The organism is Chitinophaga sp. 180180018-3 (assembly GCF_037893185.1).
Taxonomy (GTDB): domain Bacteria; phylum Bacteroidota; class Bacteroidia; order Chitinophagales; family Chitinophagaceae; genus Chitinophaga.
On sequence record NZ_CP140772.1, the window covers coordinates 3,170,991 to 3,228,661 of the forward strand.

Sequence of the window (57,671 nt, forward strand, 5' to 3'; positions counted from 1 at the left end):
GCTGCAAAACGCGCCGGAAAAAACTATCGCATTTTTAAGTTTTATAAATTCCGCACAATGATTCCGGATGCGGATAAGCAATTGAATAAAATAAAACACCTCAACCAGTATAACGAGAATAGCGGCGGACCTGTATTTTACAAAGTCTCCAATGATCCAAGAGTGACACGTCTGGGCAGCTTTTTACGTAATAGCAGCCTCGATGAACTTCCGCAACTGTTGAACGTTTTGGTGGGAGATATGTCGCTCGTTGGGAACCGCCCGCTTCCATTATACGAAGCTACCTCCCTTACTACTGATGATTGGGCAGAACGCTTCCTGGCCCCGGCCGGTATCACAGGACTGTGGCAGGTGAGCAAAAGAGGGAAAAAAGAAATGTCTGTACAGGAAAGAATCGATCTGGATATTAAATATGCGCATGAACGTTCTTTCAGATATGACATGTGGCTGATCGTAAATACCCCTCGTGCACTGGTTCAAAAAGATAATGTATAATGATAGCGGTAATAGAAGTAATCCTGTTTGTTTACCTGGCAGGGTGTGTGGTTTATAACTTGATATTGTCTATTGCCGGCGCTGTTCGCAGGAAAGGGAATGATGACTACAAACATACTACCGCATATAAGAAGATTGCGATACTGATACCGGCATATAAGGAAGATAATATTATTCTATCTACCGTTAATAGTTACAACAGGCTTTCTTATCCATCAGATAAATTCGAAGTGGTGGTGATTGCCGACTCCCTGAAGGACCAGACATTGTCTGAACTCGCTGCAACAGGAGCTAATGTGATCCGGGTGAAGTTTGATAAGAGTACCAAGGCCAAATCATTGAATGCCGCGTTGGAACAACTGGGGGATGATTTTGATATAGCGCTGATATGCGATGCGGATAATATACTGGAAGAGGATTTTTTACAGAAGATTAATCACACCTATCAGCAGGGGCACTACGCCATCCAGGCACAGCGGGTAGCAAAAAATATCAATACGCCATTTGCAGTGCTGGATGCTGCCAACGAAATTATTGCCAATCACTTGTACCGTAAAGGGGCTAACACGCTAGGTTTGTCGTCGTCGGTGATTGGATCCGGAATGGCATTTAACTATTCGTTGATCAAAGGCATATTGCGGAACATCCAGGCAATCGGAGGATTCGATAAGGTGCTGCAGTTAATGCTGGTTGAAAGTGGGTACTCGATTAAATATCTCGAAGATGCCTACGTTTTTGATGAGAAGATAACGCATGCAGCCGTTTTCGAAAATCAGCGTAAACGCTGGATATCCAGCCAGATTGTTTACCTTAGAAAATATTGGAGCAAAGGGTGGCAGCAACTTTTTAAAGGCAATGTCAATTATTTTAACCTGGCAGTATGCCAGAATGCATTGCTGCCAAGAATGCTGCTCCTGGCGGGATTAACAATAGGTATGTTATTGTCGCTATTGTTGCAGTCATTCTCTTTCATATCTCCGGTATCCTGGATACTGTTATTTGCAGGTAATATGATCAGCCTGCTGTTACCAATACCCAGGCAATTTTATTCAAAGTACCTGTTTACAACAGTACTTACATTACCGAAGGCAATTGGCATCATGATACTGCTTTTATTCCGTTTGAAAGGTGCAGATAAAACGTTCATTCATACCGAGCATACACACACTGATATAGATAATCCTTTATTGAATGCATCCAGGAAATAACACCGATCACCCACTGGTATCCATTATTACTGTGAATTATAATAATGCGATCATTACCGGAGAGCTGATGGCTTCTCTGCGGAAGATCAGTTATCCCAACCTGGAGGTAATTGTAGTAGACAACGCGTCTGCAGAAGATCCTACCCAAGTTATCAACCGCGAATATCCTGATGCGATAGTGATACGCAGTCAGGAAAACCTGGGTTTTGCCGGTGGTAATAACCTGGGCATCAAAGCCGCTAAGGGAGAATTTTTGTTCCTGGTAAATAATGATACGGAGTTTACAGAAGGATTGATAGATGGGTTACTGGAAGTTTTCAGGAAATATCCGGACGCCGGCATTGTAAGCCCTAAATTTCATTATTTCTTTCATAAAGGTACTATTGAATATGCCGGGTATCGCAAGGTAGATACACTGACAGGCAGAAACAGTATGATTGGATGTCGGGAAGAAGATAAAGGACAGTACGACGCTTTCTCTGAAACCAACTACGCCCACGGAGGCGCTATGATGGTAAAAGCCGCCACTGTAAAACAGGTGGGATTAATGCCGGAAGTGTACTTCCTTTATTATGAAGAATTCGACTGGTGCGAACAGTTCAAGCAACACGGATTTAAGATCTATTATCAGTATAAGGCGCTGATTTATCACAAGGAGTCTATGACTACTGGAAAGAACAGTCCCCTGAAAACATATTACATCACCCGTAACCGTCTGCTGTTTATGAGGCGGAACGTGGGATTCCCGGCCAGGCTCTTCTTTTTATTGTATTTTATCTTTTTAACAATACCTAAGAATACGGCGCAGTTTTTATTAAGGCGTGAGCGAAATCATATCAAGGCATTCTGGAAAGGGATATTTTGGAATTTGAAACACCCTAAAAATGGTAACTTATGTGTGGCATAGCGGGATTTATTGATTTTACCAAAAAATCAGACGAGACTGTTCTGCAGCGGATGACAGACACTATGGCTCACCGTGGGCCTAATGATGCAGGATATGAGGTATATGATGAGCCCGGGGCCATGATTGGTCTGGGTCAACGCCGTTTATCCATACTGGATCTCTCCAGTTCTGGTCATCAGCCGATGCATTTCAACCAATACTCCATTATCTTCAATGGAGAAATATATAATTTCAAGCAGATCCGTTCCGAACTGGAAAAGCTCGGGCACATCTTTCATTCCGGCGCCGATACGGAAGTACTCCTGAAAGGGTATGCGCAGTGGAAGGAAAAAGTGCTCGATAAATGTATTGGGATGTTTGCCTTTGTTATATTCGACCGGAACTCAGGAGAGGTAACACTTTTCCGCGACAGGGCAGGAGTGAAGCCTCTCTACTATTATTGGAACAAACAAACACTGCTTTTTGCATCCGAACTCAAGGGAATCTGTGAACATCCGGACTTTAAGAAAGAGATCGACAGCAATGCTGTTTCACTCTTTCTGCAGTACAGCTATATTCCTGCTCCGTTTACTGTTTATCGTAATACATTCAAATTAACACCCGGGCATTTCCTGAAGGTCACATTAGGTACCCGCGAGGTAACAGAAAACGAATATTGGAACGTACTCAATGCCTATCGTCAGCCACTGACCGGCCTTTCAGAAAATGAAGTAATCAGGCATACGGAAGAATTAATGCACAGTGCCTATAACTACCGCATGGTGGCTGATGTGCCGGTGGGCGTATTTCTTAGCGGTGGCTACGACAGCGCCAGTGTGGCGGCATTGCTGCAGTCAGACACATCCCGGCGTATTAAAACGTTTACGATAGGATATAAGGAACAGCAATGGGACGAATCGGCGGAGGCAAAAAAAATTGCCATGCACCTGGGAACTGAGCACTATGAATGGATTGTAGGACCAGCAGAGGCCCGGGGTGTGCTCGATCTCCTGCCGGAAATTTACGATGAGCCGTTTGCAGATAATTCAACAGTGCCAACAACACTGGTAAGCAGATTTGCATCAAAAGAAGTGAAAGTAGTGCTTTCTGCCGATGGTGGGGATGAGTTGTTTGCCGGCTATAACAAATTCAATCAGTCATTGAAGTATACAGGAAGTATACCCCGTCCGCTGCAACGCACACTCAGTGCTGCTATGTCGGTAGTATCTCCTGAGGTGATCCCCTATTTTAACAAGCAGTATAATTTCAGTTCCCGCTATGAGAAGATGAAGCAGATATGGGCCAGCGGAAAATCACAGCAGGCGCTGAAATATATAAGCCAGTATGTTACTGAGCAGGAGGTGAATCGCTATACGAACATAGGAGCCGGAAGTTACCGCACTAACTTCGACATGAATGGTGAACTGGAAAGCATGAACGATCCGTTAAACAAATTACTGGCTGTTGATTATAAGACTTTCCTCGTAGATAATAACCTGGTAAAGGTAGACCGGGCCACCATGTCGGTAAGTATTGAAGGCCGGGAACCAATGCTCGACCACCGGCTGGTGGAATTTCTTGCAACAGTACCTGCAGCGCTGAAAGTTAAGAACGGTATCAACAAATATATACTCAAAACGATTGTACATAAATATATTCCGAAACCGTTGATGGAACGGCCGAAACGCCCGTTTATAGCACCACTGCAGGAATGGTTCCGGGATGAGCTGAAAGAACAGATGCAGTACTATCTTTCGGGAGCACGTTTGGCGAAGTCGGGATTATTTAATGTGCCAAACGTAGAACAACTATTGAACAACTACCTGAGCGGGGGCAAAGTTAGCCACCAAAAACTGTGGAATATGCTGGTTTTCCAGCTGTGGTATAACAGGTGGATCGAAAAGCTATAGGATATGTGCAGCAGTAACCGAAAAATACGTGTGCTTGAAACCATTCGCCAGGGAAAAATAGGCGGAGGGGAGAGCCATGTGCTGGATCTGGTGGCAACACTGGATAAACAGGTATTCGAACCTGTTGTGCTTTCCTTTACTGATGGCCCGATGATGGAGGCTTTGCAGCGGATGCAGGTGCCTGCATTTGTTATCAGCAGTGAGAAAGCATTCGACCTGGGCGTTTGGAGAAAGGTAAAACATTTTATCCGGGAACAAAAGATAGATGTAGTACATGTGCACGGAACCCGGGCTAATACAAACGTGTTGTGGGCTGCCCGTAGCCTGGGACTGCCTGTGGTATATACCATTCATGGCTGGTCGTTTCATGAGGGATTGAACCCGTTGGCAAAACGACTGCGTATTGCAGCGGAGCAGTTCATCACCCGGAAAACGCAGATGAATATCTGTGTATCTGAATCCAACAGGCAAACAGGGCTGCAGTCTTTTTCGACATTCAACAGTATCGTGATCCGGAATGGAATTAATCTCAACCGGTTCAACCCTGATGCTGCCTGCCCCGATATAAAAACAGCGCTTGGAATTCCCGCTGGTCGCACCGTGGTAGGATATATTGCCAGGATGACTTTACAAAAAGATCCCGTGACGATGGTAAAGGCATTTGCAGCTGCATTGAAACGCGAACCTTCCCTCTACCTGCTGATGGTAGGCGACGGTGAATTAAAACAGGCGGCGATGGATATGGCGGCTTCTCTTGGAATTACAGCAGATGTGCGGTTTGAAGGATTCCGGCAGGATGTACCGGCAGTGCTGCAGGCAATGGATATTTACTGCCTGCCTTCCCTGTGGGAGGGATTCCCGATAGGGGTACTGGAAGCAATGGCGATGAGAAAAGCTGTGATCGCAACGGATGTTGATGGCACTAAGGAAGCGGTAACTCATGGGGTAGACGGCTGGCTGGTGCCCGCAGAAGATCCTGAACGATTGACTGATGCCATAGTAACACTGGCAACGGACACGCAACTACGCAGTACACTGCAACATAACGCAGGAAAAACAATCAACGAAAAATTTAATGTAGCCGGTATGACTGCACAGATTGCAGCCGTATACCAGCAACTTTATAAAGCATAAGATTTTACTTTTGTTATGACAAAAACCGAAATAACCTACGAATACGACCGTATTACTGATATAAAGAGATTACGGTTTATTACGGACAGCTTGCAACAGCATATCCCTGCCGGTGGCCGGATATTGGATGTTGGGTGTGGTAACGGCGTTATCAGCCGCCATCTCGGACAGTTTGGCTATAACGTGCTGGGGATTGATATCAGCGAAAAAACAATTGCTGTTGCCCAACAGCGGAATAAATATCCCAATGTAAGGTTTGAAGCTATCAGCGCTGAGGAACTGACTGCCTCCGGCGAAAGATATGATGCGGTGATCTGCAGCGAAGTGTTGGAGCATCTTAACCAGCCGCAATTATTGTTGCAGACGATCCATTCCTCCCTGAAAGACAATGGGCTGCTTATCGTGACCGTGCCAAATGGCAATGGCCCCAGGGAACTCTGCGTAACCAGACCCATGTTGAAAGCAAGAAATAATCCGGGATTATGGAAAGCTATCAATAAATTCAAGAATACACTGGGATTCAGAGGTACTACAGCTCAGTCACAGGCCGACAATCTCGATCATGTACAATTCTTTACCCGTAAAGATCTCAGGAACCTCGCATCTGTCAGCGATTTCAAAATAGTTCGGTTTGCAAAAACAAACTTTGTGGAAGATGTCTTCCCGTTTTCTTTACTTACAAAAAGAATAAAATTCCTGCAGACACTGGATTGCCAGATAGCGGAGATATTGCCCTATAGCTTTACCGGCGGTTTTAATACGCTCTGGCGAAAAGGAAGCCGTTAATGCTATGAGCACGAAGTGCAGGCCGGGGATAGACGGACATCCCCGGCCCCTTTTATTTTAAACATGTTTGCGGGCTGCTTCATCAATACGGTCCAGCAGCGCCGGGGTCTTATCCATATCAAATTTCCGCGCAAATAATTTCCCCGATGAAAGTATCCGCTCAAGGTCATCCTCACTGAATGTCTTCGGATGCGCATGGCCCTCCGACCAGTCGATATACCGGCAGTGATCATTAATCACGCTGTTACGGTAAGGCCCATTCATAATCACCGTCTGGAAAATAAACTCGTCGCCGCCCCACGTATATTTATAAAATCGCTTTAACTGCGGATGGCTGTTGATGTACTCCATGCACCAGGTGGCGCATTCGCTGCTCAGCGACCACCATAACGATCCCCCGTAAACGGTAAGTCCCAGTGGATGACGCCTCTTAGGCAGCAGCTTATTAAGCAACGTAGTCAGACGGTACTTCCCTGGCATTTTCAAATCTTCAAAATGCCATCCGGTTATTTTACCCATCATCCGCTGAAGCCCCTCGTCGGGCAGCAGGTCAAGAAACTGAACGGCGGGTTTACTGCTAAAGAAGTGATATATCGTGGAAATATCTGTCAGGGGGTAATCCTGCGCACTGATCAGGTGCATGGAACTATAATGGCGGTGGGCATTCACTGCAGCACTGATACCATTAAGTGCTGCCTGTATCGTGCCATAACCCGCCCAGGTTACATTGACCCTGTCGGGAACGAGGTATACCTGCGGCCTGGTAAGCACCTGCCTCCATTTGTTGAGGTTGGCCTTCGCATCCAGGTGCACAAAACAATCCACCTGAGGATGTTGTAACCTGTCGAGCAGTCGTGCCAGCTGCGCCGGATTCTTATGACAAAGTATAATAAATGCCAGTTTCATAACAGGTAGTTATTTGTATTGCAACCGGCGTTGCATCAGTTTCGAAAATAAACGCTGACATTCTTTTACCCCATAACGGAATATGTCGACCAGCCGTAAGTCGGGCAGATAACGGCGAAGGAAGTAGTACCCGAAAACCACTGCAAACAGCAGGTTCAGACTCGATGCAATAGCCACTGAGCTGATATCAGGAAATAACATTACCAGCGCTATATCCAGTATTATATTCAACACCAGCTTCAACAGATTCTTATAAAAGTTCACACCGGGCCGGTTGATCATATCCAGTGTTACGCCGATAAAACGATCAATAGGATACAGTATGGCTGATAACAAAAAAATCCTCACGATTGTTGTTGCCGGCAGATATGTTTTTGACGCCAGGATGATGATCAGCGGTTGGGTAAATATAATGAGCCCCACAATAAAGGGCAGTATGATCAGTGATACAGTACCGGTATACCGGCAAAATGCCCGCGATACCTCTTTCCAGTCGTTTCGGTTCGCCGCAGACGAAATCGTAGGTTGAGACGTCGCTACAAAACTTCTCAGGATGATCTCGATTACTTCCATGAATTTCTGCGGAATGCTGTATACCGCTACCGCAGCAGGACTAAGCATGGTACGCAATACCAGGTTATCAGAATAGTTCAGCAGCGCAGAGGAGGCCATGCTGCCTACTATCAGCCGGCCATACCGGTACATGGCCAGTACCTGTTCCTTTTTTCTCAATACAATAGTGCTGAATACCGTCCACCGGAACAACATACAATACAGGCTGGTGATGAGCAACGACAATGCATAAGCATACAGCACATTATTCAGCGTCACGGCTTTCAAAAGAAACAGCAAACCGATAAATACCAGGAAAGAACCATTTTGCATGAATCTTATCTGTACAATCTTGTCGAACCTGTGCCGGGCCTGCAACAGCCACGTCGCAAAATTAAAGGGAAGAGAAAATAACAGCATAATGCCCAACCAACGCAGGAAAAAATGCCAGGTGTCACTGAAAAGTGAATGCGCTGCAAAATAAACTACAAACGAAAGTACAATACACGCAAGCGTTAACAGGAGGGAAATATACCATGCAGCGCCGCTCACCTGTTTCTCCGTCTGCTCATCCACACCCGCACAAAACTTGATGATACCAGATTGCAGCAACGCCGTTCTCACCTGATCCAGAATATTATAGGTAGCCAGGAAAAGCACCCATTCCCCGAATGCACCTACCGATAATATCCTTACCAGCAGCGAAAATGATAACACATTGAAAAATGCCATTGTTACATTTCCCAACAGTGAATGGAAATGCTTATTGCGAATTATACTGAGTAGCTTGAATGCCATGAAATTTGTATCGGTTTGAAAATCATGGTCTTTTTACAGGATGAGGTCAATATCAATCGGGCAAAACACTTGCCGCGTGCAGCAAAGATAAAATTTTTATTCCTAAAATCCTTATACAAACACTAATTTAATCTATAAAAAGCAAAAGAGTACACATTCAGAATATTCATACTTTATTTATTGTAATTATATATGTTAGAAATTTTCTTTATGTGTTCTGGCAAAATAGTTTTTCTTTGTAATGCAAAATACATTGACGGTTATCTGAAGGCTCAAATCAAGTGCGTATGAAATTGAAATTTTAAACTAGAATAACCATATTATATATATGATTAACCACCTTTTATTATCCCGTTATCCCTGTTCTATTATTTGTAAGCGAACTATTATTATACTGATTGGTCTGTTCTGTACATTGCAGGGAACGGGACAGCAACTTACGGCCAGGGCTTTTAATGATGCCAGCATGAGCAACATTAAAGGCTACTACGAATATTTGCCGGCAGGTTATTCGCAGGGCAGTGGTAAAAAATATCCACTCATTATTTTTTTTCACGGTGTAGGTGAACTGGCCAGTTCCGGAGCTCCTTTGTCTGCTGTACTGAGGAATGGTTTACCGCAAAAGATATCTGCCGGAGTATTCCCTGCCAGCTTTACCGTGAATAATCAACAATTCTCCTTTATCGTCATATGCCCGCAGTTCAATACCTGGCCTGGTTCCGCCGATGCTTCCAAATTCAAGGATTACCTGGTAAAGAACTATGATGTAGATATTAACAGGATATATCTCACAGGATTAAGTATGGGGGGAGGAGAAGTATGGGGCGCACTGTCTGAAGATAAAACCGCCGCCAAAGCTTTTGCTGCCGCTGCTGTTGTATGCGGATACTATGCCCCTACAACCACGCTGGCTGCTAACATCGCCGCCAACAATACGCCCGTTTGGGCCTTCCATAACAACCAGGATGGCAATGTGCCGGTAGATTATTCCATCAATTGGGTAAAATATATCAATGCATCTGTTCCCGCGCCCAATCCGCCTGCCAGGCTGACGGTATTCAATGCGGTTGGCCACGACGCGTGGACAAAAGCCTACGACCCGGCCTATAAGGAGAATGGAATGAATATGTATGAATGGATGCTGCAGTATTCAAAAAGCGGAACAGTGCCCCCCGTGGATACTCCGCCGCCGCCTACTGGAGGAAAACGGATCGTGGTACCTATGAGCAATACCGCCAACGGTCGCGCTGAAATGTACTACCCCGACGCCATGAGCACTTTTAAAGTGCAACCCGGAGATACACTCTGCATCCCGGCCGGTGAATACGAATACCTGCATCTTGGGAACCTGGTAGGAACGGCTGCCAAACCTATCGTGATCATCAACTGTGGCGGACAGGTAAAACTGGGTGTGAAAAACCAGGGTACCGCCGCGGTTTTTAATGCGCCCTCCTGCAGATTTATCGAGATCAGTGGGAGCGGAGATAAAAATATTGAATTTGGATTTGACCTGAACGGCACTAACATTACAGGCCTCAAAATATTCGGACTTACCCTCGGAATGGGAAGCTCAGATTTTGACGTACACAATCTTTATATACACGACGGCAACATCCTCCTCCAGGCAAAGACGCTGCAAACCTGCGCCCATCCCGAGTATCTGGAAGGCACGTTTGTGATGAAGAATGTAAAGATCCATCACCTTAAATGCCGCAATTCAGACGGCGAAGGTTTTTATATTGGAAATACCCACTACTTCTGGAACGATGGCGCCTGTACCAATCTTCGTTCTCACTGGATCGAAAACCTCTGGGTGTACGATAATGACCTGGAGAATATCGGTGCCGATGGTATTCAGCTGGCGATGGCAAAGAACGGTGATAACCGCGTCTTTAATAACAGATTGGTTAATTATGGTATGTCCAAAGTTACCTCACAGGGCTACGGAATCCTCGTGGGTTCCGGCTGTAGCATGAAGGTATATAACAACCTCGTATATACGGGGTTTATGCCAGGGGTTACTGTTTTTGGTTCCGGCGTTACCGAGGTATATAATAATATTATTGCGGATATCGCTTACGAGGGTATCAATGTGGCAGATAAGATCCCGGCAAATACAACACCGGACCTCTTTCCGCCTCCCGCTGCTATCATTTATAATAATACCATCGTTAATACTGATAGCGGAAAGAATGCGATTAAAATATTTGCTTACCAGACACCTATCGGCCACCAGGTATATAACAACCTGATGGTTGAAAATGGTACTCCTTATGATTATCCCGGTACTGGTATGTATATTAAGGGAGACCAGCCCATTAAGCTGGCTTTCGGTAACAACCTTTGCTATCCTACCTTCGCGGCCGCCGGACTTACCGACAGTGCCCGGAGAGATTATCACCTGTTGGCATCTTCTCCTGCCATTAATACCGGGAGGGATATGAGCGATTTCAATCTGACTACCGATTTCGAAGGTACGCCCAGACCTCAGCAGGGTAAATATGATGTGGGTGCCTATGAGTTTAAGGGAGATGTGGTGGCCAATCCACCTGTAGCCAACGCTGGCAGCAATGTTACCATCGCTCTGCCCGTGGATTCCACTACGCTGGATGGTACTGCCTCTACTGCTTCCGCCGGAAGAAAAATCACAGGATACGCCTGGAAAAAAATCAGCGGTCCTGCTGCCGGTAGCATCACTGCACCCAATGCTGCCAAAACCAGCATCACCAGCCTCGCCGCTGGCACATACATCTTTGAGTTGACTGTTACCGACGATGCCAGCCAAACTGGTACGGCCCGTGTAACCGTTACCGTGAACCCGGCTGCAAACAAACCGCCGGTGGCCAACGCGGGCAGTAATATCCGGATTCAGCTGCCGGTAAATACCGCTACGCTGGATGGCAGCGCCTCTACGGACCCTGATGGCCAAATAGTTTCCTGGTCATGGACTAAGTTATCCGGCCCCGCTGGTGGCGACATCTCCACTGCCAGTCAATCTATCACCACGGTGATCAATCTGGTAGCTGGTACCTACACCTATCAGTTGACGGTTACCGACAACGCCGGTGCCAGCAACAGCGCTTCGGTTACGGTAACAGTGCTGCCGCCGGTGGATAACAATCAACCTCCCGTAGCCGTTACCGGCGGAGATGTTATCATACGCCTGCCTGTTAACTTTGTGGTAGCGGATGGCAGTGCCTCCTATGATCCGGATGGTGCTATTGCCTGGTACTCCTGGAAACAGCTCAGCGGGCCATCTGACGCGGAAATTGTAGCGCCCACGGCTGCTACTACGCCGATAAAAAACCTCATCGAAGGAAAATATACTTTCAGATTATCTGTTACCGATAACAAAGGCGCCATAGGAACAACCACTTTTTCTGTGACGGTGTTACCACTTATTCCCGTTCCGCATACCAGCGATTCAGCAAGGGTGTTCCCGAATCCGGCCGTGAATGCAGTACGACTGGATGTACAACGTGCCGGCACCGGTCCGCTGCAGATGAGGATATTCAGCATCAGCGGAAAGCTGCAGCAGGAAACGACTTATAAAATGAACGATGATTTCCAGACGGATATCGACATCAGCAACTGGGCGCCGGGTTTATACATTATAGAACTGCGAGGAGTGCAAGATAAATTCCTGTGGAAAGGACGTATCGTAAAAGTGCCATACTAAATCCTTTCCCAGGTGCCTGTTTCTGGTTTGTATTGGCGGATGGGCCGGGCGGGGTTTCCGGCAACCACCGTATAGGGCGGAACATTTTTAGTGACCACACTGCCGCCGGCCACTACGGAATGGCGGCCAATGGTAACCCCGGCGGTGATAGTACAATTGGCACCGATCCAGCAATCGTCTTCCACCACTATTTCCGCTACTGAACAGGGTTGCAGGGCAATAGGTACAGCCGGATCGGTATATCCGTGGTTGAGGCCCGACAGCACCACGTTCTGGGCGAAGATAACGTTATCACCTATACGAACCGGGCCAATCAGCACATTACCTATACCAATCCTGACCTGGTTACCGATAACTACTGCTCCCATACCATTATTTACAGTGGCAAAATCCTCGATGGTAGAATGGGCGCCCAGCGAAAAATGATTGAAGGGCAATACGTCCATCCTCGTACGCCTTCTGATTAATGCGCCTTTCCCTTTTTTATGAATAAAAGGATTCAGGAACAGTCGTACCCACAACCGGGGACGCGCCTGGTTCCTGGGCATCAACAGGTATAATGAAAGTTTTTTCAGACCCGGATGTTGCTTTATTTTTTCTTTAATGCTCATATCAGTTGCCGGAGGCGGTTAAGATTGCCTTGTAAATGGCCGCAACGGAATTCTCCCAGGTATGGGTGGCAGCGAAGCGGCTGCGTTCCTGGCTGCTGCTGGCCGACTGGTCTTTCAATGCCTGTTCAATCAATGGAACATATTGTTCTGCTGTTTCAGCCAGATGCACATAGTCCCGGAACATCTCCATGCTTTTGGTGGCGGTAGCTACCACAGGTTTACCCATCGCCAGGTATTCATCTATTTTCAACGGATAGTTACCTACTGTTACTGCATTCACCACCTGCGGGTTGATGCACACATCAAATGCCTGTATATAGGCTGGTAACTCCTGCATGTCCTTCTTCCCCGTAAAATAAACATTAGGCAGCTGGTGTAATGCCGACGCGCGAAAGTCATCGTCTTCCGGTCCTACAAGTACCAGTTGCCAGTCTGGCCGCTCCCGGGCGATATGAAGAAGTATGTCGATGTTTAAACGCAGCGATTTCAACGCGCCCACATAACCGATCAGCGGACGGTCGCCTGCCGGCAGATCGCCCGGTACTTCCCGGGTGCGACCCGGATCAAAGAGCTGCAGATCGCAGCCCTGGCCAACATAATAACTATGAGGATTGTATTGTTTCAGCATATCCGCCAGGTACAGCGAATTGGCCACAGCTGCATCCGCCTTTGCAATATGCTCCGGCTCCAGCTGCCGGCCATGCTTTTGCCAGTAGGGAACTCCCAGCAGGTAATCCCGGCTGTAGTAAATATAACTGGCAGGCCGGAGGAACTCTTTCAGATAAAATCCCCGGAAGATATCGTTGTCGTTGAACAACAGGATATCCTTCATCCCCAGCTCACTGACCGCCCTGGAAATGCTGGCTGCAAACTTTCTGTTGTTGCGTTTGTTAAACCACGAGAAAACCGGTGTGAATGGAAGCCAGTTAATGGACTCCAGTATCCCCGATGGATAGTAATTCCAAAGGTTCTCGCTGATTTTTACCACCGCTGGAACTTTGCCGGCAATGGAATCGAGGTGATATTGAACATTAGGATCACTTTTGCCTTCCAGCCGGGTACGGCGATCCAACGGAGAATTCACATATAATACCCGGTTATGCTTTGCAAACTCCAACGCAATATTTTTGCAGTTGCTGCCGATAGAAGTGTACCATTGCTGGAGGCCGATAACGACAATATCTCTGTTCTGGATTAGAGGCACAGTAATTATAAGTTGAGTATGCGGTTAAAAGTGAGGTTGATCCGGGGTATGGTTAAATTATTGCAGTAAGGCGATTACAATTGCAAAGTAAATAATTTTTTGATACATTAAAAAATACACTGGGAGATTAGTTTTAAATTGTTATAACAACAAATCAGTTTTATGACGGAAACAGTTGAAATCAGAGAGCTTACCGCGGAAGACTACCGCGACCTCAAAGAATCGATGTTATCGGCCTATTCCGATATGGAAGGCAGCTACTGGCGAAAACCAACGATCCAGAGGCTGGTCAGCATTTTCCCGGAAGGACAGATTGCCGTGGCCGTAAATGGCAAGGTGGTGGGGTGCGCCTTATCGATTATCGTCGACTACGAAAAATTCGGCGACAACCATACCTATGAACAGATAACAGGATATTACACCTTCAGCACCCACGACCCGAAAGGGGATGTGCTATATGGCATAGAGGTATTCGTGCATCCGGAGTATCGCGGCAAGCGCCTTGCCCGGCGATTGTATGATGCCCGGAAAAGCTTGTGCGAACAACTAAACCTGGAAGGCATTGTTGCCGGCGGCCGTATTCCGAATTATGAAAAGTACGCCGACCGTATGTCGCCCCGCGAGTATATCGAGAAAGTGCAGGACCGGGAGATCTATGATCCTACACTGACATTCCAGTTTGCGAATGATTTTACTGTAAAGAAGATATTGAAGAACTACCTTCCTGATGATTCAGCCTCAAAGGGATTTGCCACTTTACTGCAGTGGTTCAATATCTACTACGAAAAGGATATCGACACGATCCGGTACAATAAGTCGACCGTTCGTATAGGCCTCGTACAATGGCAGATGCGCGACTACGGCGACATGAACGGCTTCCTGCAACAGGTGGAATATTTCATTGACGCCGTGAGTGATTACGGGTCGGATTTCGTGGTTTTCCCCGAATTATTCAACTCTCCGTTGATGCAGGAATTTAATCAGATGGATCCGGCGGGGGCTATACGCGGACTGGCAAAGTATACCAATGAGTTACGGGAAAAATTTCAGGGGTTTGCAGTGTCGTATAACGTCAATATCATTTCGGGCAGCATGCCTATCGTAATAGATGAATCACTGTATAATATTTCTTACCTCTGCCGCCGCGATGGCACCTATGAGCAATATATAAAGATACACCCTACACCGGGAGAAGTAGCTGCCTGGGGTGTTAAGGGAGGGAGCGACATAAAGGTGTTCGATACCGATTGCGGGAAAATAGGGATACAGATCTGTTATGATGTGGAATTCCCTGAACCCACAAGGATCCTGGCAGAGCAGGGGATGCAGATCCTCTTTGTTCCCTTCATGACCGATACCCAACACGCCTACAACAGGGTGCGCTTTTGCGCTCAGGCACGGGCCGTGGAAAATGAATGTTATGTGGCCATTGCCGGTTGTATTGGTAATCTTCCTAAGGTAAATAATATGGACCTGCAGTATGCTCAGTCCTGTGTGTTTACGCCGTCTGATTTTGCTTTCCCCGTTACGGGTATCAAAGCGGAATCTACTGCCAATACCGAAATGGTGGTGATTGCAGATGTGGACCTGGTATTACTGAAAGAACTGCATGCCTTCGGAAGCGTTCAGACAAAAAAAGATATGCGCAGGGATTTATATGAGGTAAAATGGAAACCGGAGGGCGGTATTTAATCCAGTGCAATTAAGTGTTTGTACCTTTCGGCTTTAGTTGTTACTTTTATGAATAAACATCCCCAACGATTATGAAAGATCAGGCCTATTATCCCTCCTGGAAGAATGCTTCCAAGTACCGCCAGTATTTCAGTTACTTTGGCGAATATCTTCGATATAACGATTGGAAATCTATTAGTGCTTCGCTTAAATTGGTATTATTAAACAAAGCCTCTCAACAGGAATGGAATGCCAGATCAGCAATGGGATATTTTCATATCCGCAAGGGCACTACCGATTTTCAGTTTATCAATTATGCTTACGAACGCCGTGTGAGGGACTACCTGAAACAACAGGTGGAGAAAAAACGGTTGTCAGCATTTATAGACATAGGCGCCTGTATAGGAGAGTACGATGTTTGGCTGGCTGGCCTGGGCGTACCCTGTATAGCCTTTGAACCGGTAAATTATAAAGCAGTACAGGAAAACCTGGCGCTTAATAATGCGGCCGATAAAGTAAAATTGTTTGCCTGTGGCCTCGGCAACAAACAGGAAAAAGTGAATTTCAACGTCATGAGCACCGTTACTGGCTCCAGCTATATCGACCGCGAAAATGCCAGTGAAGGTAATATCCCCATCGAACGGCTGGACGACCTGCTGCCTCAAATGGGAATAGATATCAATGGACCATTGATCGTCAAACTCGATGTGGAAGGAATGGAAACAGAAGTGCTTGAAGGAGCAAGGCAGTTCATTTCCCAGGCGCCGGATCTCCGCATCATTTTCGAACGATACGCAGATGATAATACTGTGAATGACAAATTGAGCTCCCTCGCAAAATTTGAATTTGAACCCATCGACGAGTATAACTATCTGGCCACAAAAATCGCCTGAAAGAGAAAATAACATCATAAAAAAGAAAGGCAATGCTACCTTAGCATTGCCTTTCTTTTTTCAGGCAAAAGCATTTGTATTATTGAAAATTTATATTCATAAGTGATATTTATCGATAAATCTGTATAGTTTTATATAGACACAAAATGTTGATAAATAAATAAGTATACGACATTTACAGATGTTTTACTTTAAATAGAAAGCCGTGTCCGGGCACGTTTAGATGGAAAAAGTCCCTTCAAATAACCCATTCTTCATAAATCATCACTTTAAGTAACATCATTAATGAATTAGTAATCAATTATAAAGATAAAAATATAATTATGAGTAACAAGATCAATTTAGCGCTGCAAATCCTCCCTTCTGTGCCTTCTGAACAGGTCTATGCAGTGGTAGACGAAGCCATTGCCGTGATTCAGGCATCCGGTGTAAAATACCGGGTATGCCCTTTCGAAACTGTCATGGAAGGAACCTATGAAGAGCTAATGGAAGTCGTAAAAAAGGCGCAGGAAGTCTGCTTCAAAGCAGGCGCCTCCCAGCTCCTCGTATATATAAAAATGCAGATAAGAAAAGATAGTGACGTAACGATGGAAGAGAAGACGGGGAAATACGATGAAAAGAATTAAGAAAATAGAAAGAAGAATTAAGAATGAGCGGGGAGATAGTAAACGCGAATGTGTGATCTCCGCGTTTACTATCTCCCCGCTCATTCTTAATTCTTCTTTCTATTTTCTTAATTATGACGAGCAGCCCAATCAATGAAAGAACAAATATCCTAACAAAATCGCGCACAACATCCCGAAGAAATCTGCAAGCAATCCTGCCGCCAATGCATAACGGGTATGTTTAATATTCACTGAACCGAAATAAACCGCCAGCACATAAAAGGTAGTTTCCGTGGTGCCCTGGATGATGCTGGCAAGTCTGCCAACGAAAGAATCCACGCCATGGGTCTTCAGAATATCCACCATTAACGCACGCGCCCCTCCACCACTCAGCGGCTTCATGAAGGCCACCGGCAGGGCGGGAACAAAATCGGTATTCAGACCAAGCCAGCCGAAAAAGACGCCAATACCATGGGTGACATAGTCGAGGCAGCCGGTGGTCCGGAATACACTGATCGCTACCAGCATCCCTACAAGATAAGGTATGATCCGAACAGATACCTGAAACCCCTCTTTGGCACCTTCTATAAAGGCATCATACACATTGATCTTTTTTATCATGCCTGCTACCAGAAATATAATAATGATGGAAAAGATAATAGCGCCGCCAAGCGAAGCGGTCTTTGGGCCTATTTCCGCCGGGGGCAGATGATGTACCCAGAACCAGAGGCCTGTCATGATACCTGCAAACAGCGCCAGGAATATCAACACCGGTAATTTAAAAAGATTGATCTTTTGATAAACAGACACGATGAACATGCCTGCGATGAAAGCCATGAAAGTAGAAATCAGGGTAGGAATAAAAATATCCGCAGGGTTGGCGGCTCCGGCTGCCAGCCGGATCGCAATAACGGAAGTGGGAATCAATACTACGCCGGCGGTATTCAGCACCAGGAACATGATCTGGGGATTGCTGGCCGTATCCTCTTTGGGATTTATTTCCTGCAACTCCTTCATCGCCTTCAGCCCCAAAGGAGTAGCGGCATTGTCGAGCCCCAGCATGGTAGCGGAAAAGTTCATCATCATGGAGCCCATGGCCGGATGCCCTTTAGGTACTTCCGGGAATAGCTTCGAGAAAAACGGGTTCACCAGCTTCGAGAAACGATTGATCATACCCGCTACCTCGCCAATCCGCATAATACCCAGCCATAGTGTCATAATACCCGCCAGGCCCAGCGAAATCTCCGCACCGGTTTTAGCACTGGAAAACATGCCGTTCATGATGTCTCCAAAAACAGCAGTATCATGTAAAACTACCGACTTAAAAACTGCTACAACAAACGCGATCAGAAAAAATCCCAGCCATACGTAGTTTAATGCCATTAGATTATTGATTTATTCATTAACAAATAAACTAAAATAAACTTATCTTTGCGCAAATTTTAAAAAATGGCTTTGCAAGTAGGAATTGTAGGATTGCCAAACGTAGGGAAATCAACTTTATTTAATGCGGTAAGCAACAGCGCTAAAGCGCAGGCCAGCAACTACCGTTTCTGTACTATAGAACCTAACGTAGGGCAGGTGGATGTACCAGATCACCGTATGTATAAACTGGAAGAACTGGTAAAACCCGATCGCGTGGTACCTACTACCATCGAGTTCGTGGACATTGCCGGTCTGGTAAAAGGCGCCAGCAAAGGAGAGGGCCTGGGCAACAAGTTCCTCGCCAATATCCGTGAAGTAGATGCCATCGTACATGTGATTCGCTGCTTCGAGGATGAAAACATCCTGCGCGATGAAGGTGCTATTAACCCTGTCAGCGATAAGGAAATCATCGATACCGAATTACAGCTGAAAGACCTGGAAAGCGTGGAACGTAAAGTAGCACGCACCGAAAAGATGGCTAAAACTGGTGGCGATCCTAAAGCCAAAGCGGAATTTGAAGTACTGAAAAGATGCCAGGAACACCTGGAAAAAGGACGTAATATCCGCGAGCTCGGACTAAGCAAGGAAGAAAGAGTGGCCATTGCCGACCTGTTCCTGCTTACCGAAAAACCGGTACTCTATGTGGCCAATGTCGATGAAGCATCCCTCCATACCGGTAACAAATACTCTGAAGCACTGAGAGATGGCGTGAAGGCAGAACATGCTGAAGTGATTGTCATGAACAATACCATTGAAGCCCAGATCTCCGAAATGGAAGATCCGTCTGATAAGGAAATGTTCCTGGCTGAATACGGTCTTACTGAGCCCGGCCTAAACCGCCTGATCCGTTCCGCTTATAACCTGCTGGAACTAATCACCTATTTTACCGCAGGTGTGCAGGAAGTACGTGCATGGACTATCCACAAAGGCTGGAAAGCACCTCAGGCTGCCAGCGTAATCCATACCGATTTCGAAAAAGGCTTTATCAAGGCAGAAGTAATTGCCTATGACGATTTCGTAAAATATGGCTCTGAAGCAGCAGCCCGCGACAATGGACGCCTGCGTATTGAAGGTAAAGAGTACATCGTTGCCGATGGCGATGTTATGCACTTCCGCTTCAACGTATAATTATAATTAAGAAGACAAGCATACTTAAAGATACTTCATGAGAAAATTATCATGAGGGTTACAACAAAAAAGACGGGTCAGGCTTCCAGCCTGGCCCGTTGCTATTTGCCAATCTCAGGTAATCCCTGCACAGATAATCGTAATTCTTAATTCTATAGTGTCCGGGGAAAATTTAAGAGATCTTAGCCTAACGATTCGGGGCTTAACAAAATAGGGAATGAGTGCCCTGAGAATTGAATATTTGCCTAAATCGGCAATTATGTATTTCAAATATTCAATTCTCAGGGTGCCTCTAAAAAGTAAGCCCCCTTTTCTAAGGAGAGAATAATTTCAGTTGTATAAAGTCTGCATCTTTATTATTACAAAGAAGTGCTTTCTCCGGTTCGGTTAGAAATTTAATTAGGAGAATGTATGTGGAGAGGTGGAGTCTTAGAAAACCTGCCAGGTTGCTAAACGACCACATTCTGCAGCCCAGTTGCTTTAATTGATCTTTCACAATCTTTATAAGCAGATCTTTTATTAAAGCGCACCATACCTGTATACTAATGGCATTCTCATTGTCTCCCAGAAAATTACTTAATTGAGAGGTCTGCTTAATTCTTTTGAATAGCAGTTCTATATCCCATCTCTGTTTGTACAATCTCCTAATGGTAGAACAAGCGTAGGTCTGATTGTTAGTGAGTAAGTGCACCTTCTTTTGGGTCTTTTTATCATAAATACTAATGACTCTGGCCTGCTGCACCGGACTTTTTTTACAGGTCTTTGGGTTGCCAAGTCGGATGATCCAGTCTTTTAAAATTCCATTCTTTTTATCAGCCGATGTTATTTTTTTGCGCTCAAGTACCTTTATTTTCATCCCTTTAGTAACCCTGGAGATCCAGGTAATATCATTTTGGGTCCAGTCTTTCATTACCGTGTAATTTACATAAGCTCGATCCATGGCAATTATGGAGCCTGGCTCCAGGGGCAGCTTCTGCATAAATTTCCTGTCACTACAAGCGGCCTCTGTCAGTACAGTAAAGCAGGGTAACTCATCTTTGGCTCGCATCAGCACATGAGCTTTAACACCTCCTTTTTTCCTGCCATTTAACCCTTTTACACCCGCACCCTTCATCACAGTTGAAAACAGACTAATTGTTGTTGAATCCACTATAAATAATCTATCATGCAACCTGTTTCTTGTTCGGCTGTCCGGGCAATGTTGTGGATAATGGTGTTGGTATAGTAAATGATAGAGTTGGCTGAAAAAATCTACAGGGCGGTTCCTGTTGGCATCTGAAATAGTACTACGGCGAGGTGTTTTTTTAAGGCCTAGATGATTAAGCCGATGCTCATTAGCCAATAGCCCGGTAACTAGCTCTCTAAGAGAACTACACTGATGAAAGCTGCTGAATAGCATGGTTACCAAATGGTCAAAGGCCTTAAATTGCTTGTAATAGCTGTCTGCATTAGTCTCCCTGGCCGCTTTATCGATTAAAGTGGCGGGCACAAAAGAAAGTAACTGATTAAAAATCGGCTGTCCGGAAAAAAATCTACTTTTGCTCATAATGGTAAGTTGTAGTGTGGTAACTTAAACTTACTAAAAAAGGAGGCCACATCGGCCTCCTTTTATTTATCCTTACCTGTATTTTCCCCGGACACTATAGATTCTTAATTCTTAATTCTTAATTCATAATTCTTTTCTTAGCTTAGCCCCTCGTTTAATTGTTAGCTCATATGCGAATTGTCAGGAACGTAAAACTCTTTTTCCGGGAAGGGAACTCGGATAAGACTTATGAAATAGACCTATGTGAAGTTGGATCAGATCAGTACCTTGTTAACTTCAGGTATGGAAAACGTTTTGGAACCTTGAAAGATGGTACAAAAACCGTGGCTCCCGTTAAATTTACTGAAGCAACAGCGATCTTCGATGCGCTTGAAAAAGAGAAGCGGAGTAAAGGTTACCTGGGCGAGCAGGAAGCTGCGCAGGACGTATCGTTTGTACCGCCGGATACCAGCATGGTGGCCGATGTAAGGCATCGCGCCATTCTCCGCCGCCTTCAGGATGCCCTGGAAGGAAAATCCTCATTCAGAACCGCCTGGGCTACCTCCCGCGTCATATGGAAAGCAGGGGAAGAACATATAAAAGAAGCAGTACCTTATCTTATAAAATTATTGGAACGAGGCGACGCCCTGCAACGCTACGCCGCTATATGGTCGTTATCGCAATCCGGCGATCCTGCTGTCGTTCCTGTGCTGCGTTCTTATGCCGACAATGGCGCATGGCCCCTGAACATCCGGATGCTGGCTGCCAACGGCGTGTTGTGGCTGCTGCCCCCCGAAGAAAGGAAGGAGTTTGTACATGGCTATCTGCAGCGATTACCGGTGGCTTTCCAGGATGCTATCGTAAGAAACGATGCGGAAAGCCTCCTCCAGCTGATCCAGGATCAGGTGCTGATGTTGCTCCAACCGGATTATGCTTTACTGGAAGACCTTTATCTGGTATCCGCAGAATCTGAAGTAGTACGCAAGATCTTCCCGAATATATTACTGGGCCTGCCTTTAAGACCATCCTGGTTCCGGCATATACGCCATATTTTCAAACAGGCCGAATTGCGCATGGATCCCGGAGCAGTAGCTATTCTGGCTGCCCGCTTCGAAAGAGAAGCGCCCATGTTCAAGAACCCGGGTACGAGAACGGACTATGAAGGCGAGAAATATATCCCGGAAACATTCGTGCCTTCACTGGAAACTGCATTCCAGGCCGATAAGGAACTGAAGCGGCCAACCAGTAAGCTGGCTTATTCCGACAGAACACGCCGCTATCTCCATCGTCGTGTATTCAGGCAGTTACAGTTCTTCGGAGAGCGTAACGATATCTATTATGTACGCCTGGCCACCTCGCTGCTGCTGCAATACAACGAAGAAAGGGATGCGACTGCAGAGTACCAAACCCGCAGGTACAGCTATGTGAACGGCCGTTTTGCGACCATCTACACACAATACCCTGTTAATTCAAAACTGGTATACCTTAATTATATACTCCGGGGAAATACACCCACATTGAAACTCCGGCCCGATGGTATGGAATGGGTGTTTAAGCAGGAAGAACCGGATGCCGGTAAAAACGCCGCTTCCAAACCTGTGCCGGGCGCCAATCCCGACGCCCTGAAGCAACAACAGGAAAAGGGCGGCCTGATGAAGAAATTATTCGGCTGGCTGGGTGGTGATAATAAGGACAAGCACCTACAGGCTAGTGCCATTCCGCCGGAATATAAACCAACTCCGGAGCCACCTGCACCTTTGGTAAGTGAAGTGCCGTTCCTGCATCTCTGGCGCGAACTGCCCCAGGCTTTTATCCAGCTGCTGATGCTGGCCAGAATGGAGGCCATACATGTTTTCGCCATGGAACAACTGAAAGCCCATCCGGAGTTTAATAATCTGAAGGAGAAGATGGGGGAGGATGTGATAGCCGGACTGTTGTCCAATCCTTTCAGCATTCCTTCCATGTTTGGACTGGAACTTGCCCGCGAAAAATATGACCCCGCCAATCCATCGCTGCGCTTATTGTATGTTATGATCATGAGTCCACTGGAACTGGCGAGGATACAGGGCTTGCAGTGGATCAGCGAAAATCAGGCGAAATGTTTCGGGGATATCGATTTCCTCGTACAGCTGATATTCTCTCCTTATAAAGATGTACGCAACTTTGCACGCAAGCAGCTGAATCCAGGCTACCTGCCTGAGGACAAGGCCCGTTCGCTGCGCGACAGATCCATTGCTGCACTGCTGGAACTGAAAACCGCCACTGACGAAGGTAATGTAAACCTCAACGATGGCTGCAGCATTCTGGAGCAACATTGCGCACCGGCGCTGGCTACAATAGAGATCGCCTCCATAGAGGCATTGCTGCAAAGCCCGGTAGCCGCCTGCCATGCTTTCGCTGCAAGGCTGTTGTTGCTGAAACAGGGAAGCTTCAATTATGCGACACTGTCTGACGCCTTGTTGAAACACCTGCTGGTGGATCCTTTCCTGCCCGTAAGAAATGCCGGGTTACAGGTATTGCAGGCGATGGGACATGAGGCCCTGCTGAAACGACCGGAATTATTACTCCATATTATATTAAGCACGTACACGGATGTACGAAATGGTATCCGACCGCTGATAGCTCAGCTGGTGCAGCAGGATAGCAGGCTGGCAATTTACCTCGTGAACGAACTGGTGCCGTACCTGATGCGCAGGGAAGCCGTGGAAGGTATTCATGCCGATATTGAAACCATCCTGAGCAACGAACTGGTAAATTACCTGCAGGACATTGATACGGCTACAGCGCTGCGTCTTGTTTACTCCAACTACCGCCCGGCCCAGCAATTCGGTATCCTGGTACTGGATAAGTATATCCCTGTCCAGGCCTTGTCTGTAAAACAGGTGATTGCCGCCGGCAACCACGAGTTACTGAAAGCAAGAGAATGGTGCCTGAGCTTCTATTATAAGAATGTGGAGCGTATCCGTTATGAGCGCGACGCTGCGGTAGCGTTGCTGGATGCCAAATGGGATGATATCCGCCTCGGGGCTATTGAGTTTTTCCGCACACAATTCGCGGACAAGGATTGGTCGCCCGAAGCGCTGGTTGCCGTGGCCGACAGCGTACGTCCGGATGTACAGGCATTTGGCCGTGAGCTGTTGCTGCGTTTCTTCCGTGAGGAAGACGGCCCGGTTTACCTGATGAAGCTGAGCCAGCATCCCAGCGAAAGCATACAGCTGTTTGCCACCGGGTATCTGCAGCGTTTTGCTGCCGGTAACCTGGAGTACCTGAAACAGCTGGAACAGTATTTCCGCGTGGTGCTCAGCCGGGTGAACAAGGCCCGTGCCGCCAAAGAAAGGATCTTTGCATTCCTGGAACAGGAAGCGCTGAAGTCGGAAGACGCCGCCAGGTATATCGGGCATATCATTGCACATATTTCCGCAACGGTGGCCATTGGAGACAAGGCCCGCTGTATCAGCATCATGCACAATATCCAGGCGAAGTTCCCCATAGAACTGCCCATCCGGATCATACCAACAGTAACCAGAGTGTCTTAAAACAGTCGTCCATTTATGTTATTCAACTACAGATATAGCGGTAATTCTCAGGTGTACAGCAATGCTACCTCCTCCGGGATCTCATTTGCCCCGGATACCCACCGCGACCCGACCTTTTTCGTAGGAAAACTGCATAAGAAAATAGCTTTTCGCGAAGCCATATCAGCATTGCATGATGTGGTGATTTCCGATCTGCGCTTTAAACCCAAAGACAAAACCGCTTATAAAGAATGGGCCGCCCAACAGGAAGATCTGTGGCTGGCAGAATATATGAGTGGCTACGACGTTCAGGCTGCCAACCAGCGCATCGAAGAGGTAAGCAAACAGCTGTCGGATATTTATGCGGAAAGCGCTAAGGTAACGGCGCCTTTCTATAATGCCCGCAAGCAATATTTCAATTACCTGTATGAGAAAGACCGCGACGCCTGGTTCGTACTGGACCCCGTGATCAGTGTACATCCTGATGAGGTGTTCTTCGAATGTTTCAGCCAGGACGAATCTACGTACGGGAAACTTAGCGCCAGCTACAATGTGTTCAAAGAGATAAACGAATTTGAATGCGGTACCACCAACATCGATTATTCGTCAGCGTTATATAACGAATTTCAGAAGATCAGGGACTATAAGGAAACAGATTTCCGGATAGATCCGGGAGGGTTTCAGGTGCAGACCTCACAGGAAGAGCTGTATCATGAAGTGAAGATCGACCTGCCCGACAGTTGGGTGAGAGGCTTCCTTCAGGTAAGCGCTGCGATGACTTTGCCGGCAGCTACTTTCGATCTTCACCCGATGGATGTTTATAATTTCTGCTCCTGGCTGCGGCGGTTCAAAGAAAAGAAAGGGCCACGCTCTATCCGGTTCATATTGGAACCTGGCAAACCGGTAAAGGCCATCTTTGAGCCCTGGAATCACGAAGTCGTATGTGCGAGATCGTTATACACCGGCGCGCAACGAAGAGAGATCCGGATATGGGGCAGAAGACGGTTGCTGATACTGGAACGACTGATCCCCGCTGCAAGGAAATTCACTGTACACCTGACAGGAAACGGGTTGCCGTCGTTCTACATCGCCGACCTGGGCGATATGCAATTCACACTCGGGCTGAGCGGATGGACGGCCAACGACTGGTCGCGCGCAGGTCAGTTTGATCTGATGGCGCCCAGAGCCTTTGTGGATGATACTGCGAAGCTGGCGGTTTATGAGGACCTGAAAACAAGGTGGATGGCCAAACCGGAAACCATTGCCCAGGCTACCGGGTTAGACAGGGCTACCGTGCTGGGCGCTCTGGGCATCTATACACAGGCCGGTAAAGTGATCTACGACCTGCATACAGGCTTATACCGCCGGAGAGAGTTGAGCAGGGAACCGCTTCCGCTTGATCAGCTCCGGTTTTCTAATCCGCAGGAAGCAGAAGCCAGCCGCCTCGTGAAAAACGGCAAAGTAGAGGTACAAGGCGTACACGTGCCGGGAACAGGGTTACAGCTGAAAGGGAATGTTAAATCCACACAGCGTGTATACCATCCCGTTATAACCATAGATGCGGACGAACGACTGAGTGACGGACATTGCGACTGTGGATTTTATAATATGAACAAGCTATACAAAGGGCCCTGCGAACATATGCTGGCTATTCGTATCGCTTACGCAGAAAATAATGAAACAAAATAATGAGGTGAGCTGATTTTTTCCGGAATATTCTCTATCTTGCTGACTCGTTAAAACAAAGATCTTTGTAAAGAGGAATTGATTGCACTTGCGCCCGAAAAGGGACGAATGATGTTTCGTCATTCAGGTATTCTGACTATACATGCTTCACTAAATGCAATCTTTACTTTGGGAGGGGCCTACCATACGTATATTTCCGGTAGCAGCCCCGAGGGCTGAAATATTACGTATGGTAGGCCCCTCCCTGGAGTTGATTGATTTAGTCAATGGTTTGCACGAAGGCCTTTTCCTCTTTACAGAAATTTGTTTCCCCTCTCAGCATTAGCATCTCCGGTTTATCTTCTCATCTCCCCAGATAATTTTATTACTGCTTATCAGTATTAACAGGATCAGCATACAAAAGTATTTATCATGTTCTTAACCCGACAACAGATTTACGACAGAATACGTGCTTCCTCCAAAGAGGAATATATACTGGGAGAAATGCAACGCCTGGGTTTCTGGCCTGCAAACCAGCAACTGCCTGTTCCTCCGGCGCCGCTGCTGCAACAACGCGATGTGCTGCAAAAGCAGCTGAGCGAACTGCTCGAACAACGTAACCGTTATAACAGCAGGAGAAAAATGCTCGACGACATGCGCAAAGCCCGCATGGCCAAGGCTAAGCTCAAACGCCAGGAAACAAAGAAACGCCGGGAAGAAGCCCGCAAACAAAGGGCAGAAGCCTGGACCGAAAAGAAAGCCGCGGAAATCGTATATCTGGGAGAAGACGTATCAGCCGGACTAAATAAAGTAACGCCGGATGTTGCCCGGCTGGAGCAATACGGTTTGCCCGTTTTCGCTGATGCCGTTGCGCTGGCAGGTGCTATGAGTATCAGCATCGGACGCCTTCGCTATTTGTCGTTTAATAGAAAAGTAGGTCACCATACACATTATCAGCGTTTTCAGATCCCCAAAAAATCAGGGGGCACCCGGGTGATATCTGCCCCCATGCCGCAACTCAAAGCTGCCCAGCATTGGATCCTTGAAAATATCCTGTATAAAATAAAGAACAACGCCGCCGCGCACGGTTTTGTGCCCGGCAGGTCTATCGTTACCAACGCTGCACCACATATCGGAAAAGACCTCGTGATCAATATCGATCTGAAAGATTTTTTCCCCTCTGTTGCCTACAAAAGAGTAAAAGGACTGTTCTGCAAACTTGGTTATGCCGAACAGGTGGCTACCATTCTCGCCCTTATTTGTACAGAACCGGAGGTAGATGAAATAGAGCTGGATGGTCGTAAATACTACGTTGCCAAAACAGAGCGCCACCTGCCGCAGGGTGCGCCCACCAGTCCGGCTATTACCAACCTGATCTGCTATAAACTCGATCGCCGGTTTACCGGGCTCGCTGCAAAATACGGTTACGCCTATACGAGATATGCAGATGATATGACTTTTTCTGCCAGTGGCGCGGCAGCCGAAAAAGCCGGACAACTGCTGCGTGCCATAAAAATGTTTGTGAAGGAAGAAGGATTCGTCATCCATCCCGATAAGCTGAAAGTAATGCGGAATGGAGATAAGAAAGAAGTGACCGGTATTGTGGTAAATGAAAAACTCAGTCTCGATCGTACCACCCTCCGTAAATTCCGTGCGCTCCTGCACCAGGTTGCTAAAACAGGACTGGCGGGGAAAAGCTGGGGCAAAGGGAAAAATATCATCAGCAGTATGGAAGGTTATGCCAATTTCGTATTCATGGTAAAACCTGAACTGGGCGCCAAACTGAAAGAAACATTGGCGGCCCTGTTACAGCGGGATGATATCAAAGCCGAGGCAAGAAACTTATGGACTGGAAACGGACACACAAAACAATCCTCAGCAATTAATAATCCTCCATCCAATCAGGCGGAAACAGGAGATAAGCCCTGGTGGAGCGTAGTATAAAGCTACCAGCTAATAGCAAAAAATGCAGCGAAGATGATATGGGTCTACATACCACATCATCTTCGCTGCATTTTTTGCTGGCTGCTACAAATTATACCCCAGTGAAATATACCACTGGGAACCAATCGTAGGGTTACCCCACGATTGCGTGTACTTCTTATTCAATATATTCACACCTCCCAGCTTCACGGTAGTTTTTGCTTTCGGGAAGAATTTGCTGACCATGGCATCCAGTGTTCCAAACGCAGGTATTTCGCTCAGCCCGGCCACGTTCACATTCGGTCCTACAAAAGAAGACTGCCAGATGAACGATTGCTGCCACTTCCAAAGAATGTTGAAAGCAAAGTTCGAATTCGCAATGTTGCGGTTACCGAAATTCAGACTGTATCTTACTTTTGGCGTATTATACATCGCGAGGAAAGTACCCAGATCCTTGCCGTTGGAGAGTTCGTTATAAGAAATATTTCCACCTGCCGTGAAATTCAATGGCAGGCTGTAATCGAGTCCCAGCGCCCATCCCCAGGATTTTACAGTTTGTTGTGCACTTACAGGAATAGAAAAGATATTGTTCTTTCCAGGCGTAGTGGTAGGTTGTACCAACACCTGAATGCCATTCATATTTTTGAAATCATTTTTATAGATGTAGGCATCAATCAGCACCCTTTCTGCAATCACCGCTTTGTATCCCACTTCGTAGGCCTGTATCCTTTCAGGTTTGAATTCGCTGAAGGTATACTGCTGAGGATTGCCCGCCTGTACAGATTGCAGCGAGAATACCGGTCCTTTGTCCAGTCCGTAACGTTCACGCAGGAACGGTAAACCTCCGATCAGATGCGCCTGTGGCGTCACAAGGTCTATATACTGATCCTGGTTGGTAGGAATACGGAAGCCGGTTTGGTAAGACAGGCGGATGTTGTGGCTGTTCAGGAAAGTATACACGGCTGAAATACGTGGACTGAACTGCCCCTTGAAATTCATGTTCTTGTCGTAACGAATAGAACCAGTGAGTTTCAGGTGATCGTCGATCAGTTTTTTCATCACCTGTACGTACCCGCCATATTCGTTGATACGGAACTCTTTGCCGGCATCGTCCAGCGCAAACAGCGTTTTTTCAGAATTTAATACATAGCGGCGGTAGTTAGCGCCCACCAATATCTCTGCGAAATGGATCAGGTTATGAAAGTTGTACATAAACTCTGCCTGGTACAGATTGGTTTTATCCGTGAATTTAGCGCCAACACCGGAAGCATCACCAGGAATAGGCTTGCTTTTCACTTTATCTGCTGCTGCATTGAATTCAGGCGTACCGGGTATCAGCCGGCCCTGGTCGGCATATTGCCGGGCGCCGCTGATGAATGCACCGCGCTGGGAAGCTACCGCTGCGGAAGCCGCGCTCATGGCATCTGCCGGGCTCTTTCCCTGCTGAAGCGCACCCTGGAAAGTTTGTGCGAACAATGTTCCGGCGCCTTTGCCATAGGCCCCGAAATAATCGGTATACCACTGCTGGCTGCTTTTCCAGGCTTCATTGATGCCGGAAGCCAGTGTACCACCGGCGTAGCTGTCGCCGGATCTTTCCTGTGTAGTATATAATCTTACATAGAAATCAGGATGCCGTAATTCCAGCTTGTACTGACCCATGTTGAAGTTTTTTAAGGAATAGCGATCCGCTCCTGTATATACTGAAGTTCCTGCACCGTAGCTGCCTTGCACAATACCTTCCAGCTTTTCTGTAAACCGGTAATGGAGTGCAGCATTCAGTTTGAGGTTTTTGGTTGTATAGTCCACCACATCCGCTTCATTGTAGCCGGTACGCGTAACGGTCGACATATTCGGTGCCGGGAGTATAGCGTTGTACATCTGTTGCGCAGTTACCGCATTCCCTACAGCGGCTGCCAGCTGATTCAGCTGGGGCATCAGGGAGCCTTGCAATGCCGCGTACATATTCTGGGAAAACTCATCTCCATAGGTGTTCACCCCGTTATAGCCTTCATTGTTAGCCCTGGTGCCATCTGCCAGCGTGTGGCCGTTGGCAAGGCTCTGGTCTCTTTTGTCGTAGGCCTGCCAGTCTTTCGCCTGGAGGTAACCCACATTAAGTTTGAATGCTACTTTATCATTGAAGGCATGTGCATACCTTACTGATACATCATAGAAACCCGTGGTGGCAGTAGTACGTCCGTTGTCGTTCAGAAAGCCGGTTTTCACAAGGGCGCTCAGGCCCTGGTACTGGAAAGGATTTTTACTGGTCATCAGCACGATCCCATTCAGTGCGTTAGGCCCGTACAGTGCGGATGCTGCTCCGGGGATCAACTCCACATTATCCAGATCCAGTTCAGGAATGCCTACCATGTTGGCTACGGAAAAGTTAAGGCCCGGCGCCTGATTATCCATACCATCATTCAGCTGCAGTACACGCGTATTACCGTTGCTGTTGAAGCCACGTGTATTTACTGATTTGAAGGTAAGGCTCTGGGTACTCATTTCTACGCCTTTCAGATTACCAATAGCATCGTAGAAAGAAGCAGCAGGAGAGGCTTTGATAGCCCTGGCATCCAGCTTTTCAATAGATACCGGCGATTGCAGAATGCTTTCCTGTACGCGACTGGCTGCCACCACCACTTCCTGGCCAATGATCTCCGTGGAGCTGAGTTCTACCGATATTTTATCCGTAGCAGCACTCACTTGCTGCTCTGTGGTTTTGTAACCTACGTAAGAAAATACCAGTGTCAGGGGAAAGGAGTGGTTGGTCTTAAGACTGAAAACGCCGCCACTGCCTGTGATGGTGCCTGCGGTGGCGCCTTTGATACTTACTGTAACACCAGGCATGACGTTGCCGGTTCCTTTTTCATGTACAATACCATTGATCGTGACGGTCGACTGAGCAAGTACCAGCCCGGTAAGGGACAATAAAAGCACCAGACAGCCAAATAGGGCTTTTAATAGAATGCTTCTCATACTCGGTGGAGTTTTAAAAGGGTTTAGACTTGGTTCAACTAAATATACCGAAAATTAATTATAAAAAAATTGGATGGGGAAATAATGTGGAGAATGACAAATTCGTACGGCGCCGTCCGGAAACGGGCCATAGTAGCGCAAACAGCAGGAGGGCGGTGGTTAGCAGTTAACGGTGGTTTCCATCCATCCCCGCAGGATATTTCCGATCTTTTCGAATTCTATCAGGAACCCATCATGTCCGTAAGTGGAATCAATTTCATGATAAGTAGCGTTAGGAAGATGAGCCGCCATGAACTGCTGTTCTTCAGGCGGGCAGAGGATATCGCTGCTGATGCCTATCAGCAGTGTAGGCGCATGAATATGTGAAAGGGTAGTGGTAATGTTTTCATGCCGGCCCCGGGCAATATTATGACTGTCCATGGCCTTACTCAGCAACCAGTACGATTGGGCATTGAAACGTTTTACCAGTTTATCGCCCTGGTAGTTGATATAGGAAGATGCCCGGAAATTGTCGGTTTTCTCTTTGTCTTCATCGGATTGAGCGCGTACGAAAGTCTGATAGTTCCGGTAGGTGAGCATACCGATGGCCCTGGCTGCCTTGAGGCCCTTTGCGCCGGCGCCGGGGCTGTTATCCTGCCAGGTATCATCAGCCTCTATTGCCAGTCGCTGCGCAGTGTGAATCGCAATGCCCCAGGCACTTTCCGCGGCTCCCGTACACAGCAGGAACAGACGGCCGATTACTTCCGGTTCCATCAATGCCCATTCCAGCGCCTGATATCCACCCATGGAACCTCCTATCAGCAGCCGGATCTGCGGAATCCGCAGATGTTGCCGCAGCAGCATGTGCGCCTGCACCATGTCGCGGATGGTGATAGCCGGAAACTGACGGTACCACGGACTACCCGTTTCAGGGTTCACCGTATGTGGACCGCTGCTGCCGTAGCAGGAACCAAGGATATTCGCACATACAATGAAATGCCTGGACGGATCTATCACCCGGCCATCGCCTATAAGGCCCGTCCACCAGTCGGCTACATCACTGTTTGCAGTCAGGGCATGACATACCCATATTACGTTACTGCCATCCTCGTTCATCGTACCATATGTATGATAGGCGATATGTAATTCCGGTAATACCTGCCCGGACTCTAACCGGAACGCTGCTTTGCTGTGAAATACCTTTGCCGACAATGCTTCTTTGAATTTGCGCAAAACTACAATATTGGAATTAAAAATTCCAATAGCTCCTTCCGGAGCCCCTCCGGCAGGTATAAATTCCTGCTGCTTTTATTTTATCTTTGTTGCAGAAACACAACAATCATGAAGATAGCATTACAACGAGTAGACGATGGCTTTAATATGGAAGCAGTAGACGAAGGCGGTCATAAAGTACTGATGGATTCATCCGAGGAAAACGGTGGTAAAAATAATGGCGTACGCCCCATGCAAATGGTGATCATGGGCCTGGGCGGCTGTTCTGCCATAGATGTACTGATGATCCTTAAGAAACAACGCCAGGAAGTGACCGATTTCCGCATCGAAATTGAAGCAGAAAGAGAGAAAGGAAAAGAGCCGTCACTTTGGGAAACCGCTCATATCGTTTTTCATTTTAAAGGCAATATAGACGCGGATAAAGCTGCCCGTGCAGTGGAATTATCCATGAACAAGTACTGCTCTGTGGCTGAAACCCTACGTCAGGGAAATACCAAACTGACCTGGGAAGTGAAACTGAACGCTTAATCGCTGTAATTCCATATCCATGAGCTACGACAAACATCAATACCAGCCGGATACCAATGCTGTGAGGATTCAGACGCCTAAGACGGATCAGATGGAGCATTCTTCTCCCATGTTCCTGACCTCCAGTTTCTGTTATGACAACGCGGAAGAAATGCGCGCCACTTTTGCGGATGAAGTGGAACGGAATATCTACAGCCGTTTCAGCAATCCTAACGTGGACGAATTTATACAGAAAATGTGCGCATTGGAAGGAGGAGAGGATGGTTATGCCACTGCCTCCGGGATGAGCGCTATTTTCGCGAGTTTTATGGCCCTGCTGAAGGCCGGCGATCACCTGCTGTCGTCCCGTTCTGTTTTCGGATCTACCCACACCGTGATCACTAAATTCCTGCCTAAATGGGGGATCGAAACTTCCTATTTCGATATGAACGATCCCGGCAGTATCGAAGCCATGATCAGGCCCAATACCCGGATGATCTTCGTGGAAACGCCGTCTAATCCGGGTCTGGAGATCATCGACCTGGAACTGCTGGCAAACATCGCCAATAAGCATAACATCGTGCTGAATGTCGACAACTGCTTTGCTACACCGGTGCTGCAGCGGCCGTTAGCACTGGGCGCTCATCTGGTAACGCATTCCGCTACCAAGTGGATCGACGGTCAGGGGCGTGTGCTCGGTGGCGTTATAGTAGGGAACAAGGAACTGATCAAAGAAATACATACCTTCTGCAGAAGCACCGGCCCGGCCATGTCGCCCTTCAACGCCTGGGTGCTGAGTAAAAGCCTGGAAACCCTCTTTGTAAGGATGGAACGTCACTCCGGCAGCGCCCTGAAACTGGCGCAGACGCTGGAAAGCAATCCACACCTGCTGTCGGTGAAGTATCCTTTGCTGCCCAGTCATCCACAATACAACATTGCCACCAAACAAATGACCGGTGGCGGCGGTATCGTTTGCTTTGAGCTAAAAGGCGGCCTCGAACAGGGCGTTCGCTTCCTGGATTCGTTGAAACTGCTCTCGCTGACAGCCAACCTGGGCGACAGCCGCAGCATCGCGTCGCATCCGGCCAGCACTACCCACGCCAAACTCAGCCCGGAAGAAAAAGCTATTGCCGGTATAACGCCAGGGCTTATACGAATTTCTGTTGGCCTGGAGAATATTAAAGATATTACGGAAGATATAGAACAGGCGCTGGAAGCATCCAGCCGCTAGCCCGTAGCCATTAGCTTTTAGTTGCCCGGTTGCGATACTTCGAAACTAAAAGCTAATGGCTATACTATTTTTCGCTATATTCGTTCAATAGCTTCGGTTATGAAAGGCTTCGGACATTTTCTCTTTATACTTATTCTCGCCTATGTGGCAGGTATAGCATTGCCCTGGTGGAGCGTGGCGCTGGTCGCCTTCCTGGTAACCCTCGTCTTACCCCTGTCTCCCGGAAAATCATTCTTCAGCGCTTTTATGGCTGTTTTCGTGCTATGGCTCTTCCTTACTTTTTATGCAGATGTAAGGAACGACCATCTGCTGGCTAACCGCATGAGCGAGATGATCCTGAAAGTAAAAAGCGCGCCATTGATAGGAGTGCTGAGTGCTTTCATAGGCGCACTGGTAGCGGGATTTGCCGCCAGCACTGCCGCTTTTCTCAGAGCCTCGAAGAAGCCTGCCTGATTCCTTATCGTGGTTGTTAAAATTCTGGTAAAACAACTGAACACCGCGCATTGCTGATTTACAGGCTGTTATTTTTGAGCACATGATAAAACTCCTGTCTGCCCTGTTTTGCATTCTCTTTACGTTTCACTGCCAGGCCAATACGGTCAAAGGGCGGGTGACAGATGATAAAGATCACCCCCTTCCTTTTGCTACCATCTTTATTAAAGGAACAACCAACGGCACTACTACCAATGCCGCAGGCCAGTACCAGCTGGAGCTGGCGCCCGGTCAATATACGGTGGTTTGCCAATATATAGGCTATCGCAGAACCGAATTGCAGCTGACCGTCGATGCCCCTTCACAAACCCTCGATTTTCACCTGCTGCCCGTTAATATGCAGATCCGGGAAGTGGTCGTGAAAGCCGGCGCAGAAGATCCTGCCTATGCTATTATCCGCGCTGCTATCAAAAAGCGGCGTTTCTATCAGGAACAGGTGAAGGAATACACCTGTATGTCATACATCAAAGGCACCATTGGCATGAATGGCGTGCCTAACCGCTTCCTTGGGAAAAAGGTCGATAAAACCGATATGGGCGTAGACAGCGCCGGTAAAGGGATGGTATTTCTATCGGAATCCGTTACAAAAATTTCCGCACGACTGCCGGATAGGATCAAACTTGAAGTGATCTCCTCCCGGAAAAGCGGTGGTGGCTTCGGTCTTAGCTTCCCCGCCATCATCAGCTTCTACGATAACAACGTGGCAGCGGTCATCACACAGATGGGTCCGCGCGGTTATATATCTCCCATTGCTGAAAATGCACTCGCTTACTACAAATACCGGCTGGAAGGAACCTTTGTGGAAGACGGCAGAACCGTCAATAAAATACAGGTGATACCCCGCCGGAAACAGGAACCCTTGTTTTCCGGTTATATCTTCATCACCGATGGCGACTGGCGCATACACAGCACCGACCTGATCCTCACCAGCGAATACCAGCTGGAGCTGATGGATTCCCTGGAAATCAGGCAAACACATGTACCGGTAACTGCTGATATCTGGCGGGTGAAAGACCAGGTATTGCATATTTCATTCAACAAATTTGGCTTCAAAATGGGCGGTAACTTTGTGAACGTTTACTCGGATTACAATGTACAGCCCGGATTTCCGCCTAAGTATTTCGACAATACCTTCCTGAAATACGATTCTGCCTTCGATAAACAGGCACATGCTTACTGGGATAGCATTCGCCCGGTACCACTGGAGCCGGCCGAAGTGAAAGACTATCATGTAAAAGACAGCATCGCAAAAGCGGAGAAAGATTCAGCTACTTCCCGTTATCATCTCGATAGCTTACAAAAAAAACAAAAACGGGTGAAAACTATGGATGTGCTATGGGGAGGCGTTACGCATAAGTATTATTTCCACCGCGACAGCAGCATACAGTATCATACACTCAGGGTAAAAGGACTGGCCCAATCGCTGAAGTACAACACAGTGGAAGGACTTGCACTGGCAGTAGAACCTACGGTTACGTTCAATACCGGCGAAGAAAGTAATCTGCGTATCTCGCCGTTTTTCCGGTACGGATTGAGCAATACTCACTTTAACGCCTATACGCAAATTGATTTCAGTAACACGAGTAAAGTGCACAAGCGCTTCGGCCGCAACGACTGGATGCTGGCAGGAGGGAAGCGCGTATCACAATTCAATCAGGATAATCCGATCGATAATATCGCCAACGAATTTTACACGCTGTTGCTGAAAGAAAACTATATGAAGTTGTACGAGAACTGGTTCGGTCAGTTGCGCTACAGCCGTACGTTTCAGTCGAACAGCCGCCTTTCCCTGGGCGCTGTTTATGAAAGCAGGATGCCGTTGGAGAACACTACTGATTTTGTATTTTTTAAGAACGACAGGAAACAATTCACGCCTAATCATCCATACGAGCTGGCCGATGTTCCTTTCGAAAAGCACGAGGCCCTGATAGTGGACGCCAGCTTTACTTTCCAGCCGGGGCAACAGTTCGTGGAGCTGCCCGACAGAAAAATCCCCATCGGTTCAAAATATCCCACATTCAAAATATCCTACACCAAAGGGATTCCGGATGTGGCCCATAGCATAGTCGATTTCGACAAATGGAACTTTTCTGTACAGGACAATATGAACTTCAAACTGTTGGGCGAGTTCCGTTATCATGTTGCAGTAGGCGGTTTCCTCAACGACAGAAACGTGCAGATACCCGACTATCAGCATTTTAATGGTAATCAAACGTTCTACAACCTGAAATATCTGAACAGTTTTCAGCTGGCGCCTTATTACAGGTACAGCACTACTGCACCTTTTTATGTGATGGCTAATGCAGAGCATCATTTCAATGGCCTGCTGACGAATAAAATTCCATTGTTTAACAGGCTGAAATGGAACCTGGTGGCAGGTGCCAACGCCTTCTATGTAAACAGTAATAATAATTATGTGGAGGTATTCGGCGGCATCGAAAATATCCTGAAAGTGATCAGGGTAGATGTTGTGGCGGGCTACCAGAGCCAGGCCGATACCAGGGTCGGTGTGCGCGTTGGGTTCGGAGGAATATTCGGAAATCTCATCAAACCGCGCTAACTACAATGGTGATCTATCTGCCGGCCGTTAGATTTTTACTGATCTTCTGCGTGCCCTGATATCTTTCTTTTCATCAAAGAAATAAGCAAGCAGTCTGTAGATCCAAATTCCGATGATAGCGTAAACGAAGTAAGTAATGTAGATACTCATAACCTATGTTTTTCGGGATGAACAATTTGTTTGTTGAGTACCTGTTTTCAAAAAGGATGCCAACCGGAAAAGTCCCTTTGCTATTAGATGTTAGCCATTTGTTAACGGAGGGGAGATTTTATTATGGTTGTTTTATTTAATATAATGGAACATAATATCCACTGCATTTAGCTGGGACTAAAATCTCTTTTTCCGTATCTTTGCAGCCATTCTGAAAATGAAGTTTTGTTCACAAGGCAAGTGTCCTTAAAATTTCAAATAAATATGGCATTACACAACAGAGTATCAGCCGCCGAGCTGAAGCAACGGCTGGCGCAGGAAACAATCAAACGCGTTACCATCTCCTTCTATCAGTACGCGAAAATTCAGGACCCGCAGGCTTTCCGCGACAATTTGTACGAATCTCTCTTTAAGCTGGATACATTCGGGCGTATTTATGTGGCGCATGAAGGTATCAACGCACAAATAAGCGTACCTGAACATCATTTGGAAGCATTTAAGGAAGTGATCTACGCTATTGATTTCCTTCATGGTATCAGGCTAAATATTGCAGTAGATGATGATGGAAAATCTTTCTTCGTGCTGAAGATCAAAGTGCGTGAGAAGATCGTGGCGGATGGTATCACCGACCCTACTTTCGACATGGATAACCGCGGTAAGTATGTGGATGCACAGGCCTTCAATGAGCTCACCAACGATCCGGAAACCGTGGTGGTAGATATGCGCAATCACTATGAGTATGAAGTCGGGCATTTCCAGGGCGCTATTGAAATCCCTTCCGATACTTTCAGGGATCAGCTTCCAATGGCGGTAGATATGCTGGCGGATAAAAAAGATAAGAATATCATTATGTACTGTACCGGAGGCATTCGTTGTGAAAAAGCCTCTGCCTACATGTTACACAATGGTTTTAAAAATGTATTCCACCTCGAAGGCGGTATTATTGAATACACCAATAAGGCGCGCCAACAAGGGCTCCCTGTTAAATTCAAAGGCAAGAACTTTGTTTTCGACGACAGGCTGGGCGAGCGCATCAGCGATGATGTTCTTAGTCATTGTCATCAATGCGGCGCCCCATGCGATACGCATACGAACTGCCTGAATGATGGCTGCCATCTGCTATTTATCCAGTGCGAATCCTGCGCAAAAAAATACGATGGATGCTGCAGCGAAGCCTGCCAGACTACACACGCCTTGCCCGCAGAAGAACAGGCCGAATTACGCAAAGGCGTTAGCAAAGGCCTGATGTTCAATAAATCAAGAAGAAGAAGACTTTAATAACCAAGCCGGATATTAACTGACAGCAATCAGCCCCTGATTTTATAAGATGCCAAAGGCATTATAAAATCAGGGGCTGATTAGCGTTAGTTTTTTTAATCCAATTTTAATATTATCTTAACGCCAAATTAAAATAAAAAATCCGCCCCGCGTTGTTTCTTCTCGGCAGGGCGGAGTAGTATGATCATAAAATTGAACGACGGGCTAGCACCGCCAGGTCCGTTTCTTATGACCATCTATCAACCTATATGCGAACTAAAAAATTGCAATTGTTAAGAGTTGGTTAATACAGCTTTCCTGTATGTTCTGTAGAATATCATGAGAGCTGTCAGCAGCACTACTATCATTGCTGTGATCAAACCATCATTTTCAAAGCTGTTCCTTGAGATATTGCCTGAATCAGGCCTGCATCAATTATTACCACAGGACAATTATAGCCCTGTACACCCAGTCCGATAGACTCATTCAGGGGGGGCTTTTGGCCCGGGATACTATGAAAGACCCTAATAAAGATGACTCCGTTTCGCATACAAATATCTAAGTTTGCCCCTGCAGAAGTTCCAAAGTTCATATGATTAACGTGTAAAGAATGAATTCCCCCTATACCATGGGAACGAAATAATTTTTTTTCTTCCCGATTCCGGTATTATTTACCTAATCTTTCAAAGCATTATAGATTGGCAATTGATTTTTGGAGATGACATTCTCATTTTCCTTCAACCCAGCAGCCAGATAGGTTACAGTACCGACGGTTTTTATTACTTCCACTTCACGAATGGCAATATTGAACTTGTCACGGAACACCAGTACATAATTCTTACTGTTATCAAAGATGACAGCCGCAGCAGGTATCACTATTTTCTCATCCCTGACCAGCCTTGCGGTATCAATCCGTATATTTTTCATCATCGAGTCGCTAAGCACAAACGTTGTTCTCCCCTTATCTTCAGCCGGTAGTTGTCTGCAACTACCTGATAAAACAGTTGCCAGTAGCAAAATACCGATGATGGGTATAGGTCGTTTCATGCTCGTATCACACCGTTTTTCATGATACAAAACTCAAAAAGGCCAATTAAAGCCGCCTTTAATAAGGATTAAAAAACACTTAAAAATTATGAATTGATTACAGATGGGGAAGAATAACAGTGAAAGTAGTGCCTTCCTGTTGGTTGGAAGTGACGGTGATATGGCCTTTATGGATCTGTACTATCTTTTTACAGATCGACAGGCCCAGGCCATGGCCACGGATCTGCTGGGCGTTATTACCCCGGTAGAACGGCTCAAAAATCTGGTGTATCTCATCTGCGGGGATACCTATGCCGTTATCTTTTATCTGAACAACGATATATTGGGTAAAGAAATCGATGCTTACCTGGGCAGTATTGTTACCGGAGAATTTGCAGGCATTATCAATGAGGTTAAGAAAAAGCACTTTTAGCAGGCTTTCGTTGCCGTAACTGGTTACCAGCAGGTCATTGTCCGGCACTTTGATGAAGTGGAGCTCCACCTTACCGGAGGTTTTCTGCTTCAGCCGGAGCATGGTGGTCATTTCAATCAGCAGCTCGTCGATACGCACATTGCCAAGTGCAAACTCCTGTTGCCGGAGCTCCGATTGTGCCAGCTGCAACAATCCGTTCGAAAGATCTGAAAGGTTTTCAGCGTCTTCCAGCACAGATCCCAGCAGCGTCACATATTCTTCCCTGCTTCTTTCTTTCGACAATGCCACCTGTAGCTGGCTGATCATGGCCGCAAGGGGGGTACGCAATTCATGGGAAGCATTGCTAACGAAACTTTTCTGCAAATGAAACGACTCACTCAGGCGTTGCAACATCGTATTAAAGTTAGCCCCGAGCTTGGCAATTTCATCTTTGCCTTTTATGGCCACCTGCGTATCCTGGAGGTTGTTGGCATTGATACTATCTACCTGCTGTACCAGCTGATCGATCGGCTCCACCATTTTACGGGCAAAGAAATAACCGATCCCTACAAGCAGCACTACAGCAATAAGCAGCTCTACCAGCAGGATCTGGCGGAGGTTTTGCAGGTTTTGATATCCGTACTTATCGAATGAAGATACGATGACGATCACCGACATGCCCCCTTCTTCATAATACACGCCCACTACTTCGCTGCTACCTCTTTCGTAGCTGTATAGTTTCTTTTCGCGGATATAATTCAGCAGATTGGGGTGGGTATGAATGGCGGTATCTTTCAGGTTGCTGTAAAGCAGGTCGTAGTTGGTGTTATATACCAGGATGGTTTCTCTGTAAAGATCCTGGAAGGTAGTCCGGTCTATTTTCCGGAGCAGGTCCACTTTTACGTTGCCATCGCCGATAATTACATTTGCAATGGAACGGGCCCGGTATTCCAACCTTTCCAGGTATTCGGCCTTACGTGACTTGGCGGAGAAATAATATGCCAGACCGGCGAATGCTATCAGCAGCAATGCGGCAGAAATAGTGTAATAGAGCGCTATTTTATATTTGATCTTCAACCCCGGAACTATTCTTCGGAAAGATAATAACCCATACCGGTTTTCGTATGGAGCAATTTCTGGTCAAAATCCTTGTCAATTTTCTTGCGTAGAAAGTTCATATATACCTCTATCACGTTGGTACCGGTATCGAAATCAATATCCCATACTTTTTCAGCAATGGTCAATTTAGAGATGACCTTACCTTTGTGCATAGCCAGGAACTCCAGCAGCTGGTATTCTTTGGCGGTAAGCGGTATTTTTTTCCCGCCACGGGTCACATCTTTTTTCTCCCTGTCTATTTCCAGGTCTGCAATAGAAATCTTATACTGGCTGCCATGTGGGGTTTCTGAGCCGGCCCTTTTCAGGAATACCCGTATTCTGGCCAGCAGCTCCCTGAAATCGAAAGGTTTCACCAGGTAGTCATCCGCGCCCAGCTCAAAAGCCTGCATTTTATCATCTACTCCGCCTAATGCAGTGAGCATAATAACCGGTACCCGGTTATTTTTCTGCCGGATAACCTCGCATAGCTCGTAGCCGTTATGGTGGGGGAGATTAAGGTCCAGGATGACCAGGTCGTAGTGGTTACCAACAAGCAAACCCTTGCCGATGCGCCCATCATAAGCTACATCCACATCAAAGCCGTTTTCCTCGAGGCCTTTCTTAACGGCATTGGCCACTTTGACTTCATCTTCAACAACCAGTATCTTTTGCATATATAGTGAAATTACGAATTAGGAATGATGAATGATGAGCGAAGATTCAGGCGACCTATTCCTCTTATAATCGCCTGAATCTTCACTTTTCTTTTTAATGCTATCTTCTTCCTTCTTAATTCGTTAAACCCGCTTCCAGCTTCATGATTTTCTCGAACAGCTGTTCGTATTGCTGGTTTGCACGCTCCAGGAATTTCTGTACTTCCTGGTATTCGCTTTCTACCTGGGCAAATTTTGCTTTGTTGTTATAGGTTTCCGGGGCCCCGAGGGCTGCTTCCAGGCTGGCTAAACGTTCTTTCAGGCTGGCCAGCTGGCCTTCTACCTGGTTGAACTGTTTTTGCTGTTTCTGCAGTTCCCTTTGTACATCTTTATTGATGGCGCCTTTGCCAGCTTCTGCTACAGGAACTGCCTGTTGGCGGTTGTCTTTTTTAGGTTCATTGTTCGCAGCGGGTTTGGCAGTAGCCGTTTGCAGTTGCTGTGAAGCCATCCGCTTTTTCCACTCTTCGTACTCCGTATAGGTACCTTTGAATTCCTTGATTTCTCCATCCACAATCTCCCAGATCTTGTTGGCGGTCTGGCTCACGAAGTAACGGTCGTGCGAAACCAGCACCAGGCTGCCTTCGTACTTGTTCAATGAATCGATGAGCATCTGCACGGAGTTCATATCGAGGTGGTTCGTGGGCTCATCCAGCATCAGGAAGTTCGCCTGGCTGATAATGGTTTTGGCCAGCGCCACACGTGCTTTTTCACCTCCGGAAAGGATACGGATTTTCTTGAATACGTCGTCGCCGGTGAAGAGGAAACATCCGAGCAATTGCCGCAGCTCCAGCTCGGTGCGGCCGCTACCGAAGTTTTTCAGTTCATCCAGTATTTCACTGCCCAGATCCAGCGATTCCAGCTGGTGCTGTGCGTAAAAACTGGTAACCACGTTATGACCGGGTACCCGTTCTCCTTCCATGTTTTCCATGCCGGCAATGATACGGAGCAGGGTGGATTTACCCTTACCATTGGCGCCTATCAGGGCTATTTTGTCGCCGCGGTTGATCTCGGCGCTGGTGCTTTTCAGGATGATATTGTCGCCAAAACGTTTGCTGACATTATTCAGTGTGCAAAGAATCTTCCCCGGAGTTTTATCGACGCTGAAGTTGATCCTGATCTTAGAGGGGCCGTTATCCACCTGCTCAATACGGTCCAGTTTATCGAGCCTTTTGGCGATACTCTGCGCCTGGGCAGCCTTGGATGCTTTCGCCTTAAAGCGTTCTATAAAACGCTCCTGCTGACGGATATAGTCCTGCTGGTTTTCATATGCCCGTTGCTGCATTTCCCGGCGCAGTTCTTTTTCTACTTCATAGTCGGCGTACGAACCGGTATAATGATGCAGCTGCTGCTGATAAACTTCCACGATCCTGTTCACCATGCGGTCCAGGAAGTAACGGTCGTGCGATACGATGATCACCGCGCCGTTGTACCCCACCAGGTATCTTTCCAGCCATTCAATAGACGGCAGGTCGAGGTGGTTCGTGGGCTCATCGAGCATGAGTACATCCGGCTGCTGAAGGATCAGGCGCGCCAGCAGCACACGCATACGCCAGCCTCCGGAAAACTCGCTGTACGGGCGCTCAAGATCAGCTGTTGTAAAGCCAAGTCCCTCCAATACCTGGGCGGTCTTGTGCTTCATGTTGTAACCATCCAGCGCCTCGAATTCATGCAACTTGTCACTGAACTCGTGTAACAACTCTTCTGTCTGGTTATCTTCCAGCTCCTTCGTAATGCGTTCAATATCTTTCTCCAGTTCCAGGGCTTTACCGAAGGCCATCATGCCTACGGTCAGGATAGATTCATCAGTTTCAAAACTGAGCAGGTCCTGGTTGAAGAAGCCTATAGTCAGGTTTTTACTTTTATTTACACTTCCTTTGGAAACAGAATACTCCCCATTGATAATACGCAACAGGGTGGATTTACCGGTACCATTCAGCCCGATAAGCCCCACGCGGTCACCTGGTTCAATATGCCAGGAAGAATCTTCCAGGATAACCCTGGAGCCAAACTCAAACGTAATGTCCTGTAATGCGATCAACATATAAAATAAAAAAATTGGATAAAAAACGTGCAAAGTTAAGGAATTTTAAGGACTTTGTTAAGCCGGAACAGCCTTCTTCAGGAGTGTTGCATCGGAATAAGCATTAGTTTTGATGTAAAGAAATAACGGATGAATTTTAAAGTATGCGTTCCCGTAGGATTGCTGCTGCTGACGATGGCCTGTCATCAGCCCTCATCGCCCGATCAACAGGCCCCGGCTGCCGCCGGTGTTGCCCTGCAGGCTCCCTATAACCAGGTTTTCTATGATTCCCTTGGCTCCACCATGCAAACATATTTCCGCCTGGCGGAGGCTTTCACCGCTGCCGATAGTTCGAAAGCGGGTACAGAAGCGGCTTTACTGAAACTGCATGTAGATAGTTTGCCGGTTAACCTCCTGCAGATGGACAGTACCCATCTGGCGGGCGTGACGGGGATCACGGGCAGTATCAGCGCAGAACTGGCAGGACTGGCGGGTGAAAAGGGGTTGGAAGGAAAACGGTCTTCTTTTCAGATGGTATCCGATATGATGTTCGATCTTGTAAAAACTACCGGCTGGAAAGGACATACGGTTTACCGTGAATTCTGTCCGATGGCGGCAGAGGGCAATGGCGCCTACTGGCTGAGCGAAAAAGCAGCGATAAAAAATCCCTATTTCGGAGAAAAGATGCTGACCTGTGGAGAAACCCGGGATAGCCTGATTTATAAATAACCGGTAGTTGTAACATAACCGGTAATTTGTAAATTACTGTCACTATTTTGGCTGTCCATGAAATAACGGTATGTTGAAACGATGCAGTCCCTTTTTGTTGTTCTTCCTTGTGCTGTGTTCCTTTGGAGTGGCCAGGGGACAGCAATTCACCATTAGCGGGTTTATCAGGGATAGTACCAACGGCGAAACCCTGCCCGGAGCCGGGGTACAGGTATTGCATTCATCTTCCGGCGTACATACCAACAGCTACGGTTTTTATTCCATTACACTTCCTGCAGGCAATTATATCCTGCTGTTTTCATTTCTTGGCTATGAGCCGAAAGCGATGGCGCTGACCCTTGATAAGGATATTACGCAGCATTTGCAATTGTCGCCCCGGATCTATCAGGCCCGGGAAGTAGTAGTGAAAGATAAAAGACACGATGCCAACATACGCAGTACGGATATGGGCCGGGCGGAATTAACTGCCCTGCAGGCAAAGAAACTCCCGGCGCTGCTGGGAGAGGTGGATATGCTGAAAACCCTGCAGCTGATGCCTGGCGTACAGGCAGCAGGAGAGGGCAACGCCGGATTTTACGTGCGTGGCGGCGGTCCTGATCAGAACCTCATCCTGCTGGATGAAGCACCGGTTTATAACACCGGCCACCTTTTCGGTTTCTTCTCCGTATTTAATACGGATGCTATCCGCAATACCACGCTGATAAAAGGCGGAATGCCCGCCAATTACGGCGGGCGGCTTTCTTCTGTGGTGGATATCGCCATGAAGGAAGGGAATAATAAAACTTTCCAGGGAGAAGGCGGAATAGGGCTGATCTCTTCGCGGCTGTCTTTCCAGGGGCCATTGAAAAAAGATAAAGCCTCCTTTATCGTCAGCGCCCGTCGTACCTACATCGATCTTATTACGAAACCCTTCATCAATAATACTACGTATAAGGGTTCCAGTTATTATTTCTACGATCTTAATGTGAAGATGAATTACATCCTTTCGGAAAAGGACCGGCTTTACCTGAGCGGCTACCTGGGACAGGATGTATTCAAGTTTCACAACAGCGACCGCTCCTTTGATGTAAAGATACCCTGGGGCAATACCACCGCTACTTTGCGATGGAACCACGTTTTTACCAAAAAACTGTTCGCTAATACATCGCTGATCTATAACGATTACAAATTCCATGTCAGTACCCTGCAGAATAACTTCGATCTGCGATTATCATCAGGTATCAGCGATGGCAACTTTAAAACTGATTTCGATTATTATCCGGGCGTGAAGCACCATGTGAAATTCGGCGTCAATTATATCTACCATACATTCACACCATCGACGGTTACCGGAAATCAGGATACCACGAAGTTCTCGCCGGAGACTGCATTCAAGAAATATGCACATGAGGCGGCGGTATATGTGATGGACGACTGGGAACTATCGCCCTGGCTGCAACTGAATGCAGGATTACGTTACACCGGATTTATGCAGATAGGACCCTATACGCGGTATACGAAAAATGAAGCCGGGGGCAAAACAGATAGCGTCGTATACGGGCGCTGGCAGCGGGTAAAAGGTTACGGCGGACTTGAACCAAGGATCTCGCTTCGCTGGTCGTGGGATAATAAGAGTTCGGTGAAAGCGGCTGTCACGCGTAATTACCAGTTTATCCATCTTGTTTCCAATGCAGGCACCAGTTTGCCTACGGATGTATGGGTGCCCAGTACCTGGCGGGTGCAGCCGCAGGTAGCCTGGCAGTATTCCCTGGGTTACTTCCGCAATTTCAGGGACAATATGTTTGAAGCTTCTGCAGAAGTCTATTACAAGGATATGCAGCACCAGATTGAGTATCGCGATGGTTACACCCCATCGTTGCGCGATCCGGAGGAGGATTTTGTATTCGGAAAAGGACAGGCCTATGGAATGGAGCTGTATATCAACAAGCGTAAAGGCCGGTTTACCGGCTGGCTGGGTTATACGCTGGCGTGGACCTGGCGGCAATTCCCGGATCTGAACGACGGCAAACGTTATCCGGCGAAATACGACCGCCGTCATGATCTGACGCTGGTAGGCACTTATGATCTCAATAAACGCTGGACGCTTTCCGGGACATTTATTTATGGCTCGGGGAATACCACCACGATGCCGGAAACCTTTTACTTTATAGAAACCACGCTGGTACAGGGTTACGGCAATATTAACGGCTACCGGATGGCGGCTTATCACCGCCTTGACCTGGCGGCAGTGTATACGCCGGTACCTAAGCGGCCGGACAGGCGTTTCCACGGCAGCTGGACGTTTTCCATCTACAATGTTTACAGTCGTCAGAACCCTTATTTCCTTTATCTCGATCAGGAGGGAAGTGCGGTGAATGGTACGCTGAAAGTAAGCGCTAAACAGGTATCCCTGTTTCCCATTATTCCGTCTGTTACCTATAATTTCAAATTTTAGGAAGATGTATATAACGTTTTTGTGTTATAATGCAATCCTGCCAGCATCCCCATGCCCGCGCCCGTTACGTGATTGATAGGTGTTGAATGATGTCTTCCTATATTTTATAACTATATTTTATTATTAATGTGAAGGGAAGATATAAATGACTGAGATAGGGCTGCTGTGCCGGTATTTATTTTTAAAATCCTTTGATTCAATGCGATTGTTCACAAAAAGCTAACGAACTATTTCGTAACTTCGCAAACATTTTATAAAGGAAATATAGCCCATATGAAAAAGTGTGGAGCTAACAGCAAAACGTATGATAAATATTACTTTTCCGGATGGCGCAGTTCGTCAGTATGAACAGGGAGTAACTGCATTGGACATTGCCAAATCCATCAGCGAGGGATTGGCACGTAAAGTTTTGGCAGCAAATATTAATGGGCAGGTAGTGGATGCTACACGCCCGATTACAACGGATAGCACGCTGCAATTGCTGACCTGGCAGGATAGGGATGGTAAGGCAACGATGTGGCATTCCTCTGCACACCTGATGGCGGAAGCCCTGGAAGCGCTGTATCCTGGCGTGAAGCTGGGTTATGGCCCCTCTATTGAAAATGGATTTTACTACGATATAGACCTTGGCGACCGCACTATTTCCGAAGAAGACCTGAAGAAGGTAGAAGCGAAAATGGCGGAGTTGTCTAAGCATAACAGCGAATATATCCGTAAGGAAGTCAGCAAGGCAGATGCCCTGACTTATTTCACAGAAAAGGGAGATCAATATAAGCTTGAAACGATCAATGAACTGGCAGATGGAAGCATCACCTTCTATACCCAGGGAGGCTTTACGGATCTTTGCCGCGGACCGCATATCCCGAACACCGGTTTTATCAAATCCATCAAGCTGACCAGTATTGCCGGCGCTTACTGGAGGGGAAATGAAAAGAACAAAATGCTGACCCGCATCTACGGGATCACTTTCCCCAACCAGAAAGAGCTCGATGAATACCTGACACTGCTGGAAGAAGCCAAGAAAAGGGATCACCGTAAGCTGGGTAAGGAACTGGAGCTGTTTGCGTTTTCAGAAAAGGTAGGTCTGGGATTGCCCATGTGGCTGCCGAAGGGTGCGATGCTGCGGGAACGCCTGCAACGTTTCCTCCAGGAAGCGCAGATTGCCAGCGGCTACCTGCCGGTAGTAACTCCGCATATCGGTAACAAGAATTTGTATGTGACATCCGGTCACTATGAAAAATATGGCAAAGATAGTTTTCAGCCCATCCACACACCTGAAGAAGGTGAGGAGTTCATGCTGAAACCGATGAACTGTCCGCATCACTGCGAACTGTATAAAACTTCACCTAAGTCGTACAAAGACCTGCCGGTGCGCTTTGCCGAGTTCGGAACCGTTTACCGTTACGAACAGCATGGTGAGCTGCATGGGTTAACCCGCGTAAGAGGATTTACGCAGGATGATGCGCACCTGTTTTGCAGGCCTGATCAGGTGAAGGAAGAGTTCCAGAAAGTGATCGACCTGGTAATGTACGTATTCGAGAGTCTTAGCTTTACCGAGTATACTGCCCAGATTTCTTTACGCGATAAGGAAGACCGCAGCAAGTATATCGGAACGGAAGAAAACTGGGAGCTGGCGGAGCGTGCTATTATTGAGTCGGCAGCAGAGAAAGGACTGAACACCGTGGTAGAATATGGCGAGGCGGCTTTTTATGGGCCTAAGCTCGATTTCATGGTGAAAGACGCCCTGGGCCGTAAGTGGCAGTTGGGAACCATCCAGGTAGATTACAACCTGCCGGAGCGTTTTGAGCTGGAGTATATCGGGGCCGATAACCAGAAACACCGTCCGGTGATGATTCACCGTGCTCCGTTCGGATCGCTGGAACGCTTTATCGCTGTGCTGATCGAACACTGTGCCGGTAAGTTCCCGCTTTGGCTGGCACCTACCCAGGTGAAGATTCTGCCGATCAGTGATAAGAGCCAGGAATACGCAGAAAAAGTGGCTGAATTGCTGAAAAAAGCGGAAATTCGCGCTGAGATTGACGAAAGAAGTGAAAAAATCGGTAAAAAGATCCGGGAAGCCGAACTGGCAAAGATTCCATACATGCTGGTACTCGGTGAAAAGGAAGCAGCCGATAACGTGGTAGCTGTTCGTCGACAGTCGAAAGGTGACCTCGGAACCATGCAACCCGACCAGTTCATTGCACTGGTAAGCGAAGAGGTAGCGAACCGCAAACCGATTGAATAAATGTGGAAAAAAGGTAAATAAAACATTGAACATTCCGTAGACGGGGTATGTTTATTGCTGTGATTTTCCCCTTATTTTTGTAAAAATTGTTTTTGGTCCATGGACGAATAATGGACCATGGACTAAATGGACAATTATTAATTAATTTTAATTTTCTTAATGCAACAAAGACCCAGACCAAGTTTTGGCGGTAACAACAATTTCCGGGGAAGGAATCCCAATTTCCGCAGGGAACAACAACAAGAGCACCGGACGAACAAGATGATACGTGTTCCTGAAGTACGTCTTGTAGGTGAAAATGTTGAAGTAGGCGTTTACAAAACAGAAGATGCGCAACGCATGGCAGATGAACAGGGTTTAGACCTGGTAGAGATCTCCCCAAATGCCGCACCTCCTGTTTGTCGTATCATCGACTACAATAAATTCCTTTACGAAAAGAAGAAGAAGGAAAAAGAGATGAAGGCGAAGGCGCACAAAAGCGAAGTAAAAGAAATCCGCTTTACGCCTAACACCGACGATCACGACTTCGACTTTAAAGCAAAGCATGCTGAGAGCTTCCTGAAAGAAGGTAACAAGGTAAAAACCTATGTTCAGTTTAAGGGACGTGCTATCATGTTCAAAGAGCGTGGTGAGCTGATCCTGCTGAAGTTTGCTGAGCGTTTGGCCGAGTTTGGAGCACTGGAAAGCATGCCTACCATGGAAGGTAAGCGCATGATTGCCATTTTTGCACCGAAGGCAGCCAAGAAGAAGGAGAAGGAAGCGAAGGAGCCCAGGGAACCTAAAGAGAATAAGGCTAAAGCAACGCCTCCTGCTGCAGAAAGCACAGGGGAAGCTAACGCATAGCCTGGTTATATCGCATAGAAAAGCAGCACTACGGGGTGTCAGAAGACCCCTGTTGTGCTGCTTTATTCATTCTGTGGTGAGTTCCTTCAGCTTTTTCCGATAGCTTTCAGCACTTTTGCCGCCCGGGATCTTATACCCGGGGTGGGATTGTTTTCCAGCTGATCTTCGATCAGCAGGCGGATTTCGTTTTTTATTTCGGGATATTCTTTCGCGAGGTTGGAGAGTACAGTCATGGAAAACGCTTTTACAGCAATCGTTTCTTCGGGTGCTTCGAGGAATGCGAAGCAACAGTTCATGACAGGGCCGTGAAGACTTTCCGGGATGGTCAGGTGCTGCAGTATTCTCAACACATTTCTTTTCACGGCCACAGGTAATCCTTCTTCCTCCATCCGGGCCACCATGGCCGGCAGGTGAGGAGGAAGCAGCCCGGGATGCTTAGCGGCTACCAGGCTGATGATCCAGGCTGCGCGCTGTACCACGCGGTATTCATCTTCCAGAAACAAAGTTACCAGCTGCTGGAAACGTGAAGCGCTATGGCCTATCCAGGCTGTTATCATGTCGGAATGTTCACGGGAATTTTCCGCCAGTATTTCTGCACGCAGGTCAGTCATAACCGGCAAGTTACTACAGCAATTTCAATTTTCCGGTGGAGTGCCATTGGCAATAAGATAGGTAATCATTTTGCCGCGCATTCTTTCAAGGTCAGCTTCCTGTACAGGAATACCTGTTTCCTTTCCCATATCGTCCCATACGCGGATCTGGATGTATTGCTGAAACAGCGGATCGTTACGGAAGGCAATGGCTTCGGCTTCCTGCATAGGGCCACCCTGGTATTCCAGGGTTTGTTTACTGGCATCAGAGAGTGTTTCATAGTAGGCGCTATCGGACCAGGTCAGGTAACGTTTGGCTGCCACATGACTGCCTACCAGTCTGGCCATCCGCTCCGGAAATCCACAGTCGAGCAGAAACCTGCTGCCAAGATTATCATGCGCCATATTACCCAGGTCACCCATAGGACTTTCATGTTCGAAAAAATGTCCGATATCATGGAGGAATGCTGCGATAATCATCTCATCGTTAAAACCGGTGTATTCAGCAATCAGCGCCGATTGCATCATATGCATAAGCATAGTCACCTGTTCGCCATATTCCTCGTTGCCATAACGTGTGTATAGCTCGAAAATCTTGTCAGTCACACTGTGTGCGTATTGTTCCTTATCAGCCATTTTCGTACGTTTATGAGGGTTAGTCCAGTTTTTCGCGGATATCGCAAATGTAACAGCTGTTACAGCGAAAATAACATCCGTATTGTTATGTTTTTATTAAGAGCTAATAGTTGCTGGTTGCTGGCAACGGATAGCTAAAATTCTCCTACCTTTGCCCTTTACTACACAAAACCGAACCTTTGCTAAAGAAAGAACTACGCGTCATACTGGTGTCGCTGATTGTTAGTTTCGTGCTGACAGTAGCGAAATTTGGAGCTTACCTGATGACCCATTCTGTTGCCATCCTCTCAGATGCCCTGGAGTCTATCATTAATGTAGTAGCTGGTGGTTTTGCCTGCTACAGTATTTACCTGGCAGGACAGCCAAAAGATACCAACCATCCGTACGGGCATGGTAAGGTAGAATTCTTTTCAATCGGCTTTGAAGGAGCTATGATTTTTTTTGCGGGGATATTGATTCTGGTAAAAGCGGCGCAGTACTTCCTTTTCCCAAGAGAGCTGCATGATATGGTGAATGGTTTATGGGTGGTGGGTAGCACTACTGTAGCCAACCTGGTGCTGGGGCTTTACCTGCTGCGCTGGGGGAAACAGCTGTCGTCGATTACCATATATGGTAACGGGCAGCATATCATGACAGACGTGTATAGCAGTACCGGTTTAATAGTAGCACTGGGTATCATTCACTTCACCGGCTGGAACTGGCTGGATCCCGCTGTTTCCGTGCTGATGGGCGTTCTTATCCTTACCAAAGGCTACCAGCTGATGCGCCGTTCCATATCCGGCCTGATGGATGAAACAGATATGCAGACAGTAGACAAAGTTATTTCCATTCTTTCGCCGCATCGCCGCGAAAACTGGATCGATATACATAACATGCGTGTACAGCAATATGGCAACAACTATCACATCGATTGCCACGTAACTATGCCATATTACCTGGAGCTGAATGAGGCACACGATGAAATGAAAAACATTGATAAGCTCGTGAACAGCGAGTTTCAGGGCAGTGAGGTAGAATTCTTTATTCATATGGATCCCTGCATTCCATCCTGTTGCCACTACTGCCTCAAACACAACTGTCCTGTAAGAAAACATGAATTTACCGGCAGGATAGAATGGGAGAGAGGGAATGTAATGCCGAACAGGAAACACGGAGATAATTAAGAATTACGAATTAGGAATCTATAGTGTCCGGGGAAAATTTAAGAGATCTTAGCCTAACGATTCGGGGCTTAACAAAATAGGGAATGAGTGCCCTGAGAATTGAATATTTGCCTAAATCGGCAATTATGTATTTCAAATATTCAATTCTCAGGGTGCCTCTAAAAAGTAAGCCCCTTTTCTAAGGAGAGAATAATTTCAGTTGTATAAAGTCTGCATCTTTATTATTACAAAGAAGTGCTTTCTCCGGTTCGGTTAGAAATTTAATTAGGAGAATGTATGTGGAGAGGTGGAGTCTTAGAAAACCTGCCAGGTTGCTAAACGACCACATTCTGCAGCCCAGTTGCTTTAATTGATCTTTCACAATCTTTATAAGCAGATCTTTTATTAAAGCGCACCATACCTGTATACTAATGGCATTCTCATTGTCTCCCAGAAAATTACTTAATTGAGAGGTCTGCTTAATTCTTTTGAATAGCAGTTCTATATCCCATCTCTGTTTGTACAATCTCCTAATGGTAGAACAAGCGTAGGTCTGATTGTTAGTGAGTAAGTGCACCTTCTTTTGGGTCTTTTTATCATAAATACTAATGACTCTGGCCTGCTGCACCGGACTTTTTTTACAGGTCTTTGGGTTGCCAAGTCGGATGATCCAGTCTTTTAAAATTCCATTCTTTTTATCAGCCGATGTTATTTTTTTGCGCTCAAGTACCTTTATTTTCATCCCTTTAGTAACCCTGGAGATCCAGGTAATATCATTTTGGGTCCAGTCTTTCATTACCGTGTAATTTACATAAGCTCGATCCATGGCAATTATGGAGCCTGGCTCCAGGGGCAGCTTCTGCATAAATTTCCTGTCACTACAAGCGGCCTCTGTCAGTACAGTAAAGCAGGGTAACTCATCTTTGGCTCGCATCAGCACATGAGCTTTAACACCTCCTTTTTTCCTGCCATTTAACCCTTTTACACCCGCACCCTTCATCACAGTTGAAAACAGACTAATTGTTGTTGAATCCACTATAAATAATCTATCATGCAACCTGTTTCTTGTTCGGCTGTCCGGGCAATGTTGTGGATAATGGTGTTGGTATAGTAAATGATAGAGTTGGCTGAAAAAATCTACAGGGCGGTTCCTGTTGGCATCTGAAATAGTACTACGGCGAGGTGTTTTTTTAAGGCCTAGATGATTAAGCCGATGCTCATTAGCCAATAGCCCGGTAACTAGCTCTCTAAGAGAACTACACTGATGAAAGCTGCTGAATAGCATGGTTACCAAATGGTCAAAGGCCTTAAATTGCTTGTAATAGCTGTCTGCATTAGTCTCCCTGGCCGCTTTATCGATTAAAGTGGCGGGCACAAAAGAAAGTAACTGATTAAAAATCGGCTGTCCGGAAAAAAATCTACTTTTGCTCATAATGGTAAGTTGTAGTGTGGTAACTTAAACTTACTAAAAAAGGAGGCCACATCGGCCTCCTTTTATTTATCCTTACCTGTATTTTCCCCGGACACTATAGAATTAGGAATTACGAATTAAAGCGAAGACCTAAGCGGATAATATCTAACAACTATATTATCCGCTTAGGTCTTCGCTTTAATTCGTAATTCCTAATTCGTAATTCTTAATTCTATTCTTCGCCTTCTTCCTCACCATCGCCATGGCCAAGAATTTCGCGGATAGGTTTCACTGCCTGATAGATGCCGCGGTTGTATTTGTTACCGAGGATGATGATGGTAGTGGAGTCCTGAATAAAGCGATAAAATACGGTATTGTTGCCATGCCACCAGCCATTGTGGTAGATGATGTTCTTGGAACTGTCGGGGTACACCATGAGGCGCCAGCCCAGGCCGTAGTTACGTACGCCGGGTTTTTCGTGACTATATGGTGTGTATGCCTGTTTCAGGATGCTGTCGTTCAGCAGGTGATGCGAATAGAGCGCCTGATCCCATTTGAGCATATCGCGGGCACTGCTGTAGATACCTTTATCTCCCATTACGCCATCGAAGTAGGTGTCGGGCTCAAACTGCCCGTTAAATTTATGGCTTTGGGTTTGATGGCGGTGCGCGGGTGTAGACGGATTAAACACAAACGTACTGGTCATGCCCAGTGGACCAAAAATGGTTTCCTGCATGAAGTCGGCATATTTTTGTCCACTCACTTTTTCGATGATGGAAGCCAACAGCAGATAGTTAGTGTTACAATACTGGAAGTGCGTTCCCGGCGTATGCTGTACAGGCGGCTTATGCACTTCCATCAGTTTAATTACTTCATCGTTGGTGATATATCTGGCGTCGCCTTCTTTCCAAAGGCTGTCGCAGAAATACAGATAGTTAGGCAAGCCGCTGCGGTGACTCAACAACATGCGTACATTAATCCCCTTGTAAGGGAATTCGGGGAAGAATTTCTGGAGAGAATCATCCAGGCTCAGTTTATTATTTTGCGCGAGCCAGAGAACAGCGCCTCCGGTAAAGGTTTTCGATACAGATGCCATTTGGAAGGCAGAACTGTCGATGATCGGTGTTTTGGTCCTGGAGTTTTCGTAACCGTGATATTTCTCGAAAATAACAACGCCTTTTCTGGCTACCAGTATGGCTCCGTTGAAACCGGTGCGTAAGAGTTTAGTGTCGTAAAACGCTTCCAGTTCCCGCTGCATTTCGATAGTCCGGGATGATTTAAGCACCGCTTCCTTTTCCGCTGTAGTTAACCCTGCTGTATATAGCACCGAATCCGATGCTGCTTTTTTACTGTTCGCTTCCCTGCGTGCCGCATTGCTCTGGCAACTTGTGATAATCGCAATCCCCGATATCGTTAAGATGATACTTACTGCTTTCAATCGCTTCATTAGAGGTGTGATAACTGCTTTCTTGATTCAATATGACTCTTAAAATACAAAGCGCTAAAATTAGACCCAAAGTAAAAGACCGCCAAATATAAACTGCAAATTCAAATCCTTTTAATGTGTTTTTAAGCAAAAAAGGGCTGAAAACTTAAAAAAAAATCCCTGAGATGCCCGTTTTTTTGATAAAATCGAATTTGATGTCCTTCCTATTTGAATATTCCCTAACATCGAGTACGTTTGTGCCCTGTTTCCCCGCATTCAGCAATTATTAAGCCAATTGCTACACAGAGATACGTATATAATTTAGTATAATATTATGGACCAGCAAAAGTCGACAAGTTATCCGAAAGAGAAGATCAGCATTTTACTACTGGAAAACATCAGCGATGCCGCTGTGGCTGAATTTACAGCAGCGGGCTACCAGGTACGTAAGTTATCGGGGGCGTTGAGTGAGGAAGATCTGATCAGAGAAATCAAGGATGTGCATCTCCTGGGTATTCGTTCCAAGACCAAAGTAACACGTAAGGCACTGGAATCGGCCAGGAAACTGCAGGCAATAGGATGTTTTTGTATTGGCACCAATCAGGTAGACCTGAAAGCTGCTACGGAGCATGGTGTAACTGTGTTTAACGCGCCGTATTCCAATACCCGTTCGGTGGCTGAGCTGGTAATCGGTTTGTCGATCATGCTCATCCGTCGTATCATCGATAAGAATATTGCTGCGCACAATGGCATCTGGCTGAAAGAAGCTACGGGCAGCTATGAGCTCAGGGGCAAAACGCTGGGTATTGTTGGATATGGGAATATCGGTAGCCAGGTGAGTGTATTGGCAGAAGGAATGGGCATGAATGTTATCTATTACGATGCTGAAACCAAACTGCCGCTGGGTAATGCGGAGCAGCAACGTACGCTGAAAGAAGTTTTCAATAAAGCAGATATTATTTCGTTGCATGTACCTTCCAGCAAAACCACGGCTAACATGATCACCCGGGAAGTGCTGGCAGACGCTAAAAAAGGGGCCATATTCATCAACTACGCCCGCGGAGAAGTGGTAGACCTGGAAGCGCTGAGAGATGCGCTGGAAAGTGGTCAGCTATCCGGTGCAGCGATCGATGTTTTCCCGGTAGAGCCAGAGAAGAACGGTGCCTCTTTCAGCACACCGCTGCAGAAACTTTCGAATGTGATCCTTACGCCTCATATCGGTGGCAGCACAGAAGAAGCGCAACATAATATAGGCCTCGACGTGAGTGCAAAGATGCTGAACTACCTGGAAAAAGGCGCCAGCTTCGGTTCTCATACTGTACCGGCGATCAGTGTTCCTCCAATTGAAAATACCCATCGTATCCTGCATATACATGCAAACGTGCCGGGTGTATTATCGGAGATCAACACGGCTCTTTCTGCCAATAAGATCAATATCCTCGGACAATACCTCAAAACCAACGACCAGATTGGCTACGTGGTACTCGACGTTGATACGAAACTTTCCCAGGAAGCCCTGGCGTTGCTGAAAGATGTAAAGCACACGATTAAGACAAGACTGCTGTATTAAGAACGCGTCTTTAGTATAGTATTTGGAAAAAATGCAGCGGGGATTATATTATAGCAATAAAGCATAATATAATCCCCGTTGCGTTTTGACTAAAAGCTAAAAGCTAACGACCAAAAGCTGTTTTTCATCGATTTTCTTGCTGTATTTCAAAATTCTTTTGTTAACCTTGTAATGGAACTAACTGAAAAATATAGCACATGAAAATGAACAGGGCAGTAGCGACAGGGGCCGGGATGTTAGCCGGGCTTTTGTTGCATATGAAGGCAGCCGCACAGGACGAACCCAATAAGTGGGCGCCAGCCAATATTAAAATCGACGGACAGGCAACAGAATGGTCTAAACCCCTGCAATTCTACAGCAACGTTACCAAGTTATTTTATACGATAGCCAACGACCAGGAGAACTTATACGTAGTTATCAGTGTTCCCGATGCACAGAGTCAGACGAAGGTGATGAGGTCGGGTTTTACATTTAC

General features: G+C 46.7%; 43 protein-coding genes (2 of these 43 cut by a window edge). 26 read left to right on the forward strand and 17 right to left on the reverse strand.

Features of this window, described 5'->3' with window-relative positions:
• The 6 genes in view from UNH61_RS12420 to UNH61_RS12445 are tightly spaced (at most 15 nt apart) and all read left to right on the forward strand, a layout consistent with a single transcriptional unit that may run on beyond the window.
• A protein-coding gene (locus UNH61_RS12420; protein WP_326992313.1) for a sugar transferase crosses the window boundary here: on the forward strand, positions 1-495 show its final stretch. Its footprint begins 660 nt before the window's first position; 495 of the gene's 1,155 nt are visible here — the last part of the coding sequence; the start codon falls outside the window, past its left edge; its stop codon occupies positions 493-495.
• Positions 495-1,703, forward strand: coding sequence for a glycosyltransferase family 2 protein (locus UNH61_RS12425; protein ID WP_326992314.1), 1,209 nt, complete (start codon positions 495-497; stop codon positions 1,701-1,703). Before UNH61_RS12420 ends, UNH61_RS12425 begins: the two co-directional genes overlap by 1 nt.
• The gene (locus tag UNH61_RS12430; protein ID WP_326992315.1) at positions 1,687-2,610 is read left to right on the forward strand and encodes a glycosyltransferase family 2 protein; all 924 of its coding nucleotides are present in this window, start codon (positions 1,687-1,689) and stop codon (positions 2,608-2,610) included. Before UNH61_RS12425 ends, UNH61_RS12430 begins: the two co-directional genes overlap by 17 nt.
• Positions 2,598-4,499, forward strand: a complete 1,902-nt coding sequence (gene asnB / locus UNH61_RS12435) for an asparagine synthase (glutamine-hydrolyzing) (RefSeq protein ID WP_326992316.1) — start codon at positions 2,598-2,600, stop codon at positions 4,497-4,499. The genes UNH61_RS12430 and asnB overlap by 13 nt, the downstream gene beginning before the upstream one ends.
• A 3-nt stretch (positions 4,500-4,502) precedes the next feature.
• Positions 4,503-5,633, forward strand: coding sequence for a glycosyltransferase (locus UNH61_RS12440; protein ID WP_326992317.1), 1,131 nt, complete (start codon positions 4,503-4,505; stop codon positions 5,631-5,633).
• Between the two features lie 15 nt (positions 5,634-5,648).
• Positions 5,649-6,419, forward strand: a complete 771-nt coding sequence (locus tag UNH61_RS12445; protein ID WP_326992318.1) for a methyltransferase domain-containing protein — start codon at positions 5,649-5,651, stop codon at positions 6,417-6,419.
• Between the two features lie 57 nt (positions 6,420-6,476).
• On the opposite strand, the gene UNH61_RS12450 is transcribed toward UNH61_RS12445, so the two are convergent.
• Positions 6,477-7,325 carry a beta-1,6-N-acetylglucosaminyltransferase gene (locus UNH61_RS12450; protein ID WP_326992319.1) on the reverse strand — a complete coding sequence of 283 codons (849 nt, stop codon included), beginning with the start codon at positions 7,323-7,325 and terminating at the stop codon, positions 6,477-6,479.
• Positions 7,326-7,334: 9 nt separating this feature from the next.
• Positions 7,335-8,675, reverse strand: coding sequence for an oligosaccharide flippase family protein (locus UNH61_RS12455; RefSeq protein ID WP_326992320.1), 1,341 nt, complete (start codon positions 8,673-8,675; stop codon positions 7,335-7,337).
• Between the two features lie 466 nt (positions 8,676-9,141).
• On the opposite strand from UNH61_RS12455, the gene UNH61_RS12460 reads away from it, so the two are divergent.
• Entirely contained in the window at positions 9,142-12,354 is a 3,213-nt protein-coding gene (locus UNH61_RS12460) for a PKD domain-containing protein (protein ID WP_326992321.1), read from the forward strand.
• Here UNH61_RS12460 and UNH61_RS12465 read toward each other — a convergent pair.
• Together UNH61_RS12465 and UNH61_RS12470 are read right to left on the reverse strand one after the other, a co-directional pair.
• Positions 12,351-12,965, reverse strand: a complete 615-nt coding sequence (locus UNH61_RS12465) for an acyltransferase (protein ID WP_326992322.1) — start codon at positions 12,963-12,965, stop codon at positions 12,351-12,353. The two genes, UNH61_RS12460 and UNH61_RS12465, sit on opposite strands and share 4 nt — an antisense overlap.
• A 1-nt stretch (position 12,966) precedes the next feature.
• Complete coding sequence (locus tag UNH61_RS12470; protein ID WP_326992323.1) at positions 12,967-14,169, reverse strand: glycosyltransferase; 1,203 nt, start codon at positions 14,167-14,169, stop codon at positions 12,967-12,969.
• A gap of 162 nt (positions 14,170-14,331) precedes the next feature.
• Here UNH61_RS12470 and UNH61_RS12475 point away from each other — a divergent pair, with 162 nt between their 5' ends.
• The 3 genes from UNH61_RS12475 to UNH61_RS12485 all read left to right on the forward strand — a co-directional run bounded on the left by UNH61_RS12475 (position 14,332) and on the right by UNH61_RS12485 (position 17,359).
• Entirely contained in the window at positions 14,332-15,861 is a 1,530-nt protein-coding gene (locus tag UNH61_RS12475) for a bifunctional GNAT family N-acetyltransferase/carbon-nitrogen hydrolase family protein (RefSeq protein ID WP_326992324.1), read from the forward strand.
• Positions 15,862-15,932: 71 nt separating this feature from the next.
• Complete coding sequence (locus UNH61_RS12480; RefSeq protein WP_326992325.1) at positions 15,933-16,733, forward strand: FkbM family methyltransferase; 801 nt, start codon at positions 15,933-15,935, stop codon at positions 16,731-16,733.
• Positions 16,734-17,056: 323 nt separating this feature from the next.
• Positions 17,057-17,359 carry a thiamine-binding protein gene (locus UNH61_RS12485; protein ID WP_326992326.1) on the forward strand — a complete coding sequence of 101 codons (303 nt, stop codon included), beginning with the start codon at positions 17,057-17,059 and terminating at the stop codon, positions 17,357-17,359.
• A gap of 129 nt (positions 17,360-17,488) precedes the next feature.
• On the opposite strand, the gene UNH61_RS12490 is transcribed toward UNH61_RS12485, so the two are convergent.
• On the reverse strand, positions 17,489-18,721 hold the full coding sequence (locus UNH61_RS12490; RefSeq protein ID WP_326992327.1) for a nucleoside recognition domain-containing protein: 1,233 nt from the start codon (positions 18,719-18,721) through the stop codon (positions 17,489-17,491).
• A gap of 66 nt (positions 18,722-18,787) precedes the next feature.
• On the opposite strand from UNH61_RS12490, the gene ychF reads away from it, so the two are divergent.
• Positions 18,788-19,891 (forward strand): redox-regulated ATPase YchF, encoded by a 1,104-nt coding sequence (gene ychF / locus UNH61_RS12495; RefSeq protein WP_326992328.1) that lies wholly within the window; start codon positions 18,788-18,790, stop codon positions 19,889-19,891.
• Between the two features lie 313 nt (positions 19,892-20,204).
• On the opposite strand, the gene UNH61_RS12500 is transcribed toward ychF, so the two are convergent.
• Entirely contained in the window at positions 20,205-21,437 is a 1,233-nt protein-coding gene (locus tag UNH61_RS12500; protein ID WP_326992329.1) for an IS4 family transposase, read from the reverse strand.
• Between the two features lie 170 nt (positions 21,438-21,607).
• On the opposite strand from UNH61_RS12500, the gene UNH61_RS12505 reads away from it, so the two are divergent.
• From UNH61_RS12505 to UNH61_RS12515, 3 genes are all read left to right on the forward strand, one after another.
• Positions 21,608-24,952 (forward strand): HEAT repeat domain-containing protein, encoded by a 3,345-nt coding sequence (locus tag UNH61_RS12505; protein ID WP_326992330.1) that lies wholly within the window; start codon positions 21,608-21,610, stop codon positions 24,950-24,952.
• Between the two features lie 15 nt (positions 24,953-24,967).
• A complete protein-coding gene (locus UNH61_RS12510) occupies positions 24,968-26,620 on the forward strand; it encodes an SWIM zinc finger family protein (RefSeq protein ID WP_326992331.1) in 1,653 nt (550 codons plus the stop codon).
• A 408-nt stretch (positions 26,621-27,028) separates the two neighbouring features.
• Positions 27,029-28,540 carry a reverse transcriptase domain-containing protein gene (locus UNH61_RS12515; RefSeq protein WP_326992332.1) on the forward strand — a complete coding sequence of 504 codons (1,512 nt, stop codon included), beginning with the start codon at positions 27,029-27,031 and terminating at the stop codon, positions 28,538-28,540.
• 84 nt (positions 28,541-28,624) lie between these two features.
• On the opposite strand, the gene UNH61_RS12520 is transcribed toward UNH61_RS12515, so the two are convergent.
• Together UNH61_RS12520 and metX are read right to left on the reverse strand one after the other, a co-directional pair.
• Entirely contained in the window at positions 28,625-31,492 is a 2,868-nt protein-coding gene (locus tag UNH61_RS12520; protein ID WP_326992333.1) for a TonB-dependent receptor, read from the reverse strand.
• A 159-nt stretch (positions 31,493-31,651) separates the two neighbouring features.
• Positions 31,652-32,704: a homoserine O-acetyltransferase gene (gene metX, locus UNH61_RS12525; RefSeq protein ID WP_326992334.1), complete on the reverse strand. Its 1,053-nt coding sequence runs from the start codon at positions 32,702-32,704 to the stop codon at positions 31,652-31,654.
• Positions 32,705-32,812: 108 nt separating this feature from the next.
• Between metX and UNH61_RS12530 the strand changes: the two genes are divergently transcribed.
• The 4 genes from UNH61_RS12530 (at position 32,813) to UNH61_RS12545 (ending at position 37,494) form a co-directional block, all read left to right on the forward strand.
• Positions 32,813-33,232 (forward strand): OsmC family protein, encoded by a 420-nt coding sequence (locus tag UNH61_RS12530; protein ID WP_326992335.1) that lies wholly within the window; start codon positions 32,813-32,815, stop codon positions 33,230-33,232.
• 19 nt (positions 33,233-33,251) lie between these two features.
• A complete protein-coding gene (locus UNH61_RS12535; RefSeq protein ID WP_326992336.1) occupies positions 33,252-34,442 on the forward strand; it encodes an O-succinylhomoserine sulfhydrylase in 1,191 nt (396 codons plus the stop codon).
• A 99-nt stretch (positions 34,443-34,541) separates the two neighbouring features.
• Positions 34,542-34,895 (forward strand): hypothetical protein, encoded by a 354-nt coding sequence (locus tag UNH61_RS12540; RefSeq protein WP_326992337.1) that lies wholly within the window; start codon positions 34,542-34,544, stop codon positions 34,893-34,895.
• 82 nt (positions 34,896-34,977) lie between these two features.
• Positions 34,978-37,494, forward strand: a complete 2,517-nt coding sequence (locus UNH61_RS12545) for a DUF5686 family protein (RefSeq protein ID WP_326992338.1) — start codon at positions 34,978-34,980, stop codon at positions 37,492-37,494.
• Positions 37,495-37,521: 27 nt separating this feature from the next.
• Here the strand turns inward: UNH61_RS12545 and UNH61_RS12550 are convergent, their stop codons facing one another.
• On the reverse strand, positions 37,522-37,644 hold the full coding sequence (locus tag UNH61_RS12550; RefSeq protein WP_326992339.1) for a hypothetical protein: 123 nt from the start codon (positions 37,642-37,644) through the stop codon (positions 37,522-37,524).
• A 264-nt stretch (positions 37,645-37,908) separates the two neighbouring features.
• Between UNH61_RS12550 and UNH61_RS12555 the strand changes: the two genes are divergently transcribed.
• Positions 37,909-38,922, forward strand: coding sequence for a rhodanese-related sulfurtransferase (locus UNH61_RS12555; protein WP_326992340.1), 1,014 nt, complete (start codon positions 37,909-37,911; stop codon positions 38,920-38,922).
• Between the two features lie 654 nt (positions 38,923-39,576).
• Here the strand turns inward: UNH61_RS12555 and UNH61_RS12560 are convergent.
• The 4 genes from UNH61_RS12560 to UNH61_RS12575 all read right to left on the reverse strand — a co-directional run bounded on the left by UNH61_RS12560 (position 39,577) and on the right by UNH61_RS12575 (position 44,191).
• Positions 39,577-39,948 (reverse strand): hypothetical protein, encoded by a 372-nt coding sequence (locus tag UNH61_RS12560; protein ID WP_326992341.1) that lies wholly within the window; start codon positions 39,946-39,948, stop codon positions 39,577-39,579.
• A gap of 97 nt (positions 39,949-40,045) precedes the next feature.
• On the reverse strand, positions 40,046-41,416 hold the full coding sequence (locus UNH61_RS12565) for a HAMP domain-containing sensor histidine kinase (RefSeq protein ID WP_326992342.1): 1,371 nt from the start codon (positions 41,414-41,416) through the stop codon (positions 40,046-40,048).
• An 8-nt stretch (positions 41,417-41,424) separates the two neighbouring features.
• A complete protein-coding gene (locus UNH61_RS12570) occupies positions 41,425-42,111 on the reverse strand; it encodes a response regulator transcription factor (RefSeq protein ID WP_326992343.1) in 687 nt (228 codons plus the stop codon).
• Between the two features lie 115 nt (positions 42,112-42,226).
• A complete protein-coding gene (locus UNH61_RS12575) occupies positions 42,227-44,191 on the reverse strand; it encodes an ABC-F family ATP-binding cassette domain-containing protein (RefSeq protein WP_326992344.1) in 1,965 nt (654 codons plus the stop codon).
• Between the two features lie 129 nt (positions 44,192-44,320).
• Here UNH61_RS12575 and UNH61_RS12580 point away from each other — a divergent pair, with 129 nt between their 5' ends.
• The 4 genes from UNH61_RS12580 to infC all read left to right on the forward strand — a co-directional run bounded on the left by UNH61_RS12580 (position 44,321) and on the right by infC (position 50,421).
• Positions 44,321-44,899: a DUF3347 domain-containing protein gene (locus UNH61_RS12580; protein ID WP_326992345.1), complete on the forward strand. Its 579-nt coding sequence runs from the start codon at positions 44,321-44,323 to the stop codon at positions 44,897-44,899.
• A 70-nt stretch (positions 44,900-44,969) separates the two neighbouring features.
• Positions 44,970-47,333 (forward strand): TonB-dependent receptor, encoded by a 2,364-nt coding sequence (locus tag UNH61_RS12585; RefSeq protein ID WP_326992346.1) that lies wholly within the window; start codon positions 44,970-44,972, stop codon positions 47,331-47,333.
• Between the two features lie 304 nt (positions 47,334-47,637).
• The gene (gene thrS, locus UNH61_RS12590) at positions 47,638-49,578 is read left to right on the forward strand and encodes a threonine--tRNA ligase (protein ID WP_326992347.1); all 1,941 of its coding nucleotides are present in this window, start codon (positions 47,638-47,640) and stop codon (positions 49,576-49,578) included.
• A 159-nt stretch (positions 49,579-49,737) separates the two neighbouring features.
• Positions 49,738-50,421, forward strand: a complete 684-nt coding sequence (gene infC / locus UNH61_RS12595) for a translation initiation factor IF-3 (protein ID WP_326992348.1) — start codon at positions 49,738-49,740, stop codon at positions 50,419-50,421.
• Positions 50,422-50,507: 86 nt separating this feature from the next.
• Here the strand turns inward: infC and UNH61_RS12600 are convergent, their stop codons facing one another.
• Both UNH61_RS12600 and UNH61_RS12605 read right to left on the reverse strand, forming a co-directional pair.
• Positions 50,508-51,032 (reverse strand): hypothetical protein, encoded by a 525-nt coding sequence (locus UNH61_RS12600; RefSeq protein WP_326992349.1) that lies wholly within the window; start codon positions 51,030-51,032, stop codon positions 50,508-50,510.
• Between the two features lie 24 nt (positions 51,033-51,056).
• Complete coding sequence (locus tag UNH61_RS12605; RefSeq protein ID WP_326992350.1) at positions 51,057-51,647, reverse strand: HD domain-containing protein; 591 nt, start codon at positions 51,645-51,647, stop codon at positions 51,057-51,059.
• A gap of 179 nt (positions 51,648-51,826) precedes the next feature.
• On the opposite strand from UNH61_RS12605, the gene UNH61_RS12610 reads away from it, so the two are divergent.
• Positions 51,827-52,810, forward strand: a complete 984-nt coding sequence (locus UNH61_RS12610) for a cation diffusion facilitator family transporter (RefSeq protein ID WP_326992351.1) — start codon at positions 51,827-51,829, stop codon at positions 52,808-52,810.
• Positions 52,811-52,988: 178 nt separating this feature from the next.
• Here UNH61_RS12610 and UNH61_RS12615 read toward each other — a convergent pair whose 3' ends face one another.
• Positions 52,989-54,221, reverse strand: coding sequence for an IS4 family transposase (locus UNH61_RS12615; protein WP_326992329.1), 1,233 nt, complete (start codon positions 54,219-54,221; stop codon positions 52,989-52,991).
• Between the two features lie 211 nt (positions 54,222-54,432).
• The gene (locus UNH61_RS12620; protein WP_326992352.1) at positions 54,433-55,647 is read right to left on the reverse strand and encodes a serine hydrolase domain-containing protein; all 1,215 of its coding nucleotides are present in this window, start codon (positions 55,645-55,647) and stop codon (positions 54,433-54,435) included.
• A gap of 313 nt (positions 55,648-55,960) precedes the next feature.
• Between UNH61_RS12620 and serA the strand changes: the two genes are divergently transcribed.
• Complete coding sequence (gene serA, locus UNH61_RS12625; RefSeq protein WP_326992353.1) at positions 55,961-57,196, forward strand: phosphoglycerate dehydrogenase; 1,236 nt, start codon at positions 55,961-55,963, stop codon at positions 57,194-57,196.
• A gap of 197 nt (positions 57,197-57,393) precedes the next feature.
• Positions 57,394-57,671 carry the 5' end (the start) of a hypothetical protein gene (locus UNH61_RS12630; protein ID WP_326992354.1) on the forward strand. The gene runs 490 nt beyond the window's last position, so the window shows 278 of its 768 coding nt (coding positions 1-278); the start codon lies at positions 57,394-57,396; its stop codon lies beyond the right edge, outside the window.

What these genes read in the sequence shown, in the direction of transcription:
- UNH61_RS12490 (WP_326992327.1), bottom strand. Translation starts at nt 18,721, where the DNA reads ATGGCATTAAACTACGTATGGCTGGGATTTTTTCTGATCGCGTTTGTT.
- UNH61_RS12430 (WP_326992315.1), top strand. Translation starts at nt 1,687, where the DNA reads ATGCATCCAGGAAATAACACCGATCACCCACTGGTATCCATTATTACT.
- UNH61_RS12485 (WP_326992326.1), top strand. Translation starts at nt 17,057, where the DNA reads ATGAGTAACAAGATCAATTTAGCGCTGCAAATCCTCCCTTCTGTGCCT.
- UNH61_RS12620 (WP_326992352.1), bottom strand. Translation starts at nt 55,647, where the DNA reads ATGAAGCGATTGAAAGCAGTAAGTATCATCTTAACGATATCGGGGATT.
- UNH61_RS12560 (WP_326992341.1), bottom strand. Translation starts at nt 39,948, where the DNA reads ATGAAACGACCTATACCCATCATCGGTATTTTGCTACTGGCAACTGTT.
- UNH61_RS12475 (WP_326992324.1), top strand. Translation starts at nt 14,332, where the DNA reads ATGACGGAAACAGTTGAAATCAGAGAGCTTACCGCGGAAGACTACCGC.
- UNH61_RS12445 (WP_326992318.1), top strand. Translation starts at nt 5,649, where the DNA reads ATGACAAAAACCGAAATAACCTACGAATACGACCGTATTACTGATATA.
- UNH61_RS12535 (WP_326992336.1), top strand. Translation starts at nt 33,252, where the DNA reads ATGAGCTACGACAAACATCAATACCAGCCGGATACCAATGCTGTGAGG.
- UNH61_RS12440 (WP_326992317.1), top strand. Translation starts at nt 4,503, where the DNA reads ATGTGCAGCAGTAACCGAAAAATACGTGTGCTTGAAACCATTCGCCAG.
- UNH61_RS12520 (WP_326992333.1), bottom strand. Translation starts at nt 31,492, where the DNA reads ATGAGAAGCATTCTATTAAAAGCCCTATTTGGCTGTCTGGTGCTTTTA.
- thrS (WP_326992347.1), top strand. Translation starts at nt 47,638, where the DNA reads ATGATAAATATTACTTTTCCGGATGGCGCAGTTCGTCAGTATGAACAG.
- serA (WP_326992353.1), top strand. Translation starts at nt 55,961, where the DNA reads ATGGACCAGCAAAAGTCGACAAGTTATCCGAAAGAGAAGATCAGCATT.
- UNH61_RS12540 (WP_326992337.1), top strand. Translation starts at nt 34,542, where the DNA reads ATGAAAGGCTTCGGACATTTTCTCTTTATACTTATTCTCGCCTATGTG.
- UNH61_RS12465 (WP_326992322.1), bottom strand. Translation starts at nt 12,965, where the DNA reads ATGAGCATTAAAGAAAAAATAAAGCAACATCCGGGTCTGAAAAAACTT.
- UNH61_RS12580 (WP_326992345.1), top strand. Translation starts at nt 44,321, where the DNA reads ATGAATTTTAAAGTATGCGTTCCCGTAGGATTGCTGCTGCTGACGATG.
- UNH61_RS12600 (WP_326992349.1), bottom strand. Translation starts at nt 51,032, where the DNA reads ATGACTGACCTGCGTGCAGAAATACTGGCGGAAAATTCCCGTGAACAT.
- UNH61_RS12585 (WP_326992346.1), top strand. Translation starts at nt 44,970, where the DNA reads ATGTTGAAACGATGCAGTCCCTTTTTGTTGTTCTTCCTTGTGCTGTGT.
- UNH61_RS12605 (WP_326992350.1), bottom strand. Translation starts at nt 51,647, where the DNA reads ATGGCTGATAAGGAACAATACGCACACAGTGTGACTGACAAGATTTTC.
- UNH61_RS12615 (WP_326992329.1), bottom strand. Translation starts at nt 54,221, where the DNA reads ATGAGCAAAAGTAGATTTTTTTCCGGACAGCCGATTTTTAATCAGTTA.
- UNH61_RS12530 (WP_326992335.1), top strand. Translation starts at nt 32,813, where the DNA reads ATGAAGATAGCATTACAACGAGTAGACGATGGCTTTAATATGGAAGCA.
- UNH61_RS12455 (WP_326992320.1), bottom strand. Translation starts at nt 8,675, where the DNA reads ATGGCATTCAAGCTACTCAGTATAATTCGCAATAAGCATTTCCATTCA.
- UNH61_RS12500 (WP_326992329.1), bottom strand. Translation starts at nt 21,437, where the DNA reads ATGAGCAAAAGTAGATTTTTTTCCGGACAGCCGATTTTTAATCAGTTA.
- UNH61_RS12425 (WP_326992314.1), top strand. Translation starts at nt 495, where the DNA reads ATGATAGCGGTAATAGAAGTAATCCTGTTTGTTTACCTGGCAGGGTGT.
- UNH61_RS12510 (WP_326992331.1), top strand. Translation starts at nt 24,968, where the DNA reads ATGTTATTCAACTACAGATATAGCGGTAATTCTCAGGTGTACAGCAAT.
- asnB (WP_326992316.1), top strand. Translation starts at nt 2,598, where the DNA reads ATGTGTGGCATAGCGGGATTTATTGATTTTACCAAAAAATCAGACGAG.
- UNH61_RS12545 (WP_326992338.1), top strand. Translation starts at nt 34,978, where the DNA reads ATGATAAAACTCCTGTCTGCCCTGTTTTGCATTCTCTTTACGTTTCAC.
- UNH61_RS12480 (WP_326992325.1), top strand. Translation starts at nt 15,933, where the DNA reads ATGAAAGATCAGGCCTATTATCCCTCCTGGAAGAATGCTTCCAAGTAC.
- UNH61_RS12450 (WP_326992319.1), bottom strand. Translation starts at nt 7,325, where the DNA reads ATGAAACTGGCATTTATTATACTTTGTCATAAGAATCCGGCGCAGCTG.
- ychF (WP_326992328.1), top strand. Translation starts at nt 18,788, where the DNA reads ATGGCTTTGCAAGTAGGAATTGTAGGATTGCCAAACGTAGGGAAATCA.
- UNH61_RS12555 (WP_326992340.1), top strand. Translation starts at nt 37,909, where the DNA reads ATGGCATTACACAACAGAGTATCAGCCGCCGAGCTGAAGCAACGGCTG.
- UNH61_RS12575 (WP_326992344.1), bottom strand. Translation starts at nt 44,191, where the DNA reads ATGTTGATCGCATTACAGGACATTACGTTTGAGTTTGGCTCCAGGGTT.
- UNH61_RS12570 (WP_326992343.1), bottom strand. Translation starts at nt 42,111, where the DNA reads ATGCAAAAGATACTGGTTGTTGAAGATGAAGTCAAAGTGGCCAATGCC.
- UNH61_RS12460 (WP_326992321.1), top strand. Translation starts at nt 9,142, where the DNA reads ATGAGCAACATTAAAGGCTACTACGAATATTTGCCGGCAGGTTATTCG.
- UNH61_RS12550 (WP_326992339.1), bottom strand. Translation starts at nt 37,644, where the DNA reads ATGAGTATCTACATTACTTACTTCGTTTACGCTATCATCGGAATTTGG.
- UNH61_RS12515 (WP_326992332.1), top strand. Translation starts at nt 27,029, where the DNA reads ATGTTCTTAACCCGACAACAGATTTACGACAGAATACGTGCTTCCTCC.
- infC (WP_326992348.1), top strand. Translation starts at nt 49,738, where the DNA reads ATGCAACAAAGACCCAGACCAAGTTTTGGCGGTAACAACAATTTCCGG.
- UNH61_RS12505 (WP_326992330.1), top strand. Translation starts at nt 21,608, where the DNA reads ATGCGAATTGTCAGGAACGTAAAACTCTTTTTCCGGGAAGGGAACTCG.